Below are 57,671 nucleotides of genomic sequence, written 5' to 3' on the forward strand. Positions count from 1 at the left end.
CGGTCCACAACGCGGCCCGAACGGTGTGGGGCGTGATTGGCCAAAACCCCAAAAAGACCGCGAAGTGCAAATAGCGAAGGGGCTTAGGACGGGGCCCCGCAAACAAACGCCCGGCCCCCGCAACGTTTTCAGGTCGTGATCCAGTTGGTGTGCGCCGGGAAGAGCGTGCCGAGCACGGCGGGCGAGTACGTGTTGGGAACCGGCACCGGCTTGCCCGCCACCATCACGAGGCCCAAACGCTGCGCGACCGACACATGCGCGCCAATGTCCTGCGGAAACGCGAACGGGCCGCGCGGCCCGAATGGACGCAGCGAGAAGGGCGGCTCCGTCCACGGCGAATGCGACTTGCCGAGAAAATCCGGCTGCAGGGACCAGGGCGGCGTCTTCAGACGCATGCCGATGGCCGGATCGGCGAGGCGCTTCAGCATCCATTCGCAGGCGATATCCGAAAGCCCCGATTCGGCATTCGGATAACCGCCGCCGACATCCGCGTGAGCGCCCGCGAACAGCACCTGCGTGATGCCCTCGCGTGAATCCCACAGCGTCGGCGTGAAATCGCCGCGCTGCTCGTCGAGACTGATCGCGTGAATGCCGAACTTGACCTTCGGGCTGAGCGCGGTATCGGCGAAGCGGAACAGATCGACCGTCGAATCCTTGCTGTCGAGATAAATCGGAATGCCGAGCGCGCCGACCGTATCCCAGACGCCGATGGCGCGAATTTCATCGACGGGCAGCGTGTCATCCGGCTGCAGTCTCGCTAACGCGAGCTTCGGATCGAAATTGACGATCTTTTCGAGCAACCCCCGCAGTCCGCCCGCGTTGCGCGCCGGCGGTCTCGCCTCGCGATACTTGCGCCACGCGAGTATGCCCATGCGATACGCGAGCGCCTTGTCGTTCACGTCGTAACGGCTCGTGTCGAGCACGCCGACGCTCGCGATCATTCCGCCGAGCGCGCGCGCCGTGTACGCGCCGCGGCTGAAGCCCATCAGGATGATGCGGTCGCCCGGCCGGTAGTGACGCGATATGAACGTATAGCCCCGCACGATGCGCGCGATGATGCCATCGCCGAATGCTCCGCCCACGAGTTTCGCGATGACGTTGCGCGAATCGCCGACGCCATGCAGATATTTCGCGACCTGTCCGTCCGGCCCCGGTTCGGCGATTTCCTGTTCGGAGGCGAGCAGCGTGGACGCGGGGTCCGGTTCGCCGGACAGCAGCATGAACGCCTTGAATACGTTCGTGGGATCCGGCGTGCCGTCGTTGTCGTGATCGGTGTCGGGACCGTTCCAGGTTCCATCCGCGCAGAAAATGATGTTCTTGCTCATGATGCACCTTCCTTTCCATCGTGACGCCGCAAGCACTCGCTCAGTATGTCTTAGTGTCTCGGCGATCGATCGGCAAGCCGCACGTCTTCTGCGAACGACGCTTTGGCCGAAAGAGCCTAACCGAGATCGAATGGCGGCTTTACTTTTGCAAAAGGACGGGTTTATAAAGGAGCCATCCTTGAAAAAAACTCAATTATGAAAGTCACGCTCGACGAGCTTCAGACCTTCGCGACGGTCGTCGATACAGGCTCGATCACGGCGGCTGCGGAGCAACTGGATCAGACGGTTTCGGGCGCGAGCCGCACGCTCGGCCGCCTCGAAGAGAAACTGCAGACGACGCTCCTGCGCAGGACCACGCGCCGCCTCGAACTGACGGAAGAGGGCAGGAGCTTCCTGCAGCATGCGCGCGAGATCATCGACGCGGTGGAGAGCGCCGAAGAGCAGGTCGCCGCGCGCCGCGAACGGCCGTCGGGCCTGTTGCGCGTCGATGCCGCGACGCCCTTCATGCTGCATGTCATCGTGCCGCTCGTCGCGGGTTATCGCGAGCGCTATCCGCATGTGGAGCTGGAGCTGAACAGCAACGAAGGCGTGATCGATCTGCTGGAACGCCGCACCGATGTCGCGATCCGCATCGGCAAGCTGAAGGATTCGACGCTGCATAGCCGTCCGATCGGCAGCAGCCGCATTCGCGTGCTGGCGACGCCGCATTATCTGGAAACGCACGGGCATCCGAAGCGCGTCGACGAGCTCGCCAATCACGCGCTGCTCGGCTTCACGCAGCCGGAATCGCTCAACGTCTGGCCGCTCGCGGGGCGCGATGACGAGCCGTATCGCATCAAGCCGAGCATCGCTTCGTCGAGCGGCGAGACGCTGCGGCATCTCGCGCTGGAGAGTGCGGGCATCGTGTGCCTGTCGGACTTCATGACGCTGCGCGACCGGCGCGAAGGGCGGCTCGTGCAGATTCTCGCGCGTCATACGCAGGAAGTGCGGCAGCCGATCAGCGCCGTCTACTATCGCAACACGGCGATCTCCGCGCGCATCGCTTCGTTCGTCGACTATCTCGCGCAAGCCGTGAAGACCACGGAGTTCGCGCTGACCGGCAATCGCTGACACTCAGCCCGCCGACTCGACCGCGAGCAGATTGAGCACGAGCAGAATCGCGGCCTGATTGTCGGCGCTGATCGCGATGCCGAGCGTGCCGCCGATCCATCTGCCGATCTTCGTCGCGGCGAAATCCGCGCTTTGCGCCGACTTCTTGAGCGTCACGCCGAGCCTCACGGCCCGATAGTGGTACGAAGGGATGTGATGCCGCGTCGCGAGCGCGAACAGGCCGCCTTTGTCCTCCGAGCACCATCCGAGCGTGCCCGCGAGAACCAGTTGCTCGTACCGGTCCAGGCCGTCGATGAACGCGCGCGCGAGACGCCGCACGCGCGCTTCGTCGAGGCCGTACTGCATCAGCACCGAGGCGACAGGATCGTCGGGCGCGTGCGCGTGCTCGTCTATCTGCGCGGCGACGCCGTCGAGTTCCATCGACACATCGCGCTGATTGCTCGCGCTGCGCAGACAATCGATCAGAAAGCGCCTGAAATACGTGCATACGGCGTAGCCGCTCGACGGCGCGCTGTGCTCGCTCGCGTGCGATTCGCCGTGGCCCGGTTCGAGCCGCAGCACTTTCGCGTAGATGAACTGCGCGACGAGTTCTTCCTTGTCCTCCTTGAGCGATTGCAGCTCGGGCGGATGATAGCCGCGCAACGCGCCTTTCACGAGGTTGTAGATCGAAACCATTTCGTCCTGCGACAGATGCGTGCGCCGGCGCCAAAGGTCGGTGAGCATCGAGGGCGCACCCGTCTCCTGGACGGGATTCATTGTCAAGGTCTCCACGTTGTCAATCCCCTCAAATCGGTGGCAACGTGATGAGTATGGTTTTCTCCTATTAAACGACCAATATGAAGTTAGTCATATCCGTCGACTAGAACTTTCGGGTAAACCGGGCGGATCAACGCAGCAAGGGGATGACAGATGCAAGGCGATCGTGAGCACGGCGAGACCGACGAGGACGTCGCCAGTGCGCTCTACGCGGCGGACCCCGCATCCTTCATCGCGCATTGCTGCGCGATCGCGCTCTTCTATCCGGCATTGCTGTCACGCCCGCACGCCGGATGGCTCGTCTTCGGCTGCGTGCTCTTCCACGCGGGCGCGAATGGTCTCGCGATCGGTCTTTGGGCCTGGCGGCGTCACGATCCGCTTCGTTTCGGCGCGCGTCGATGGATCGGCCTGCATGCGCTGCGAAACGTGCTGCTTCACGCGGCGCCGGGCATCGCGATCTGTTTCGCGTTCCAGAACGAATCCGCCGGATCGGTCGCCGCGCAGGCCGTTCTGCTCGTCACGCTGGCCGCGCTTGCCTACGGTTCGAACGGATTGAGCGTGCGCAACCTGTCGGGCGCGGTGCTGACGCTGCTTCTGCCCGTCACGATTGCGAGCCTGATGCAGCCCGCCGATGGCCGTTTCGGATTGGGCGTCGTGCTTGCCGTGTTCGTCGTCGCGATCCATCTTTTCGGCTCGCAGTATCGGCGTCTTTTTCGCGGCATCGTGAAGGCGCGCGTCGAGCAGGAGCGGCTCGCGCAAACCATCGCGCTGCAGAAAAGCGTGATCGAGGAAGCGAGCCTTGCGAAGACGCGTTTTTTCGCGGCCGCCAGTCACGATCTGCGCCAGCCGCTTCACGCGATCGGCCTGCTCGCGCAGGCACTCACCGACGGCCGCGCGAGCGCGCAGGAGCGCGATGACTCCGCGCAGCACATCATCGCCAACGTCGACGCGCTGAATCAGCTCTTCAATCAGGTGCTCGACCTCGCGCGCATCGAAAGCGGCGTCACGCAGGTGATTCCGCAGCATTTCCTGATGTCGGAGCTGCTCGCGCGCATCGAGCGGCAGTTCCGGCCCGCCGCCGCCGCGAAGGGGCTGGCGTTGCGCATCGCGCCGACGTCGAGCGTCGCCTTCACCGATCCGGTGTTGCTCGAACGCGTGATCGGCAATCTCGTGTCGAACGCCGTGCGCTACACCGAGCGCGGCTCGATATGGATCGGCGTGCGTCACGGCGGCGATCCGGAGCAAGGTCATATCGAAGTGCGCGATTCGGGCATCGGCATCGCGCCCGACGAACACGCGCTCGTCTTCGAGGACTTCTATCAGGCGCCGCTCGCGCATCACGGCGCGCGCGAGGGACACGGCCTCGGTCTCGCGACGGTGCGCCGTCTGACGCGGCTGCTCGGCGGCGAGCCGACGCTGCGCTCGGAGCCGGGACGCGGCACGACGATCCGCGTGCCCGTGCGCTTCGGCGATGCGAATCTCGTTACGTCGAGTCTGTGCGCGCCGCTGCCGGTCATCGGATGCATCGAAGGACGCCATGTGCTGTGCGTCGACGACGATCCCGCGAATCTCGATGCGCTCAGCGCCTTGCTCACGCGCTGGGGATGCAGCGTGCGCGGCTGTCGCGACGAGCTGGCGGCGGTGCGCGCCATTTCCGAGGGCTTCGTGCCGGACGTGCTGCTGTGCGATTACCAGATCGACCGCCACGAGACCGGCGCGGAAGTGCTTCAGGCCGTGCGCGAGGCGTTGCGGCGGCGCGGCCACGGCGAGCCGGCGAGCGTGGTGATTACGGGCGACATGGCGTCGCCCGGCCTCGCGGCGCTCGTCGCCGCCGGTTTGCCGGTCCTGCACAAGCCCGTTACGCCGACGCGCCTGCGCCGCACGCTCGACATGCTGCTTCAGCCGCGCGGACAGGACGAAGCGGCCTGAGCGCGGCGCGCCGCTCAGAGCGTGCGCCCGCCTTGCAGCCAGCCGTTGATGAGCGCGATCGCCGAAGAACGGTTGTGCACGCCGAGCGCACGAAAAATCACGGAGAGATGAACCTTGACCGTGCCTTCGGCGACCTGCAATTCGCGCGCGATCATCTTGTTCGTGCAGCCGCGATGCACGAGCCGCATGATTTCGCGCTGACGCGGCGACAGGTTTTCCATCAGATGCAGATGATGCGGCGCGAGCGCGGGCGCCGCCGTGTTCGTCATCGGGCGCGGACGTTCGGCGGCGCTCTGGCGCGCGAGCCGCGACGGCGACGGATCGATCAGGCTCAGCGCCTCGATCGGCACATACGCGCCGCCGGACAGCACGAGCTCGATCGCCTTGACCATCACGTTGGCGGGCTCGCGCTTGGGCACGAAGCCGAGCGCGCCCGCGGCGAGCACCGCGCGCATCTCGTCGACGGATTCTTCCGCCGACAGCACCACGAGCGGCAGCGCCGGATTCGCCTTCAGCAGCGCCGAGAGCGACGCCGCGCTTTCCATGCCCGACATGTGCAGATCGACGATCGCGAGATCGTGATTCGCTTCCGGACGCGCGGCGGCGGCGAGCGTCTCCCAGTTGTCGGCTTCGTCGAACTGCGCGTCCGGATCGATGCCGCGCAAAAGCGCCTTGACGGCCTGGCGGATCAGTTCGTGGTCATCGGCGACGAGAAACCTCATGCGCTTCCCCGATAGGTTCCGTCATTGCGTATCGTCGACGCACAGGTCGGGATCGCTGACGACGCAATCCGCGCTCGGCATCGCGGGCCCGCCGCGCACGCGCACGCCGGTCTCCTTCGCGGAGATGCGCAAGCCCTTCGGCAGGAGCACCCACATTTGCGTCGGCTGCTTCATGCGGCTCGCCTGCTGCTGGGCTTGCGGTCCGGTGCCGAAGAAATAATCGGCGCGCACGGCCCCGCGAATCGCGCCGCCCGCGTCCTGCGCCATGAGCAGGCGCGTGATGGATGCCCCCGCCGGCCCGCCTTCGCTCGCGTTGACGAAGACGGGCGCGCCGAGCGGCGTCGTGCGCGGATCGATCGCGGCCGAGCGCCCGGCGGAAAGCGGCACGCCCAATGCGCCGATGGGTCCGGCGGGCGAATCGGGGATCGTGCGGAAAAAGACGTAGCTCGGGTCCGATGCCGCGAAGGCATAGCCGATCGGCGCGCTCTTCGCGAGCGATGGCGTCGCGGTCTTGTCCGCGGCGCGGTCGGATGGCGCGTCCGGCGCGCTCACCCGCGCCGGACGCGCGGCGGGAACGGCGGCGCTCTTCGCGAGCGTGAAGCCGCGCAGAAGCGGCGATTGCGGCGGACCGTCGGCGTCGCCATGCACGGCGGGCGATGCGCCGTCCGCGTCCGCGTCCTGAGCGCCGCGCAGGAGCGAGGACTGAGGCACATCGTCGGAAGCCGCGCCGCCGACATCGTTTTTTGCGTTCTGCGTGCTCACGCTGCCTTCTTCCAGATCGATCTCCACGCCGCGCACCAGAATCTTGCGACCCTTGCTTCCCGCGCTCGCGACGGGCGGATTGAACGCGAAGCCGTTCTGTTCCGCATAGGCGAGACGGATGACGCTCTTGCCGTCGGGCAGCACGATCTTTCCCGCGCCCTGTAATTGCATAGAGTAGAGCATCGCGGGGTCTTCCACATAGGCGAGCACGGGCGCGCGGCTCATGCCGCGCTCGATATCGGCGCGCGCGTAGTAGGGCACGATATCCGCGCCTTCGCGGCGCAGCCGCAGCTTCTTGTCGCGGATGTCCGGCACGCTGTCGCCGATGCGCAGCGTGTACGTCTTGCCGCTCATCGATACGGTCGACAGCGGAACGACGTTGCGTCCTTCGATGCGTGCCGGAACCGGCGTGCCGCGCGCGCCGGGCGGCAGGCGGCGGGCGTCGAGGAACAGCATGTCGGTCGGCACGCCGTAGACCGGATAGACATACGGCGCGCGGCGCTCGCGGCTGCCCTTCAGGATCGGCTCGTAATAGCCGGTCAGGACGCCGCGCGCGCTTCTGTCGACATTGAGGATCTGATAGACCGTGAAGTTGTCCTCGAAGAAGCGGCGCACCGCGGCGGCGTTGCGCGCATCCACGCCGCGAGAGGCCGCGCAGGGCGCCGCCCACGCCGGCTTGCCGCTCAGCACGCCGCAACTGCGCCGGAACGCGTCCCAGGATTCGGCGACGTTGTCGGTCGCCCAGCCGGGCACGCTCGCGAAGGCGACGGGCGTATAGAGTGCGTTCTTCGTCGCGAAAGGCGTGGCGTTCATGCCGACCGACGCCGACGGACTCGCCGGCGACGGATTCGCGATGCCCGGCTCCGCGCCTGTCGCGCTGACCATGCGCGCGTCGTCGCCTGGCGCGGAGGGCGGCGCGGCCTCATCGACGCGCACGGCGGGCGAGGGCGGCGCGCCCGCGCATCCGGCGAGCGTGGCCGCGGTCAACGCAAGGGCGGCGAAGGCGGCGAGCGGATGCGCCGTTCCGGATGAAGCGCCCGGCGCGATGCCCGGCTGCGCGGCGACGCCGCTCGTTCGTGATGCCATGGTGCCCTCGTCTCGCGGCCGAAGCGCTTCGCTTTCGCTTCGAATTTCTCTATTTAGACGAACGGACGACATCGATTTTGAAGGTCGCCGCGCCATACGCGACGGGACACGACGGCGCGTTGCCGCCGCACGCCGGCACGCCCGCGAACGGCGATGCGCTGAGCGTCCGCTGCGCGGCCGCCGCGTTCTGTGCCTCGGGCGAGAGACTGGCGAAGACGGCGTCGTGCGCGAGACCGAGCGCCGGGAACTCGCGCGGCGCGGCGGAAACGATCGCGACGAAATGATTCGCGCCGACGGGCTCGCCCGCCTGCATCGGCCAGCTCGGACGCGGCAGCACGAGACGCTTCTTCCTGCCGATGCGATTGTCGGTATCGAGCGCGTTCGGAAACAGTTGCAGATATTGATTCACCGGATCGACGACGAAAACATACACATAGCCGTCGCGATTGCTCGTGATCGCGAAGCGCAACAAGTCGCGGTCGACGACGGCGCGCGCGACGGGCACGTCCACCTTGACATCGAACGACGGATCGGCGAGCGAAACGATGCGCGCGAATTCGCCATCGGGCGTGAAAGGCGGCAGCGCGGCGGGCGGCGGAGGCGGCGGCGCTTCGGGCACGACCTCCGGCGCAGGCGCCGAAGCCGCGACGACCGCCGAAGCAGCGACGCGCTCGGCCGAAGGCGCATGATGCGACGTGAAGCGCGGCACGAACCATCCGAGCGTCGCCGCCGCGCCGAGCAGACACGCGGCGCCGGCCGCCCAGCCGATACGCCTGCGCGCCGCGCTTTTCGCCGTGCGCGGCGCGGGCGCGTCGTCGAGCGAAATGCCGAGCTCGGCGGCGAACTGCCGGTCGGTCTGCGGCCGATGCGCGGGCGCAACCGCGAGCGCATGATCGATCGCCTTCAGGAATCGGTCGGAGTAACGGCCCGCCGCCAGTTTCGCAAGCGGCTGATAACTGTCCTTGACCACGCGCCCGACCGAAGGCGGCGGCGTTCGCCCGGTGATCGCGAAATACACGAGCGCGGCGAGCGCGTAGTGATCGGTCCACGGTCCTTGCCGCATCGACGGCACTTCGGCGTACTGTTCGATCGGCGCGTAGCCCGGCTTGAGAATCACCGTGAGCGCCTGCGTCATGTCGCCGATCACGCGCCGCGCCGCGCCGAAATCGAGCAGCACCGGCCGATGGCTTTCCTCCAGCAGGATGATGTTGTCCGGCGCGATATCGCGATGAAAACAGTCGGACGCGTGCAGCACGGCGAGCGCGTCGATGAGCGGCGTGAGCAGCGCGCGCAGCCAGGCTTCGTCGGGCGGCTTTTTCATCGCCCGGAGCGTTTCCTTGAGCGTCACGCCCTTGTAGTAGGGCATCGCCATGTAGGCGGTGCCGTTGGCCTCCCAGAAGCGGTACACCTTCACGAGCGACTGATGATCGAAGCGCGCGAGCAGCCGCGCCTCGTCGTTGATGAAGCTCTTGAGACCGGCGCGGAACATCGGCTCGTAGCGGCCGGACTTGACCTGAACCTGCGTCACGCCGACGCGCGAGGCGAGCGCCGCCGGCATGTATTCCTTCACCGCGACGTAGCGGTCGAGCGAAGTATCGAAGGCCAGATAGACGATGCCGAAGCCGCCCTCGCCGATGAGCCGCACGATCTCGAACTCGCCGAGCCGCGTGCCGGGCGGCAGGATGCTGTGCGCGGGCGGCGCGTCGGACGTCGATGAAGGCGCGCCCGCGCCCGCCACGTCGGACCGACGCACGCGCGCGCCGCTGACGATCACCGTCTTGTCGTCGCCCGCGTCGCCCGGATTGGTTTCGGTCTTGCCGGCGTTGCCGGTCGTGCCGCCGCCTTCTTCCGGTAGCCTGCCCGTCGCATTCATGATCCGCAGTCCCGCAGCAGGGTGATGAAAAGCGCCGTGTCGGGCAGGCCGTACGCCGGCCAGATCGTGATCGGGCGCGGCGCGCGATCGTCGCGATCGTCGGGCTCGTCGGGCTCGTCGGAAGCGGGCGCCGTCTGCGCGGCGGTCCACAGGCTCATCCGTTGGATCTCGGTTTGCCAGAGCGGCGCGAGCGTGCGCGCGAGTGAATCGGGCAGCGTCGCGGCCGATTGCGCGATCCACGGTTCGTCGAGCATGGCGGCGCGCGTGCCGGCGTTCACCGGCTGCGGCACCGGCAGCGCGGCGAGCTGTTCGTCGAGCCGCTCGATGCTGTGATCGAAATCGAGCGCGGCGAGCGCGACATTCTCGATCGCCGAAAGCCATTGCCAGAGCGCGGCGACTTCGCCGCCCGTCGATGGCGCCGCCTGCAGCGACGCCGCGATCGTCAACGGAAAATGCCGCCCGACGCGGTCCACCGACGCCATCACCACGCCCGTCCAGCATGCGCCCAGCGTCGGCGCGATGGCGCCGGGCATCGCGAAAAAGCGCCACACCGGGCACGTCAGATAGATCGAGAGCCACGCGTCGCCGAGCGCGAGCTGCGTTTCGCCGACGCGCTCGGCGAGCCATGCGTCCCACGGCGCGACAAACGCGTCCGACAGCCGCCGCGCCGCGAAATCGCCGAGCGACGGCAGCTTGCCGTACCAGCCTGCGATCGCCGCGCCGTCGTCCGCGAGCGTGCCGCCGAGCGCGTCGTTCATAGCCGCTCCGGACAGGAGAACTTGCGCAGATCGGCGAGCCGGAACGGATTCTCCACGCTGTTCGCCGTCACTTCGAAGCGCGTCTTGCGCCCTTCGACATCGAACGTGACGATGAAGCGCTCCGGCTGATCGGTCGGCTGCACGTCGAGCCGGTCGAACATGCGAAACAGCGCCCACGGCCCCTCGAACACCAGATTGCTCGCGCCGCTCGTCGGCGGCGGCGTGAGTTGCAGGCTCACGCGTCCCGAGCCGCGCGTGCCGGGCCACTGAATCGCGGTCGCGATCTGCGGGCCGTGCGCGTAGGTGAGCACTTGCCCGTCGACGTCGAGCGTGAAGGAGAGGATCGACGGGTCCATGTCGAGCGGCTTGAACTGCAGCGCGAGCGCGGGCGACTTGCCGCCGCCGCGGAAGAACACGCCGCGGATCGTCGCGGCGCGCTCGAACTGCGCCAGACCGGCCGGACTGATCTGCGACGCCGACGAATCCGACTTCTTGAACGCCCACGGCTTCGCGGAAACATCGACGTCGGGCGCGAGGTTCTTCTGGAAGAAATCGTCGAACTTGCCGCCCGGCGCGAACAGCGTGCCGAAGTCTTCAGGCAGCACGTCGCGCGCGGAATTCGGGCTGAACGGATAACGCCCGCCGACCGCGCGAACGCAGAACGCCGAGATCGACTCCTTCAGGTCCGCCGACAGATTCACGCGCCGCGCCTCCTGCGACTGCGCCGCGCCCTGGCTGCCGAGATCGAGCAGCGCGGTGCGGATCGGCTCGGGCATGCGCGCGGCCTGCGTGCGCAGCTTCGCCGGCGCGTCCGATGGCGGCGGCGCGGTCTTCTGCTGCAGGGCTTCGTCGGTGGCGCTGAGATACGTGTAGACATCGTTGATGACGGCGAGCGTCTGCGCGATCGGCGCGGGCTGCCCCGCGCCCGGGCTCGTCACGAGCGCGCGCAGGCCGGTGAACCGGTCATCGACGATGCTTTCCAGTTGAGCGCCCGGCGCGACCGGCGCGATCTGCGTCGGATCGGCCCCGCGAATCACCTTCAGCAGCTTTTCGCGCGCCGCGCCGAGCTTGTCGCCCGCGCGATCGACGACGGTCGTTTCGCTTTCGGGCTTCGCGCCGAGCGTCGTTTCGCGCGACGCCGCCTTCGCGAGCGCGGCGAGCGGCGAATCGGGCGCGGAGAGAATGCGCGCGATCTGCGTCGATTGCGACAGCGTGTCGGCGCGCACGATGCGGACATCGTTCAGGAACTCGGTCCAGATCCGCGCGTAATCCTGAAGATAGAGCAGCCGCACGTCCTCGGTGATGCGCTGCATCGCCGCCGGATCGCCGCGCGGCAGGCCGCCCTGATCGCGGATGCCGAGCACCCACGGCTCTTCGGCGGCGAGCTGGGCGGCGGTTTCATCGACGGCTTTCAGGAACGCCTTGTGATAGCCGTCGAACGAATAAAGCCCCGCCACGCCGCGCGTGAGCGGCGCGCCGCTCGAACGCGTGAACACGAGCGACGCGTTCGGCCCGCCCGCGTGCGCGATCGTGAACTCCGGATAATCCGCGCCGACGCCTTGCTGCTTCACGCGCCCGTACACGCGCTGCGCGAGCGTGTTGGCGGCGAGCATGGCGCGCAGATGCGCGACGAGACGCTCGTCGAACGGCAGATTCGGATGCACGAGGCCGCGCGCCAGCAACCCATCGAGATGCCCGGCGAGCGCCGCGCGCTCCTCGTTGCCGACCTCGCGCGGCAGCGAGCGGTCCCAGTCGGTGAGAATCCACGCCTTGAGCGCATCGGCATCCTGATGATCGGGCTGATTCAGCATCAGATACGCCTTGAGCGCTTCGTACGCGTAGCCGGGATTCGCGGGCGTCGCGCCGCGCGCCTGTTCCTCGATGCGCGCCGCGAGCTTCGGCAGGAACAGATCGGTCAGAAGGCGCTCGTACGCGAGCGTCGCGGCGGCGTCGAGTTTCGCGCCTTGCCAGAGGCCCCATTGCATCGCGATCGGCGGATGCGCGGCATCGACCTGAGGCGTCGATGCGAGGCCGCGCACCGCCGACAGCAACGGCAGCAGCGCGACGAGATTCGCGCCCGCCGCCGATGTCCCCGCCACGGCTTCCTTCGCCGCGCGCGCGGTGTGATCGACGTTCGCGACATAGCTGCGATTGCGCACATAGCTCGTGCCCCAGAGCGCGAGCACGCCAGCCGTTACGGCCGCGATGACCGCATACGCGCCGAGCCGCCACAGATGCCGCTTGCGCGCCCATTGCAGATTCGATCCGGCGAGTCCCTGTTCGGCGAACACGACCTGCGTCAGAAGCCGCTCCAGAAAGAAGCTGCGCCCGCTCGACGGACGCGGCGGCTGCACGCCCCGCTCGATGCCGAACGCGCGCGTGAGCGAGCCGAGCACGCGATCGATCGGCGTGCCTTCCTGCGTGCCGCTCGTGAAATAGACGCCGCGCAAAAGCGGTGCATCGTCGTGTTTCGACTGGACGAAGGTCGCGCGCAGCGCATCGGCGACGAGCGGCTTCAATGCGGCGAACTGCTGCGGAAAACTCATGATCGCGGCGCGTTGCGCGAGTCCGCTTTCCGCGTTCAGGCGCTCCGGCAGACGCGCGACGAGCCGGGCTTCGAGCGCGTCCAGCTCGGCATCCATCCGTTCGCCGAATGCGGCCTGCGTGAGCGTGCGTTTCGGCTCGTAGGCAAACGTGAAGCCGAACACCTGCGCGCGCTCTTCCTTCGACATATCCGCGAAAAACTCCGTGAAGCCCGCGAGCAGATCCGTCTTGGTGACGAGCACGTAGACCGGAAAGCGCGTGCCGAACGCCTGCATCAGTTCGCGCATGCGCGCGCGCAAGGTCGATGCGGTTTCGTCGGTGCTCGCGGGCGTCGCGGCGAGCAGATCGGGAACGGCGAGCGTCAGCAGCACGCCGTTGATCGGCTGGCGCGGACGCGTCTTTTTCAGGAGCGCGAGGAAGCCTTGCCACGCGGTCTGGTCGGCGTCGCGGTCGCTTTCGTGGGTCGTGTAGCGCCCGGCCGTGTCGATGAGCACGGCGTCGTCGGTGAACCACCAGTCGCAATTGCGCGTGCCGCCGACGCCGCGAATCTTGTCGGTGCCGAAGCGCTCGGCGAGCGGAAAGCGCAGCCCCGAATGCACCAGCGCAGTGGTTTTGCCCGCGCCCGGCGCGCCGATGAACATGTACCACGGCAATTGATACAGATATTGCCGGCCGGAGAGCGTGACCCAGTCGCGCCAGCCGGGTTTTCTGCCGGACGCGGTAATGCGCGCCTCGCGCAGCACGGCGAGCGCTTCGTCGAAACGCTTGCCGAGCGTCGCGACTTCCGCTTCGCCGGCGCTCGGTGCGGCAGCCTCGCGGCGCGGACTTTCGCTCTGCGCGGCGAGTCCCGCCGACAGCGCCGCCTGCGTGCGCCGCGCGCGCCACGCGGCCCAGAGCCGCCGCAGCACGAAGAGCAGCACGACGCAGCCGATCGCGATGTAACGCGACATCGCCGATTCGAGCGGATAGCTGTGCGCGAACGACAGGAGCGGCCCGGCGATCCAGATCGCAGCCGCAACGAGCAGCAGCCCGACGATCAGCAGCAGCACCGGATGAAACAGGATCGAGAGGATTTTTTTCATGTCAGGACCCGGGCTTCGCGAACAGCGTCACTTCGACGCGCCGGTTGCGCGCGCGGCCGGCGGGCGAATCGTTCGGCGCGACGGGATCGGCGTCGCCCTTGCCTTCCGCTTTGAGACGCGAAGGCGCGATTGTCGCCGCGAGCAGGTCGCGCACGTTCGCCGCGCGTTCCTGCGACAGCTCCCAGTTCGAAGGAAAGCGCGCCGAGCGGATCGGCCGGTCGTCGGTGTGGCCCGTCACGAGCACGTTGCCGGGCACCGCCTTCAGCGCCGCCGCGATCCGTTCGATGAGCGGCCGCGTCTGCCCCGACACTTCGGCGCTGCCGGGTTTGAAGACGTTGTCGCCGTGCAGCGTGACGACTGAACGGTCGACGCGGTCATCGACGGCGACGAGGCCATCGCGGATTTCCTGCGCGAGGAATTCCGCGAGACGGGGTTTCGCCGCCTGCGTCACGACGAGAGGACGCTGCGCACCCGCGCGGATCGAGGCGAGCGTGCCGAACGCGGGATCGGAGAGGCGTCCGAGCTGGAAGCTCATCGCGAGCCACGCCAGCGCGAGCACGAGCAGCGCGAACGCGCCGACGACCCAAACCGGCAGCACGTCGGTCGTGCGCCGCCGCGCCGTCGGCACGCCTTGCCAGTGCGGCGACAGCGCGCGCTCCGGTTCGCCGCGCTCCTTGCGGATCAGTTGATACAGCCGCGCGCGGATCGCGTCGAGCGTCTGCCGGCCTTGCGCCGCCACGCGGTAACGTCCCTCGAAGCCGAGCGCGAGCACCATGCTCGCCAGTTCCAGCAGATGCAGATGTTGCGCGGGCTTCTGCGCGAGCCGCGCGAGCAGTTGAAAGACCTTCTCGCCGCCCCACGCCTCGTTGTGAAACGTCACGAGCAGGCTTTGCCGCGCCCAGACGCCCGCGCCCCACGGCGTGCCCGACGCGGCTTCGTCGAGCATCGTGCAGACGATGTAGCGCGCCGCCGTCACCTGTTCCGCCGGGATGCCGTTGGTGCGCGCCTCGTCCTCGAAGCGGCGCACGCCCGCGGCGAGCGCGTCGCGCAGCGCGGCGGGATCGGCGCACGCGCTCATCGTGCGGATGCGCGCGGCGAGCTGCAACAGCGGCGCGCACGCGGCGACCAGCGGATTCACCGCGCCGCCCGTCGCGAAGGCGGCGTCGAACGCGCGCTGCCCGGAGGCCGCCGCGCCGCTCGCCGAGAACGGTCCCTGCGTGCTTCCGCCGCCCGCGCGGCGCCGCCGCGCGCCGGGGTTGGGCTTGATCATCGTCTGATCGGATTCGAATCCGGCGAAGGGATCGTCGTCGTTCGTCATGTTCGTCGATGACCTCGCTCAATGACGGATCGCCCAGAATTCGAGTTCGAGCGCCGGAAACTCGCCAGCGATGTACATCGCCAGGTTGCCGGTCTGCTCCAGCTCCTTCCACAGCTCGCCGCCGCGATCCAGCTCGAAATAGGAAAAGCCCGCGTGAAACGGAATCTGCCGCGGCGCGACCGGCATCGCGCGCAGGCCGATGCCCGGCAGCGCGAGATTGACGAGATCGCGCAGCTTTTCAGCGGGCGCGATCTTCACCTGCGTCGGAAAGCGCGTGCGCAGCGCTTCGCCCGGCATTTGCGCGTTCGCGGCGAGCACGAAGCCGGCGCTCTTCACGAGCTCCAGATCGTTGATGAGCGCGACGCGCACGCCGGGCTTGCGGCTTTGCAGCTCGATCGCGACGGCGTCGGGTTCGCGCACGATGCCGATCAGTTGCCGCACGTCGCGCATGAGCGGCTCGAACGACGTCGCGACATCGTCATGGCGATACGGCGGATACGCGAGCACGCGGCGGCGCTCGTCGAACGCGGCGAGATCGCCGGCGAGCGCGAGCGTCGTCTGATACAGGCGTTCGGGATGCAGCAGCGGCACTTGCAACAGATGCGCGTACTGCGGCTCGAAGCGATTGAGCGTTTGCAGCAGCAGAAAATCGGCGATCTCCGCGACGCCGCCGCGCCCCGGATTCGCGAGGCGGCTCGCCAGGCGGTCCGCATGTTGATGCACGAGGCCGGCGAGTTCCTGCGCATAGCCGAAGAGACGCGGGTCGGCGTGCGCGTGGAGCATCGGCGGGATGTAGCCGGGATCGAGCACGACGCGGTTGTCGGCGCGCCGTTCCAGCACGCGCGCAAGCCCGATGGTCGCGAAGGCGTCGGTCGCGTCGCGCGCGAGCATGAGCCGCACGTTCGGCGCGCCGACGCGAATCTGCGCGACGCGGTCCGTGCTCGTCGTTATATCGGCGACGGAAGTATCCGTCGTGCGAAAGCGCAATCCGTCGATGCGGCCATCGGCAGCGCCATCGGCGTCGAATTCCTTTGCGCCCGCGCGCGCGAGCGGCAGCGCAAGCAACACGAACTCGTCGCGCGTGCCGGCGGGAATGTCGAGCGGCGGCGGCGCGGGGAAGTCGTCGGGAAAGGAGAACGCGGTGCCGTCGGGCAGCACGCCGAACGCCGACGCAAGCGCGATCTTGCCGAGCCCGAGCGCGATTTCGTCGAGCATCACGGCGGCCCAGCCCCACGACCACGCCTCGGTCGCGCGCGCGTGCGAGCGCACGAGATGCTCGATGAAGCGGTCGTGCTGCTGGAAGTGCTGGGGTTCGAGGAACAGGCCCTCGGACCAGATCATGCGTTGGTGCCAGGTCATGGTGCCTCGTATGGGCTTGGGCTCGATGCTGAAAGAACGATTCAGCGCGGCGGATTTGCAAACCGGCGCGCGCTGTCACTTCTTCTTGCCCGATGGCGGCGGCGCGGGCTGCGCGGCGATCGATACGTCGGCGGCGTCGATACGCACGTTCATCAGCGTCGTCTGGTTCGGCGGCACCGGCGCGCTCGCCCGCCAGCGCGATCGCTCGATGTCGCGATACGCCGCTACGACCGCGACGAACTTCGTGCCGGGCTGCACCGTCTGCTCGACGCTGCGGCTGTCGCCGGGCCGCAGCACGTATTCGTTCTTCGCGTTGAGATCGCCGCCGAGCGTCGCCTGCTCTTTGCCGTAGAGCGTGAAGAAGTCGGCGCTGTCGAAGGCGGCCGTCGTCTTCAGCTCGTACACGCGCACGACGACCGGCGACGGGCGGCCCGCGTGATCGGGATTCGCGCCATCCAGCGCGCTCACGCTGATACGCACGACCGTCGGCGCGGGCGGCGGCGGCGGCGACTTGCAGGCGCTCGCCGCGAGCGCGCAAAAGAGCAGTGCGCAAAGACGCGGACGCGGGTTCTCCATCATCGGATCGTGTGACTTCGCAAGTGGCTTCGGACACCACAACAGACGAACGAAAACGCCGCGCTTTTCAAATCGCTCGCGGTGTTTCGTCTAGTGAGGGCACCGCGCTGGCGCTTCGCCGGTAGCGCCAGTGCGAAGCGGCGGTCATCGAGGAGGGCGTTCGTGAAACCGATCGGGCGGACATGCGCGGGGCTCGCGCTCTTTGCAATGCTTAACGTCTGCGCGCAGACGGCGCAGAAGGCGCATGCGGCCACGGCGGATCAGGCGCTCACGCCGGCCGCGCGTCAGGCCGAAGCCCGCGTGCGCGACGCGGAAACCATCGCGACGCTGTCGCAGGAAGGGCGGCTCCTGCTCGCGCGGGATCAGGTGAAGCTCGACGGCTACGCGTATTGCAGCATGTCGGTGGCGGCGGCCGAGCGCGGCGATTTCCGCGAGAGCATCGAGGCGGCGTCGCGGGCGCTCGTCGTCGCGCGGGAGACGGACAACGCCCATCTCGCCGCGCTGTCGCGGCGCGATCTCGCCATCGCGTACAGCTATGCGGGCGATCTCGACGATGCCGAACGCTACGCGAAGGAAGCCATCGCGGCGGGCGGGAAGAATCCGGAGCAGGTGCTCGCGCCCGCGCACAAGATCCTCGGCGATATCGCGGCGCGGCGCGGCGATCCGTCGGCGGCGCTCGGGGAATATCGCGCGGCGCTCGCGACGGCGTCGGCGCGCTACCGGCCGATGGTGCTCCTCTCGATCACCAACGCGCAGATCGCGACCGGCGACGCGGCCGGCGCGCGCGCCACGTTCGAAGAAACGTCCGGCGTGAAGGACACGTTGCTTGCGCCGTTGCGCAGGCGCATCGAAGGCAATCTGCTGCTCGCGGAGCACAAGCCGCAGGCGGCGCTCGAAGCGTTTTCCGCAAGCGCCACAAAAGGCGGCTCGGACGCGAGCTACGACAACCTGTGGGCGCACGAGGGCATGGGCCGCGCGTATCTCGCGCTCGGCGACCGCGGCAAGGCGCGCGAAGCCTGGCTCGTCGCGCTCGACGATTCGGAAACGATCCGCGCGCGCTTTCGCAGCGACGAGTTCAAGACCGGCCTGTTCTCCGATACGCAGACGGTCTTCGAGGAAACGATCGCGCTCGTCGTCGAGGACGGCGACTACAAGCAGGCGTGGGCGCTTTCCGAGAGAAGCCGCAGCCGCGCGCTGCTCGATGTCGTGCGCAACCGGCTCGCGACGAACGTCGATGAAACGCAACTGAACGGCCGCGCGCTCTCGCTCGACGACGTGACGAGCGCGCTGAATCCCGGCGAGGCGATCGTCGAATATCACGGCCTGCCCGACAAGCTGATCGCGTGGGTCGTGCGCCGCGACGGCATTCAGGGCTTCACGCTGCCGGTTCCGCGAAAGGACATGACGCTCGCCGTCGGCGATTTCCGCACGTCGATCATCCGCGGACGTCCGCAGGCGCTGACCTACGGCGCGAAGCTCGATGCGCTCCTGATTCAGCCGCTCGGCTTGCGGCCGAACGAACGGATCGTCATCGTGCCGAACGGCTCGCTGCATTACATGCCGTTTCAGGCGCTGAGGAACGCGCAAGGGTTTCTGATCCAGCGGCATGCGCTTGCGCTCGCGCCATCGGCGAGCATCGCGGTGCAGCTCGTGCGGCGGCAGCAGCGCATCGCGAGCAATCTCGTCGCGTTCGGCAATCCGCGCATCTCGCCGGAATTCGATCTGCCCGGCGCGGAAGCCGAAGTCCGCGCGATCGGACCGCTCTTCGCGCAGCGCGAGACCTTTCTGCAAGGCGACGTCACGCGCAAGACCTTCAGCGACAACGCGCCCGAGGGCCGCATCGTGCATGTGGCGACGCATGCGCAGGCCGACACCATCGATCCGCTGCATTCGCGCGTGCTGCTCGCGCCCGCGAAACAGCCCGCCGACGGCCCCGACCCGATGCTCGCGCAGGACATCTACAACCTGAAGTTCGATTCCGTCGCGCTCGTCACGTTGTCGGCGTGCGAGACGGCGCTCGGGCGCATCGAGCGCGGCGACGAAATCATGGGCTTCACGCGGGCGTTCTTCTATGCGGGCGCGTCGGCATTGCTCGTGTCGATGTGGCCCGTTTCGGACGAATCGACCGCGCTCACCATGCGCACGTTCTACGGCGCGCTCACGAAGGGCGAGGAAGCCATCGACGCGATGCGCGACGCGCAGCTAGCCGTGCTCGCCGACGGCAAGTTCGCTCATCCGTTCTACTGGGCGCCTTTCGATCTGATGGGCAACTGGCGGCTCTCGGTCGCGCGCTGAAAGACGTTTTCCGATCACCGGTGAGGATTGCAGAAGTGAACCACGCCACGAAATCCCCATGCTTTTCCTCACGTTCGAAAGCGCGTGCGGCGGGCGTCGGCATCGTCTGTGCAAGCGCGTTCTCCGCGTGGGCGCAGCAGGTGCCGATGCCGGGCACGGCGCAAGTGCCGAGCGCGGGCACGCTGCTCAACGAGCAGCCGCGTCCGTCGACGTCCGCGCCGCCGCCGGGCGGTTCGAGCGCGCTGCCCGCGCCGCCGGCCGCCGCGCCGGAAGTGCCGGACGGCAAGAAGTTCACGCTGAAGAGCATTCGTTTCGCGGGCAACGAAACGCTGCCCTCGGACACGCTGCTCGCGCTCGTTTCCGACAGGATCGGCCAGGAAGTGTCGATCAACGATCTGAACGCCATGAGCACGAAGGTCGCGCAGGCGTATCGCGAGCGCGGCTATCCGCTCGCGCAGGTCGTGATTCCGCCGCAGGACGTGACGAACGGCGACGTCACGTTCACCGTGCTCGAAGGCAAGATCGGCCGCGTGCGGCTGACGATGGCGCCCGGCGCGCCCGTCAAGGAATCGATGGTGCGCGCGCGGCTCGCCGCGATCGAGCCCGGCAAGCCGCTGCGGCAAAACGAACTCGAACGCACGATGCTCCTGCTGTCGGACCTGCCCGGCATTCGCGTGAGCTCGGCGCTGGAAACGGGCAGCGCGCCCGGCACCGTCGATCTGAACGTGACGGTCGAGCCGACGCGCCGCTGGAACTTCGCGGTTTCCGTCGACGACTACGGCGCGGCGCCCGCCGGGCGCTGGCGGCTCGGCGCGGTGGGACGGCTCGCGTCGCCTTTCGGCATCGGCGACAACCTGGACATCAACCTGCTCGCGGCCGAGCGCGCCGATACCGTCTACGGACGCATCGGCTACGACGCGCCCGTCGATGCGAGCGGCACGCGCGTCGGCATCGCGTATTCGCATCTGTATTACTACCTCGGCGAGCAGTTCTCCTCGCTGAACGCGCATGGCGATGCGGATGTCGTCACCGCGTCGGTGTCGCATCCGCTGATCCGCTCGCGCAGCCAGAACCTGCTGTTGCGCGGCGCGCTCGAATACCGCTCGCTCATCGACAAGATCGACAGCGTCAGCTTCGACAATCCGCAGAAGCTGTATGTGGCGAGCGTCGGGCTGTCGTACGAGAGCCGCGACAGCTTTCTCGGCGGCGGCTTCAACAGCGCGGACGTGCAACTGGCGTTCGCGCATCTGAACATCGATTCGGCGCTCGCCGAGGCCATCGATCAGGGACCGTTCGGGCGCAACACGCAAGGCAACAGCGTGCGCCTCACGATGCAGGCCAATCGCCTGAACGCGATCACGCGCAATACGAGCTTTTTCATCGGCGTGTCGGGGCAATGGGCGAACCAGAACCTCGACAGCTCGTCGCGCATCACGCTCGGCGGGCCGCGTGCGGTGCGCGCGTATTCGCCGTCGGAATCCGTCGTCGATGAAGGGCTGATTGCCACGGCCCAGCTTCGCTATGCGGTGATTCCGTCGCTCACGCTGTCGACGTTTTTCGATATCGGCGTGGGCCGCTACAACGCGCGCTCGATTCCCGGACAGGGCGCGAACACCGTGACGCGCAGCGGCGTGGGTCTCGGCGCGTTCTGGAGCGGGCCGTACGGCATCACCGTGGATGCGAGCGTAGCCTGGCGCACGACCCGCGCCGACACCACCGGCGACGACAAGGTGCCGCGCGTCTACGTGCAGGTATCCAAATCGTTCTAGCGCGGAAACAGGAAACGAGGAGTTCGACATGAGCGACATCACCTGCCTACGGACCCGCAGGCATCGCCGGGAATGGGAGCGCGCGATCAGGCGTTTCGCCAGACGCGCCGCCCGTCACATGGGCGCCGATGTGAGGGTATCCGCGCTGTTGCCGCTCCTCGTGGTCGTCGCGGCGCCGGGCGCGTTCGCGTTGCCGGTCGGCGAGCAGGTTCAGGCGGGCAGCGTGACGGTCAACCGGCCAAACGCGACGTCGATGACGATCACGCAAGGCTCGCAGAAGGGCATCGTGAACTGGAACGGGTTTTCGATCGCGGGCAACGAGCGCGTCGATATTTCGCAGCCGTCGGCGCAGGCGGTGCTGCTCAATCGCGTCGTCGGCAATGAAGTCAGCCGCATCGCGGGGCAGCTCAACGCGAACGGGCAAGTGTTTCTCGTGAATCCGGCGGGCGTCGTGTTCGCGCGCGGGGCATCGGTGAATGTGGGATCGCTCGTCGCATCGACGCTCGGCATTTCGAACGACGCGTTTCTCGCGGGCAAATATCACTTCGCGCAGGGCGGCGCGGCGGCCGGCAAGGTGTCGAACCAAGGATCGATCACGGCCGCGACCGGCGGCGCGGTCGCGTTGCTCGGCGCGCAGGTCGACAACAGCGGACTCGTCAGCGCGACGCTCGGCAAGATCGCGATCGGCGCGGGCAGCGACATCACGCTCGATTTCGCGGGCGACGGCCTCACGATGCTGAAGGTGAACGACAAGGTCGCGAACGCGCTCATCGGCAATTCGGGGACGCTGCAGGCGGACGGCGGACAGATCGTGATGTCGGCGCGCGCCGCCGACGACGCCGCGGCGAGCGTGCTCAACCAGACGGGCACGGTGCGCGCGAGGAGCGTCGAGTCGCGCAACGGGCGCATCGTGCTCGATGGCGGATCGGCGGGCGAGACGGATATCGGCGGCAGCGTCGATGTCAGCGCGCCCGATTCGGGCAAGGGCGGACAGATCGACGTGACCGGCTACCACGTCGCGGTGAGCGACGGTGCGCGTGTCGACGCGAGCGGCGCGGGCGGCGGCGGCCGCGTGCGTGTGGGCGGCGGTGCGGCGGGCAAGGCGCCGGACATCGTCAACGCCGATGCGCTCTGGATGAGCCCGAACGCGCACGTCATGGCCGATGCGCTCGTCGCGGGCGACGGCGGCAACATCGTCATGTTCGGGACGGAAGCGGCGCGCGTGTACGGCGAGCTTTCCGCGAAGGGCGGGCCGGGCGGCGGCAACGGCGGGCTCGTCGAGACGTCGGGCAAGTATCTGGCGACGGACGGTGCGCGGATTCACGTCGAGGCGCTGCGCGGGCACGGCGGGCAATGGCTGCTCGATCCGTCGAGCATCGAAATCGTCAATACGGCGCCGTCGAGCGTGAGCACGGGCACCACCGACAGCACGTCATGCTGCTCGCTTCAGGCGCTCAGCACGAGCCTGGGTCCGGCTCTTTCCACGACGACGAATCCGGTGACGTTCACGCCGGGCGCGGGCGACAGCTACGTGCTCGCGTCGGACATCACGTCGCAACTGAACCGGGGCGCGTCGGTGACGATCTCGACCAGCAAGGACGGCGGAGGCGAATACAACGGCGACATCACGATGCTGAAAGGGACGAGCATCACAAAGACCGCCGCCGACAACGAAGGCGCGCTCACGCTGAGCGCCAACGGCTCCATCACCGTGCTCGGAACCATCGGCGGCGCGGCGGGCGACCAGCGGCCGGCGGGCAAGCTGAACGTCGTGCTCGACGCGAACACGGGCGCCTCGGGGCAAAGCAACATTCTGCTTTCCGGCGCGTCGATCAGCACGAATGGCGGTTATCTGGGCATCGGCGTGCCGCAAAGCGTTGCCGGGACGCCCGCGGCCGCGAAGCGCTTCGACGGCGCGGCGGTCGGCATCATCGACTCCAGGATCGAGACGACCGTGCCGCAAGGCCCGACCGGTCTCGCGAGCGGCTCGGTGACGATCAACGGGCAAGGCACGCTCAAGGTTCCGGACACGATTTTCGGGATCAGCGACACGGACGTGGGCCTAACGAAGAACCAGGCCTATGCGCCCGTCACCATCAGCAGTTCGAGCATCGCCACTTCGGTCAGCGACATTTCCGTGTCGGGGCAGGCCGGCGGCGACTTCGGGGCGCCGGCGGGCGTCGCCATCGGCGGGACATCGAGCCTGCGCACGTCGTCGGGCAACATCAGCATCACAGGCAGCGCGCCGACCACCAAGGAGCGCGTGCAGACGTTCACCGACATCTACGGCGTCGCGCTTCGTCCGGCATCGCTCGGTCCGTCGACGGCGCTATTGAGTACCACGACGGGCAACATTTCCATCACCGGTACGGGACCGGCGATGGATAGCGCGGTCAGCTCGGTGAGCGGCGGCGGCGTCCTGATCGCGCCGACGGCACGCCTCGACCAGAGCACCACGGTCATACGGACCGGGTCGGGAAACGTGAACATCATCGGCAACGGGATGTCGATCGGCACCGCGTTCGGCGGCATGAGCGGCGCGGGCCTGATGTTGCGGCCGGAATTCCTCGGCTCGGGCGTCGGTCCGCTCGTGCATACCGGCTCGGGCAACGTCTCGATTTCGGCCTCCGCGACCACGATCGCGAACCTGACCGGGGGAACGCTGTCCGGCTCGGGCGTGAGCATCGCGGCGGACGGGGGCCAAGGCTTTCCCTTCAGCCCGTCCGTCGTTTCGGACGCCGGCAATATCTTCGTTACGGGCAACGGGCCGAGCGTCACGGGAACCGTGAGCGGCGGAACGGTTGGCGGCTCGGGCATCGCCATCGGCGGATCGTCGGTCGCGCTGAGCACAGGCGGCGCGGGCAGCATCACGCTCAACGGCAACGGGCCGAAGGTGCAGGCGCTCAACACCGGATCGGTGTCGGGTTCCGGCGTGAGCATGGTGGCGGCGTCCGTCTCCACGAACATCAACTCGATCAGCACGGCGAACGCACCGCTCGTGCAGACGCAGACGGGCCGCATTTCGATCGACGGCAAGGGGCCCGCCGTGCAGACCGTGGCCTCGCTTTCGACTTCGACCTCGGTGTCGACCGGCATCGGCAGCGTGACCGGCGACGGCGTGAGCCTGCTGCGGGCTTCGCTCAGCACGAGCGCTGGCGGGATCGTTCCGGTGATTTTGTCCGCGAGCGGCGACGTCGATGTTCACGGCACCGGGGCGGTCGTGCAGCGTTCGCCCGGGCGTGTCGGGGGCAACGGCGTGCGGATCATCGGCACGTCGCTCGGCACCGGCGGCGCGATGAGCATTACGGGAACGGGCGCGACGGCCGGCGGCGGCAGCGCCGCGGTCGCGGGCGCGGGTGTGTACGCGCAGAACGCGCGGATCTCATCGACCGGCGCGGACGTGTCGATCACCGGCACGTCGGCGAACGGCAAGCGGCGCTACGTTCCGGCGATCGAGGGCAACGAAGAACCGGTTCATTTCGACGGCGTGCATCTCGAAGCATCGGATGTCGCGGCAAGCGGCGGCAGACTGTCGATTCGCGGCACCGCGCCCGATGGCATCGCCGCCTACGGCGTGTTCGTGGCGGGCATGAGCCCGGCGCTCGGCTTGCACGCCGACGGCGCGGTCACGATCTACGGTCTGGGCAGCGGCGCGGACGGCGTGGCGCTGGCAGGCACGTCGTCGTCGAATCGCGGCGTCGTCGGCTCGGCGAACGGTTCGATCGATATTCGCGGCGGCACCAACGGCCAGCTCGACGCGAACGGCGCGCATGGCAAAGGCGTATCGCTCGCCGATGTGACGCTTCAGGCCAACGCGCCCGCGCAGACGGTGTCGGTCACGGCATCGACACCCGCCGACGCCGCCACCGCGCTGTATATGAACCGGGCGACGCTCTCGGCGGGCGACTACGGCACGATCGTCGTGCGGGCGTCGAACTCGGGCAAATACGGCTTCGTGTTCGACGATTCCGACAGCACGTTCTCGTCGCGCTTCGGCACGGTCGTGTTCGTGCCCGGCAAGGTCGGCGCGGACTTCGACATCGTCGGCGACAACGCGCAGGCGATCAACGTGCTCGGCGCAAGCAGCGGCCTCAGCATCGGACCGTCGATGCTCGGCGCGATCGCGTCGAACATCGCGACGGTCGTCATCGGCTCGTCGACCCAGGCCGGGAAGATCACGGTCAGCCTGCCGCAAGGCTTCGCGCACGACCTCACGCTGCAGAACACGGGCGCGGGCAGCCAGGGCATCGATCTGCCGTCGGGCGCCGCGATGCCGGACAGGACGCTCGCGCTCGATTCGTCCGGTCGCGTCACCGATCCGGGCGGCATAAAAGCGCAGACGCTTTTGCTCGCGGGCGGCGGCGACTTCGATCTCGCCGACGCGGGCAACGACGTCAAAGTGCTCGCGCTGTCGGGCGCGCATGACGTGCGGTTTGCGACGGCGGGCGGCTTCACGATCGGCACGGCGAGCGCCAATGGTTTCGACGGCGCGACGGGCAACCTCGCCAGAATCGGCGGATCGCAGCCGAACGTCACCGGCAACCTGACCGCGATTTCCGATGGCGGCGCGATCGCGATCGGAACACCCGGCACACCCGGCACGCCCGGCGCGCCGACGCACCTGAGCGCGGGCGGCAGCATCGACCTCGTGATGGAGCGCGGCGTCTTCGACAACGCGTCGGGCGGCACGATCGGCGCGGGCAACGCGTGGCGCATCTGGGCGGCGACGCGCAACGGCGAGAACCGCAACGGCGTCGATCCGGGCGGCGCGCTGCCGAACTTCTACGGCTGCGTCTACGGCGGATTCTGTAGCTGGAACGGGCAGCCGTCGCAGAGCGTCGTGCCGGCGGACGGCAACCACTTCGTCTACGCCGACCGGCCGACGGTCACCGTCACCATCGGCAGTCAAACGCGCGAGCAAGGCGGAGCGAACGGCGCGTTCGGTTTCGACGTCAGCGGTCTGCTGGCCGGCGATCGGCGCAGCACGTCCGTCGTCGCGGGGCGGCTCGGCTCGTCCGCGACGACGATATCGGCGGCGGGCGTGTATGGCATCGACGGCACGTTTTCGTCGCCGGTTGGCTACAACGTCGTCGTGGAGCCGGGCACGCTGACCGTCACGCCGATGCAGCTTCAGGGCGCCGTTTTCAACACCAGCGGACTTCAGCCGCTTTTCACGGCGCAGGAACAGACCTTCGTCTACGAGAGCAATCTGGGCGCGGTCAACATCTGCGTCGGCACGAACGAGCCGATCCTCGCGCTGCAACAGCCCGAAGGCGACGCCGACGCGCTCGCGGCGGAATGGAAGCGCGTGCGCTCGCGGCCGAATCTGAACAACTGTCTGGTCGTGAACGGACAGCACGGCTGCGGCGAGTTTTGAGGAGCCGCGATGATCGACATCGAACCGCTCCTCGCGCCGACAGAAACGATGCCGCCCGCAGGCATCGATCTGGAATACGACGCGGCGTTTCTCGAATTCGAAGCGCTCGCGCGCGGCATGCCGCAGCGTCAGTTCGACGTGCTCGTCGAGCCGCCGCCGTGGAACGACGTGCTGGAGCAGGGCGACGCGCTGCTCGCGCGCTCGAAGGATGTGCGCGTGGCGATTGCGTGGACGCGCGCGGCGGCGCATGTCCACGGACTCGCGGGCTTTCATGCGGGTTTGCGCCTGCTGACGGGCCTCGTCGAGCGCTATTGGGACGGCCTCTTCCCGCCGCTCGATCACGATGACGACAACGATGCCGTATTGCGCATCAACGCGCTTGCGCCGCTCGCCGATGCCTACACGCCGTTCGCGGAAGCCGAGACCTTGCTGCACGATCTGCGCGAATGCGAAGTGTGTCGCGTGCATGGCGAGCGGCTCGCCGTGCGCGACATTCTGGTGGCGCAGGGCAGGCTCGCGCCGGAGGAAGGCGCGAACGCCGCGACGCCGGCGCGCGTGGAAGGCATGCTCGCCGATGCCGTGGCGCAGGATGCCGAGCTTCTCGCGAATGGGCTCGATCTGCCGCGCGCCGTGCAGACGCTGTGCGCTTGCCTGACGGAGAAGCTCGGCGCGGAACGCGCGCCTTCGATGACCGCGCTGACGATCGCGACGCGTCACGTCGCCGCGCAGTTTCGCGCGTTCGCTTCGACGGACGCGCCCGAAGCATCCGCCGACATCACGAAGATGAAAGAAGCGCCGACGCTTCGTCGCGCGATTGCCCGCCCCGGCGAGATCGCGACGCGCGACGATGCGCTCGCCGCGCTCGACGCGGTGTGCGCGTTTCTCGAACGCACCGAGCCGACCAATCCCGCGCCGCTGTTGATCCGCCGCGCGCGTGGATTGATGGGCAAGGATTTTCTCGCGGTGATGCAGGATCTCGCGCCCGACAGCCTCGCGCAGATTCATCTGATCGCGGGGACGAGGCCGCAGTGAGCGCGGGTTCTCGAATCGAGTCTTCAATCCGGCCACAACTCGTTCGTTTTAATTGCGTGGCTCATGCCCACTCGAAGGAGACGTCATGGCAACCAGCAGTCAGAAATTCATCGGGCGCAATCGTGCGCCGCGCGTGCAGATCGAATACGACGTCGAAACTTATGGGAGCGAGAAGAAGATTCAGCTTCCGTTCGTGATGGGCGTGATGGCCGATCTCTCCGGCAAGCCCGCCGAAGCGCTGCCGCCCGTCGATCAGCGCAAGTTCCAGGAGATCGACATCGACAACTTCGACAGCCGCATGAAGGCGATGCACCCGCGCGTCGCGTTTCAGGTGCCGAACGAGCTGACGGGCGAGGGCAACATCAGCGTCGATATCACGTTCGAGAACATGGACGATTTTTCGCCCGCGGCCGTCGCGCGCAAGGTCGATGCGCTCGCGAAGTTGCTCGAAGCGCGCACGCAGCTCGCGAATCTCGTCATCTTCATGGACGGCAAGAACGGCGCGGAAGAACTGATCGCGCGCGTGCTCGACGATCCCGCGCTGCTCAAGACGCTTGCCACGGCTGCGCCATCCGCGGCTGCTGCAGCCGAATGAGACCCGAGAGCCTTGAAAGGAAACGACCATGTCCGACATTCCGCAATCCGCCGAACCGCAAGCCGAAGCGCCTTCCGCGTTGCAGGGCGCGCTGCTCGAAGGCGACGATCTCGCCGCGCTGCTCAACCGTGAGTTCCGTCCGAAGAGCGACGAAGCCAAGAGCGCCGTGCAGACGGCCGTGCAGACGCTCGCGCAGCAGGCGCTTTCGCAGACGAAGCTCGTTTCCGGCGATGCGATCCGCTCGATTCAGGCGATGATCGCCGAGATCGACGCGAAGCTCACCGAGCAGGTCAACGAAGTCATGCATCACGCGGACTTCCAGAAGCTCGAGGGTTCGTGGCGCGGGCTGCACTATCTCATCAACAACACCGAAACCGACGAGATGCTCAAGATTCGCGTGATGAACATCTCGAAGAAGGATCTAGGCAAGACGCTCAAGCGCTTCAAGGGCGTCGCGTGGGATCAGAGTCCGCTTTTCAAGCAGATTTACGAGCACGAGTACGGGCAGTTGGGCGGCGAGCCGTTCGGCGCGCTGATCGGCGATTACTACTTCAACCAGACGCCGCCCGATGTCGAGATGCTCGGCGAAGTGTCGAAGATCGCGGCATCGGCGCATGCGCCGTTCATCGCCGCCGCCGATCCGAGTCTCTTGCAGATGGACTCGTGGCAGGAGCTGGCCAATCCGCGCGATCTCACCAAGATATTCGGGACACCGGAATATGCGAGCTGGAGATCGCTGCGCGCATCCGAGGATTCGCGTTACATCGGTCTCGCGATGCCGCGTTTTCTGGCGCGCGTGCCGTACGGCGCGAAGACCGAACCGGTCGATGAATTCGACTTCGAGGAAGACACCGGTTCCGCGGATCACACGAAATACACGTGGGCGAATTCCGCTTATGCGATGGCGGTGAACATCAACCGGTCGTTCAAGTTGTATAGCTGGTGCTCGCGGATTCGCGGCGTGGAATCGGGCGGCGCGGTCGAAGGTTTGCCGGTGCACAGTTTTCCGACCGACGACGGCGGCGTCGATATGAAATGCCCGACCGAGATCGCCATTTCAGACCGGCGTGAGGCGGAACTGGCGAAGAACGGTTTCATGCCGCTGATTCATCGCAAGAACTCGGACTTCGCGGCGTTCATCGGCGCGCAGTCGCTGCAAAAGCCGTTCGAGTATGAAGATCCGGACGCGACCGCGAATGCCGCGCTTGCCGCGCGGTTGCCGTATCTCTTTGCTTGCAACCGCTTTGCGCATTATCTGAAGTGCATCGTGCGCGACAAGATCGGCACGTTCAAGGAACGCTCGGATATGGAGATCTGGCTCAACAAGTGGATCACGCAGTACGTCGATGGCGATCCGGCGAATTCGTCCGAGCACACGAAGGCGCAAAAGCCGCTCGCGGCCGCGGAGGTCAAAGTGCAGGAAGTGCCGGGCGCGCCGGGGTATTACACGTCGCAGTTCTTTTTGCGGCCGCATTATCAGTTGGAAGGGCTGACGGTGTCGCTCAGGCTGGTTTCGAGGTTGCCTTCGGCGAAGCAGGCGGCTTGATGCGTGGTTGGTTGGATGATGCCCGCGATGGTTACGTCGCGGGCATTTGCATCACCGTCACCTGCGAAGCATCCCCCACCCAAACCGCGCTGGCACTAAAGTTATCGTGCCCCGGCCGCGCGGTCTCACGCAGATGCGCCACCATCAGATCCAGCCACGCTTGAGGCGTCCGAGCGCGCCCGATCGCATCGATCATCACCGACTCGTCGAGATACTCCCAAAACCCATCGGTGCAAAGCAGAAAGGCGTCGCCCTCCGCGATGAGAAACGGCTCATCCGACGCCGCGATCGACAGATCATCCGCCGTTCCGAGCGCCGAAAACAGCACGTTACGGCGCGGATGCGTTCGCACGTCGCGGCTCTCCAGCAGATTCGCATCGATCATGCTCTGCACGAGACTGTGATCCTGCGTTTGCACAACCGTCGCGCCGCGCCGGAAGCAGTAAAGCCGCGTGTCGCCGCAATGCGCCCACGCCGCGATGCCCGTGCTTTCGTCGATGCCGAGCAGCACCGCCGTCGAACGCATCTGCGAAAGATCGCGGTCGTGCTCCTGCGCATCGATGATCGCGTCGTTCGCGCGCAGCAGCACGCGCAACAGGTTCCGCCCGGTCAGCGCGACGCCCGCCGATGCCACGCGCGTCAATTCCGCGAGCACGGTATCGACCGCGATGCGCGATGCCGCATCGCCGCCGCCGTGACCGCCCGCGCCGTCCGCGACCACGCTCGCAAAGAGCGCCGCATGCCGCCACGTCGCCAGCGCGTCCTCGTTGCGCGACCGGCCGCCCACATCGCTCACGCTCGCGGTTTGCAATTGCATGTCGTGTCTCTCGTTACCGGCGTTGTTTAAGCTCGTCGATCTGCGCCTCGTAGGCGGCGACGAACGCTCGGCCGAACAGCGTATGGAAATCTTCGGTGGCTTCGCGCGAAAGCTGGCCGTACATCTCGATGAAAAGATCCCAGCAGCGCGCGCGGCGATTCAATCCTGGCAGCACGCCGTCGAGCAGCGAGCGCCCGGACAGCCGCGCCTCGATGCGCTGCGGCTCGAAGCGCTCGAACACGCCGTCGAGCGCCGCGCGCATCCCCGCGACCATGCCGACCTGATGCGCCCGCAGATCGGCGTACGCATCGTCGAGGGCGGCGGCGGGCGGCATGAAGCCGCGCATCTGCGGATTGAGCAGATGCATGAGCGCGGCCTCCACGTTCGGCGAAAACTTGAGCGGATTGTTGTCCGACGCTTCGATCATCGTCGCGCCCGTTCGCATCTCGCGCTTGAGCGCGGCGCGCGCGGCGAGCAGTTCGAGCGTGCCGCGCGCCGCTTCGCGCAGCAGCTCGCCGAGAAGCTGCATCAGCGCGGGCGTCAGCGCATCGATACGCACGCCGTGCGTGTTCAGCCCGCGCAGGAAGGCATCGACGAGCGCGCGATCGTCGGCGAGCTCCGCTTTCGATGCAACCGCTGACGGCGTCGGCGCCGATCGCGGACGCGGCGGCGTGAACGCGCTGTGCAGTTCCGATCCGGCGTCCGGCCGCGTCGCGGGCGTCCCGGCGGGGCGCGCCGCGGCCGTCAGGCTGGCGAACGGATCGGCATCGTGCGCGGTGTTGGGCTGCGCAAGCGGTTCGACGAGCGGATCGGTGATCGACGCTCCGTCGGACGACGCGCCCGGCGCGAGGTCGAACAACTCGTCGATCGAGCGTTTGCCCGCCGGATCGTCGAAGCCGAAGTCGAAGTGTTCGGCAGCTTTCGGCTTCGGCGTGTGGAGGTTGGCGTCGAAATCGCCAGGCGCCGACGAACCCGCGTCGAACAATCCCGCGAACGGATCGTCCGATGGCGCGTTGGCCGTGACCGTATCGTCATCGACGCCGATATCCGCGCGCAGCTGATAGCCGCCGATCTGCACTTCGTCGCCGTGCGCGAGCGCGACTTCCTGGCCCGGATCGAGCGGCGCGCCGTTGACGAGCGCCGGATTGCTGCCGCGGTCGATCAGCAGAAAGCGCCCGTCGCGCCACTCGATCTGCACATGCAGACGCGAGACCGTGCGCTCGGCGTCATCGAGCACGAGCCGGTTCGTGACCGCACGCCCGACCGTGCCGCCGTCGGCATCGAAGGTCGCCGAGAGCGGCACGCGCGGCGGCTGTCCGTTGTGAAGCGTCACCGTGAGCGTGAGCATGGTTCACTCGAACGCGTAGACGAAGTCGCCCGCGCTCGCCGAGAGCCGGATGTGCGCCAGCGCGCCGCCTTCGGTGAGACGCGTCAGATATTCCGTCGAGATGCGCGGCAGGACGGTGTTCGTGAGCAGCGCGTCGATCACGCGGCCGCCCGATTCGGCTTCCGTGCAGCGCGAAACGATGAGCCGCACTGCGTCGTCGTCGTACTCGAACGGAATGCCGTGATTGTCCGCGACGCGCCGCCGGATGCGTTCGAGCTGAAGCCGCACGATGTCGGCCATCATCGCGTCGGAAAGCGGGTAGTAGGGCACCGTGACGAGCCGGCCGAGCAGCGCGGCGGGAAACACGTCGAGCAGCGGGCCGCGCAACGCGCGCGCGAGTTCCTCCGGCGCGACCGCGCGCGCGGGATCGCGGCACATCGACATGATGACTTCCGAGCCGACGTTCGACGTCAGCAGGATGATCGTGTTCTTGAAGTCGATGTAACGCCCTTCGCCGTCTTCCATCCAGCCCTTGTCGAAAACCTGGAAGAAGATTTCGTGGACGTCGGGATGCGCCTTCTCCACTTCGTCGAGCAGCACGACGCTGTACGGACGGCGGCGCACCGCTTCGGTCAGGATGCCGCCCTCGCCGTAACCCACATAGCCGGGCGGCGCGCCCTTCAGCGTCGAAACCGTATGCGCTTCCTGAAACTCGCTCATGTTGATGACGATGACGTTCTGCTCGCCGCCGTAGAGCGTTTCGGCGAGCGCGAGCGCCGTTTCCGTCTTGCCGACGCCCGACGTGCCCGCGAGCAGGAACACGCCGATCGGCTTGTCGGGATTGTCGAGCCGCGCGCGCGAAGTCTGGATGCGCTTCGCGATCATCTCGAGTGCGTGGCGCTGGCCGATCACGCGGCGATCGAGCGCATCGGCGAGATTGAGCACGGCGGCCAGCTCGTTCTTCAGCATTTTGCCGACCGGAATGCCGGTCCAATCGGCGACGACGCCCGCGATCACGCCCGCGTCGACGCTCGGCAAAATCAGCGGCGCATCGGCCTGCAATTCGGCGAGACGCGATTTGAGCGACGCGAGGCGCGCGAGCTGGTCATCGCGTGAAGCGGCGTCGGCGGCTTCGCGCAACGTCGCGCGCAACGCAAGCAGTTCGTCGACGACGCGCTTTTCCTCGTTCCAGCGCGCTTCGAGCCCGCCGAGCGCATCGCGTTCGCGTGCGAGCATCGCGGCGACATCGGCTGCGCGCGTGCCGACATCGACGCCCGCATTCGCCTCCCGCGCGACGATCTGCGCCTCGACTTCGAGCGCCTCGATGCGGCGTTGGCAGTCGTCGACGAGCGGCGGCGTCGCGTGCTGGCTGACGGCGACGCGCGCACACGCCGTGTCGATGAGCGACACGGCCTTGTCGGGCAACTGCCGCGCCGGAATATAGCGATGCGACAGCCGCACGGCCGCCTCGATCGCCTCGTCGAGCAACTGCACGCGATGATGCCCTTCGAGCACCGCCGCGACGCCGCGCAGCATCCGCACGGCCTTGTCCTCGTCCGGCTCCTGAACCTGCACGACCTGAAAGCGCCGCGTGAGCGCGGGATCTTTCTCGATGTGCCGCTTGTATTCGGCCCACGTCGTGGCCCCGATCGTGCGCAGATCGCCGCGCGCGAGCGCCGGTTTCAGCAGATTGGCGGCATCGCCGGTGCCGGCCGCGCCGCCCGCGCCGACGAGCGTATGCACTTCGTCGATGAAGAGAATCACCGGCTTCGGACTCGCCTGCACATCCTCGACGACCTGACGCAGACGCTGCTCGAACTCGCCCTTCATGCTCGCGCCCGCCTGCAAAAGCCCGAGATCGAGCGACAGCAGCGCGACCTCACGCAAGGGCGGCGGCACGTCACCGCGCGCGAGCCGCTGCGCGAAGCCTTCGACCACGGCGGTCTTGCCGACGCCCGCTTCGCCCGTCAGCAGCGGATTGTTCTGCCGCCGCCGCATGAGAATATCGACGAGCTGGCGAATCTCGTCGTCGCGGCCCGTAACGGGGTCGAGCTGGCCGCGGCGCGCCTTGTCGGTGAGATCGGTCGCGTATTTGCGCAGCGCTTCCTGCTGGCCCATGGCGGCGGGCGCGGCTTGCGCATCGGCCGCGTCCGGCTGCGGCTCGGCTTCGCTTTCCTCGACCGAATCCGCGACGATGCGCGCGAAATTGTCCGACAGGTCTTCCGGCTTGATGCGCTCGAATTGCCGCGATATGCCGACGAGCACGCTGCGCAGCCGCTGCGTCTTCAGCATGCCGACGAGCACATGCCCGGTCCGCACTTTGTTCGCGCCGAACAGCAGCGTGCCGTAGACCCAGCCGCGCTCGATCGCATCGCCGATGTGCTCGGAGATGTCGGAGATCGACGTCGCGCCGCGCGGCAGGCGATCGAGCGACGCCGTCAGCTCGCGCGCAAGGGCGGCGGCGTCCACGCCGTAATGCGCGACGATGCGCTGCCAGTCGGAGTTCGGCGTCTCCAGAATCTGCATGATCCAGTGCGCCAGCTCGACATACGGATTGCCGCGCATCTTGCAGTAGACCGTCGCGCTTTCGACGGTCTTGTAGCCGAGCCTGTCGAGCTTGCCGAACAGCGCGACACGACTGATTTCCGCCATCGCCGGACTCCTTTTTTTTCGATGCGCGCGGATCGAAGGCGCGCCTCCATCCGATAAGACGGCGCAGCGGCGGCTTTTTTTCAACGTGTCCGCGTTCAGGCGAGATGCGCGTCGGCGTCGAGCGCGAGATCGGCGCAATCGGCACGGCGCGCGGCGAGACCGAGCCACACCGAATAGCCGAGCCGTCCGTAGCGGCCGAGCTGCGCGGTCGGCACGTCGTCGGCGGCGAGGACGAGTTGCGCGTCCCATGCAAGCTCGCCGTTCAGATGCCGGCGCACCACGGCGACGAGCGTCGGCAGCGCGGCGCCGCCCGGCAGCAGCGACTCGAACTGCGCGAGCGACAGCGGCCCGATCGCGAGGCGAAACGCGTGCTGCCGATCCCACACCGCGCGTCCCAGCACCGCGCCGCGTCCGAGTTGGGCGAAGCCCGCTGGATCGCCGGGACCGCGCATCGCCCGATGCCGCAACGCAGTGCGCTCGTCGCGTTGCAGCGTCATCCAGTGCCCGCGATACGGCTCCACGCGCACCGGCACGCGCAAGAGCGCGCTCGCGATCGCTTCGAGCACGTCGGCGGGACGCGTCTGCATGTTGGCGAGGCCCGCGAAATGCAGCTTCGCGTGATCGGAGACGGCGTCGCGATTGCGGCTGGCTTCATCCGCGAGTCCGATCAGCGCGCCCGCATAGAAGGCGAAGCGGTCGTGGCCGGGACGATCCAGCCACGCTACCGGCCGTCCCTGCGCCCACGCGCGATAGAACAGCAGCAGGAATCGATGCAGCAGCGTATCGAGCAGGCGCGCGAAAGCTGTGTCGCCGCGATGCAGCGCGCGCTCGCGGGCGAAGTCCGTCAGATGCAGCGGCAGCGGGCCGTTCGGTCCGAGATAACCGAAGAAGCGCTGTTCGAGGCGCGGCGCGCGGGCGTTCTCATCGCGTGTGAGCGCGGCGAGCGGCGCGGGCGCGAACGAAAGCGATACGTCCTGCGCGAGACGCAGCGGCTCGTCGGCGGGACGCGCGCCGCAGCCGAGACGCGGCAAGTGCGGCGTCAGTGCCTCGACGTGCCGCATCAGGCGATAGAAATCGTGCCGATGCGGCTCGGCGGCGACTGCATCGAAGAGATCGACGAGTGCGCGCGCAGGCTCGGGCAGCGCCGCCGCGCTCAGAAGATCGCTCTCGTCCCGCATCGCGGTGCCAGGCGCAGGATTTCGCCGCGCGCGCTCGTGCGCAAAGCGGTCTGCACGAACGCGTTGATCGACACGTAGCGCGCGAAAAAGCGGTCCAGCACGCAGCCGAAGAGCCACGCGCTGCCGCCCTGAAAGGCGAGATCGTCGACGAGCACGTCGATCATGAGGCCGCGACCGAACGCGATCGGACCGGGCATCGGCAGACGGCGCACGACGCCGCGCGCATCCACGGCGGCGACGCCCGCGACCTGGCTTCGCCCCGCCTGGTCGGCGTCCGCGACATGCAGCATCAACAGCGCGCGCAACGCGGCGGCGGCTTCGCGCGGCCCGTTCGACACCGACAGGTAATGCAGCGACAACTGATCGATGAGCCGCCAGCTCCGCGCCGCGTCGAGATTCGCGGGCGCGGGCCGCGACGGGCCGCTCACACAGCGCACGCGGCTCACGGGCGCGGCGATGTCGAGCGAGAAATCGTCGCCGGTGGCGCTGCGCGGCATCATCAAAGGCAGATCGCGATTGGTGCAGAGCGTCGCGAACGACAGTTGCCGCAGCGAGCCGCGATACGGCGCGGCGTTGGGGTCGACGATCGATACATACGTCTCGCTGCCCACGTATTCCGTGCGCGCGCCGCTCTTGCGCCGTCCGGCGGGCACGATGCGCGGCTCGCGCTCGGTCATGAAGTACGCGGCGTCGCCGGGGCGGTCCGCGAGAAAGTCCGCGTAGAACGGATGGAATGTCTGCTCCGCATCGTCGTTCGCGCCGTAGCCCGAGACGGCAGTGACGGAATGCACTTCGAAGTCGAGCGGATGCGTGCGGTCCGGCACGACATGAAAGCGCGCGGCGGCTTCGGTCACGAGCGCGCGATCCGCGTGCTTCGCGAAGAGATTGATCGCGGGCACGCAATCGAGCAGCACGTTGTCCTTGGTGACGATGCGTTCGAGCGACGCATCGCCGTTCGCGAGCAGAAACGTCAGTTCGATTTCGCGCGATGCGAACGACGGCAGCACATCGGCGAACCCGGCGAGGCGCGCGAATCGAAACCGCTCGGGCAGCGCGAAATACTCATGCAGCAGCCGATAACCCTGAAACGCGTTCGGCGTGACGGGCAGGAGCGCTTCGCGATCGCCGAAACCGGCGGGCGCGACGGCATCGGCGGGCAACGCGGCAAGCGCGCGGCTCGGGCGCTCGGGCGTCGATACGACGACGGCGAGCGTCCCCGACATCACGAGTTCGTACAGGCGATACGCGGTTTCGTCGCCGCCCGCGAAATGCAGGTTCAGCGCATCGAGACGCAATGCGTCGAAGGACAGGCCTTCGGGCGTCGCGAGGCGGATGCGCAGCGCGCCCTTCACGCGCGGCGCGAGCGTCTGCGTCGCGGGAATCGCGGCGAGCGGCAGGTCCTGCATCTGCGCGACATAGCGCGCGTCCGTCAGCTCGATCGGCCAGAGCGTGAGATCGGCGCCGGTACGGAATTCGCACGGCGTCATGTGCGCGCTCGCGGCATGCCGGGCGATGAGCGCGGTGCCGCGCGGCACGGTGAAGCCATCGGCGAGATTCGGATTCGCGAGATCGGGCGCGAGACGGGCGATCAGCATCGAAGGCGTCGGGCAGGCGGCCTGCGGCAGCACGACATGCGCGAGTTGCTGCGTGAAGCGCGGAAACTCCTCTTCGATCTTCAGTTGCACGCGCGCCGCGAGAAACGCCGTGCCTTCGAGCAGACGCTCGACATAGGGATCGGCCACGTCGATGCCGCTCATGCCGAGGCGCGCGGCGATCTTCGGAAACTGCTGCGCGAACTCCGCGCCCATCTCCCGCAGATGCGCGAGCTCGGTGTTGTAGTGACGCAGAAGTCGCGGGTCCATGTGCGTGGTCGTCGTGGTCAGCGCGGGAGTTCCATCACCGTGATGCCGCCTTCTTCCAGATCGATCTGCGTGCGCAGCGCGAATTCCAGCGGCACGGGCTGCGCCCACAGCAGGCCGCGAATCACGAGCGCGATCTGGTTGTGCATGTCGAGCACGGAACGGTCGAGCACCGGCTCGATTTCGAGCGTCGAGGGATCGATGCGCGGCTCGAAGCGCTCGATCGCCTGGCGAATCGCCTGTTCGAGCAATACCGTGTCGATGGTCGATGCGAATCGCCCCGACAAACACGGCAAGCCGTAATTGAGCACCGACGCGAACGCGTGCGGAAAGTCGTCCTCGACGATCGCATCGCCCAGATTCGTCGTGTTGAAGAGCCACGACACGTCGCGCAGCACGGCCGCGCGCAGCCCGCGATGCGACATGAAGCGCTCGCCGGGCGGATCGGCGCGCGTGGCGGGATCGTCGTCGATCAGGCGGTCGAGCAGCGTGGGCTGCAGACGGTCGGCGGCGCTGGGCTCGTTCATCGCGCGGTCCTTGCGCTCAACTCACGCGCCGCGTCGATACATCGAGCGCGAAGGTCACTTCCGCGCCGCGGCTGCCGGTCGCGGTCTGCGGCGCACAGGTCATCGTCAGTTGTTGCGCCGACAGTTCGAAGACCTCGCAGGGCCGCGCAAGGCGCACGCTCGTGTAGATCTGATAGTTGCGGATGTACGCCTGCTCCAGCTTCATCGACAGATATTCGATCTGCACGCCGTGGTCCGTGCCCGCCGCCTTGAAGCACTTCACATGCGCAACCGCGAGCAGTTCGGCCTGCGCGCACAGCTTCGCGAGGACGGGCGAGGCCGAGTCCACCGACTTGATGACGCAAAGCGCCGTGACGCGCATGTCGTTGGCATTGAGCGCGGCGGCGTGCGGCGCGGCGTCGTAGCCTTGCGCCCAGCGCCAGCCGTGGATCTGCATCGGCGTGTCCCAGTCGCCGCGCTTGGCCGCTTCGCCCTTGACCGGCGTGTTGCTGCGCTTGGGGACGACGTGCAGGAACATGTCGTCCGATTCCGTGAGCGCGAGCAAATCGAACTGGCGCAGGGCGTCGAGCGTGAGGTGGCTGTCGGGGCGCGTATCGCTGGGTTGCATCGTGCTCATCCGGTGGACGACGGTCTGAAGACAAGACGGCGCACATCGCGCGATTTTGAAGTTCAAAAATGCGCGGTGCGTTTCGTTTTACCAGTGGATTGCACGCGCGGCGCGCAACGAAAGCCGATCACGACGGAGGATCACATGGCTACGACCGACTGTTATCTCAAGATCGATGGAATCGACGGCGAGTCGAAGCACAAGGGGGCGGAAGGGCAGATCGAAGTGCTGAGTTTCAACTGGGGCGTGACGAACGCGAGCAACCCAATGACGGGCAGCGGCAGCGGCATCGGCAAGGCGTGCCCCGGCGTGTTCCAGTTCGTGCATCAGTACGACAAGTCCGCGCCCACGCTCAAGAAGAACTGCGCGAGCGGCAAGCACATGGCGAACGCGAAACTCACCGTCAGCAAGGCGGGCGAAGGGCAGAAGGAATTTCTCACCGTCACGATGAAACAGGTCACGGTGACGAAGGTCTCGCTGATCTGCGTGCCGAATGGCCATCCGGAGCAGACGGTCGATCTGAGCTACGCGGACATCGAGTTCGAATACAAGCCGCAGGACGACAAGGGCGCGCTCGGCGGCGCCGTGAAGTTCGGCTGGGACGTGCGCAGCACCGAAGTGCGTTGATCCGTCAGGCGCTTCCCGCGCGGTCGGCCCGCCAGCGTGCTCGCTGACGCGCCAGCGGTCCGAGCAGATGGCTGATTTCGGCGACCGACAGAACCTGATCGGGGCTATCGAAATTCAGGGCGTTCATCGGCATTTGCGGCGCTTCGGCCTGCGCGGGATGTTGCACGATGCTCATTCCGCCCGCCGCCTTGATCGCCTGCAAGCCCCGCGTTCCGTCGCCGCCGCCGCCCGTCAGCACGACGCCCACGACGCGTCCGTGAAAGCACGCCGCCGCCGATTCGAAGAGCGGATCGGCCGCCGGGCGCACGTGATGGACCTTGGGACCGTCGTCGAGCGCGAGATGGCCGTCAGCCGATACCACGAGATGACGGCCCGGCGGCGCGAGATAAATGCGTCCGGGCTCGATGCTTTGTCCGTGACGCCCGTATTCCACGGTGAGCGACGTATGCCGCTGGATGCACTCGCCCAAAAGACGCGGCCCTGTCATTCCCGAATGGAGCACGATCAGAAGCGAGCCTTCATAGTCGGGATCGAGCGCACTCACGAGCCGGCATAGCGCCTTGAACCCGCCCTGCGAAGCTGCAACGACTGCAATGTCGCGTCGCACCGTCATGCTTGTCCTTGATTGTCTCTGAAGTTTTCTCCGTGGACCTAGCAAAGAAGATGCCGCGCGCCCGGATGACCGGCGACGGGCGCGCCTGTTTCAACGAACGCCGGCTTCTTCCAGCAGCCATTCCTTGAACGCGATCACGGGCGCATGGGCCGCGCTTTCCGGCCGATGCACGAGGTAGTACGCCAACTCGCAGCTCTGGACGATATCGAACGGCTTGACGAGGCGGCCTTCGGCCAGATCGCGTTCGACGAGCGTCGTGCGTCCGAGCGCCACGCCGTAACCGGAAATCGCGGTTTGCAGGCCCATCGCGGAATCGTTGAGCTGCAGTCCGCGGTCGGTATCGATGCGGTCGCGGCAGCCGGCATGCAGCAGCCACGAACGCCACGTCGGGAAGAGACCGGCGCCGGTCATCGACGTATCGTGGATGAGCGGATGATGTTGCAAATCGGACGGCGCTCTGAGCGCGTGCTCGCCTTCCATCAGCGCCGGGCTGCATACCGGAAAAAATTCGTCGCGCAGCAGGAACGTAGAGACGAGGCCCGCCCATGCTCCCGCGCCGTAGCGTATGCCGACGTCGATCCGTTCGGCGGTGAAGTCGGTGAGGCGGCCGCTCGTGTCGATCCGCAGGTCGTAGTAAGGATGTCTTCGCTGAAAGCGTTCGACGCGCCAGAGCAGCCAGCGATCCGCGAAAGCCGGCGGCACGGTCAGCGTAAAGACGATGCGCGACTTGCTGGCCTTCAGCCGTTCGACGGCACTCGACAGCAGATCGAAGCCGCCTTGCAGATCCGGCAGCGCAGCGCGGGCAGCGTCGGTCAATGTGAGACGCGACGGTCCCGATGCCGATCGATGGAACAACTCGATATCCAGATAGCTTTCGAGTCCGCGAATCAGTTGGCCGACCGCGGCCGGCGTGACGTTCAACTCGTCCGCCGCCGCAGCGTAGCTCAGATGCCGCGCGACCGCCTCGAAGGCTCGCAGTGCGTTCAGATTGCTGGGCGCTCGCATGTTTCTTCATTCAGCCGTGGGATCTCGTGAATGTACAGAATCATGGTGACGCGTGCATCCGCCATCGAAGGCGATGCGTCAGAGCTGCGTCAGTCCGCCATCCACGACGACTTCGGTGCCGGTCACGAACGATGCATCTTCGCTCGCGAGAAAAAGGGCGGCACGCGCGACTTCCTGTGCTTCGCCGAAACGCTTGAGCGGCACGGCGGCTTCGATGGCCGCGCCCGCATCGGCGAGTTCCTTGTCCGACAAGCCCAGTTTCGTGTGAAACGGCGTGGCGATCGGGCCGGGGCTCACCGCATTGATGCGAATGCCACGCGGCGCGAGTTCGGCGCCGGCGGTGCGAACCAGCGAACGCAGCGCGGCTTTCGTCGCGGAAAGAATGGACAGTCCCGGCGTGCCGGTTTCACTCAGGAACGAAGTCGTGACGACGATTGCGCCGCCCTTCGGCAGATGCGGCGCCGCCTTCTGGATCGTGAAGAACACGCCGTTGAAGTTGAGCGAGAATTGCGCTTCGATCTGTTCGGGCGTCACGGCTTCGAGCGGCGCGGCCTGGCCGGCTCCGGCGTTGGCGAACACGATGTCGATACGGCCGTGGCTCTCCACGATATCGACGATCGCGCGATCGATCTGCGCCGGATCGCGCGAATCGACTTTGAGCGCGATCGCCGAATCGCCGAGAATCCGCGCTGCTTCGTCGAGCCGGCTCTGCGTCGTGCCGGTGACGATGACCGTCGCCCCTTCCTTCTGAAACAGCTTGGCCGCTTCCAGTCCGATTCCCGACGTGCCGCCCGTGATGAGCGCGACTTTGTTCTTCAGTTTCATGGCTTGCTCCTTCGATCGATGTTTGAGGTCAGGGGCTTTCGCTTGATTGCGCTGCCCGGTGACTCAACTATCGGCGAGAGGCCCGACACCGGCAAACGAGAAGATCTGCCAGCGCGGAGAAGAAAAACTTTTCGGGTGTTGGAGAGGCGCAAGCGATCCTGATGCGCGCGGATCGCGTGGGCGCAGCGGGCCGATGGGCCAGCCGAGTTCGATTCTCAGGCCGCGGCGTCCGAGCGCGCTCACCTATGCCAGCGCCCGTGAATGCGTCAACGAAAGCAGATTCGCGCGCTCATGCCTCGATGCCGAGCGGCGCGAGCACCTTGCGCATGCGTTCGATCGCGAGCGCCGGATCGCGCAGCAGACGCGCCTGATCCGCGAGCCGGAACACATCCGCGAGATAGGCGGGCGGGCGCATGCCGTGATGTCCGCCCGGCATGAAGAAGTGATCCTGAAAGCCGTTCAGATACGCGAGAAAGACCACGCCCGTCTTGTAGTACTGCGTCGGTGCGCGAAAAATGTGGCGCGACAGCGGGACGGTCGGCGACAGCAACGCATGAAAGGTGTCGAGATCGTCGTTTGCGAGTGCGGCGAGCGCCTGCGACGCCGCTGGCGCGATCGCATCGAAAATGCCGAGCAGCGCGTGCGAAAAGCCGTGCTCGTCGCCGGCGATGAGACTCGGATAGTTGAAGTCATCGCCCGTGTACATCTTCACCGATGACGGCAGGCTTCGGCGAAACGCGATTTCCTTCGCGTCGTCGAGCAGCGAGATCTTGATGCCGTCCACCTTCCCGACGTTCTCGCCGATCACGTCGAGGCACACGCGCGCCGCGCCTCGATGATCGTCCGCGCCCCAGTAGCCTTCGAGCTCGGGATCGAACATCTCGCCGAGCCAGTGAAGGATCACCGGCTGATCGCACATCGCGAGCACTTCGCGATAGACGCGCCGGTAATCGTCCGGCGTTCGCGCGACTTTTACGAGCGCGCGGCTCGCCATCAGAATGACGCGGCCGCCCACGCGTTGCACGGCTTCGAGTTGCTGCCCGTAGGCGCGGATGACTTCATCGCACGTCGAGATATCGCGCGGCGCGACATGATCCGTGCCGCAACCGGACGCGATGCGCGCGCCGGGAATGTCGCGCGTGCCCGCGATCGTGCGCGTGATCAGTTCGAGCGCGCTCGGCCACGGCAAGCCCATGCCGCGTTGCGCGGTATCCATCGCTTCGGCGATACCCAAGCCTTGCTGCAACAGATAGCGCCGATAGTCGAGCGTGCGCGCCCAGTCGATGGCGGGCGTGCCGTTCAGTTCGCCCGCGCGCAACGGATCCGCGACGACGTGCGCCGCCGAATACGCGATGCGGTTGAAGGGCGCGGCGGGCGTGCGTACGTCGAGCGGCACGCCTTGCAGACGATATGTCTCGAGTGTGCCGGATGCGGTCGGGAGCGTGATGGTCGAGTTCATGTCGGATCAGTATTTGGTGACGAGCAGGCCGCCGTCGACACGGATGGCCTGGCCAACGCTGTAGGGCAATCCGCCGGTGGCGAGCGTGCGCACGGCGACGGCCACTTCCTGCGGCGTGCCCCAGCGATTGATGGCGGTGAGACCTTGCTCCATTTGCTGGTCGTAGCGTTCCTTCGACGGCGCGGTCATCTCGGTCGCGATGAGTCCCGGCTGCACTTCATACACGCCGATGCCGTGCGGCGCGAGCCGCAGCGCGAACAACGTGTTCGCCATCGAAAGCCCGGCCTTCGATACGCAGTATTCGCCGCGCAACGGCGACGCCGCGACTGCATTCGACGACGTGATCGTGATGACGCTCGGATGCGCCGCGACGCTCGCGCGCGTTCGAGCCAGCATGTGCTTCGCGAACGTCTGCATGAGAAAGAACGTGCCGCGCGTATTGACCGTCATGCAGCGGTCGAAACTTTCCGGCGTGACGTCGAGCAGATCGCCGCGCGACATGACCGAGACGCCCGCGTTGTTCACGAGGCAGTCGATCGTGCTTTCGAGCCGCGCTTCGATATCGAGCAGCATCGGGCGATGGCTGTCGATATCGGCGAGATCGTTGATGACGGCGATGGCGCGCGCGCCGCTTGCCTCGACATCGCGCACGGCCTGATCGAGTTCATCGGATGCGGCGATATCGGTGAGAGCGATATCGAAGCCCGCGCATCCGAGTTCGATGGCGATCGCGCGTCCGATGCCGCGCCGGCTGCCCGTCACGACCGCAATGGGCCGCGCGCTCACAGCGATGCTCCGTTCGCGACGAGATCGCGCGCGATGATCGTGCGCTGAATCTGATTGGTGCCTTCGTAGATCTGCGTGATCTTCGCGTCGCGATACAGCCGCTCCACTTCATAGCCGCGAATGTAGCCGCTGCCGCCGAATATCTGCACGGCGTTCGCGCTGTGCTTGACGGCGGTGTCGCCCGCGAAGCATTTCGCCATCGAACAGGCGATGCTGGCGCGGTCGCCCGTATCGAGACGCTCGGCCGCGTCGTGCACGAGCAGGCGCGCGGCCTGAATGTCTTTCGCCATGTCGGCGAGCATCCACTGCACGCCCTGAAATTCGGCGATATGGCTGCCGAACTGCTTGCGCGTCTGCGCATAGTCGAGCGCGGCTTCGAGCCCCGCCTGCGCGATGCCGACCGCCAGCGCCGCGATGCCGACACGGCCCTTGTCGAGCACGCTCATCATGATGTGAAAGCCGCGTCCTTCTTCGCCGAGCAATGCATCGTGACGCAGCTTCACGCGATCGAAATGCAGCTCGCCCACTTGCGACGCGCGCTGGCCCATCTTGTGTTCCTTCGGTCCCTTCGACACGCCTTCGAGATCGCAATCGACGATGAAGATGCTCATGCCGCGCTTGCCCGCGGCGGGATTCGTGCGCGCGAGCACGAACGCGACATCCGCGACGGGCGCGTTGTGAATCCACAGCTTCGCGCCGTTCAGCTCCCAGCCTTCGGCGGTGCGCGTGGCCGTGGTGCGAATGCCGGAGACGTCGGTGCCCGCATCGGATTCGGTGATGCAGTACGCGGGCCGCAGCGCCGCGCGCAACAACGGCTCCATGTACTGCGCGCGCTGCGCCTCGGTGCCGTGCACGCTCAGCAACGTGCCGACGAGTTCGAGCAGGCCGCATTGATCCGCCACCGACGAATAGCCGCGCGACAGTTCTTCCATGACGAGCGCGTACGCGGCGGCATCGAGACCCGCGCCGCCGAATGCTTCCGGCACCGTGATGCCGAAAAGCCCGAGCTCGCCCATCTGCCGATAAACCTCCGCCGGAAAGCGCTCTTCGCGGTCGAGTTCTTCCGCCAGCGGACGGATGACTTCCTGCGCGAAACGGCGCGTCGTGTCGCGAATCTGTTGATGTGTCTCCGAGAGTTTCATGCCGTCTCCGATCGATATGAAAAGGCCCGCAATTTGCATTCGGCCGACCCGTTCAGATAAACCCGAGCGCCTCGCAGAAGACCTTGAATTACGTGGTTTCGTGTGCCGGCATTCGCAGCAAGTAACCATCTGGTGGGTTATTTAAGACCAACGAAACGCCGCTGTCAACGTGTTTCGCGGCCGATGAAAACGGAGGATGACTTGAGCAAGTGGATGCAGGCCGCCGACGCGGTGCTCGCGCAACTCGAGGCGCGTTTCCTTGGCGACCGGGCAGTCGCGCGATCTGACGATCGTTCGTGCGCTCGGCATCGGCGATGGCAAGGGCAGCGGGCTAGGCCGCCTGGCTCGCGAGCGAAGGGTCAGGCGTGTGAGCGGCTTCTCGCGGCCGCATAAGCGGCGCGAACGTATTCGCTATTTGCGGATGGTCCGCAGCACCGTGTCGATGTTGAAGGCGAGGCGCGCATCGAGCGCTTCCTTGTCCATGAAGTCGAAGTCGAAGATCAGCCCGCTCGTAAAACGGTTGGTCAGATAGTAGTAGCTGATGCCGGCCATCGTGATGTGCAGCTGCCGCGGATCGATGCCGCTGCGAAATGCGCCCGATGCGACGCCGCGATCGAGGATGCGCTGCAGCATCGACGTGAAGTTCTGATGGAGTTCCATGAAGCGCGCGGACTTCTTCACGTGACGAGCCTTGTGAAGATTTTCGTTGCTGACGAGGTTCAGGAATTCCGGATGACGAAGGTAGTGGTTCCAGGTATGCGTGACGAGGGCGGCGATCGCATCCTCGGGTGATAGATGATCGAGATCGAGTTTTTGCTCGGCGGAACGGATGTCGGCGTAGACATCCTCCAGCACCTCGAGGAACAGGTTCTCCTTACTGCCGAAGTAGTGATAGATCATCCGCTTGTTGGACTTCGCGCGGGCCGCAATGGCTTCGACGCGAGCGCCATCGAGACCGAGTTTCGCGAACTCCTTCTTCGCCGCTTCGAGAATGCGGGCGCGTGTGACTTCGGGATCGCGCTGTCTGGGTTGGCGAGTGGCGGTAGCCTTCGTGGCTTTGGCGGATTTCGCGGCCGCTTTTTCTGGCGTGGTCGCAATGGTCATGGGGTTCTCATGCACAGAAGTCCGGGAGCCGGCCAATGCCGGCGGTCTGGCGACGACTATAAACCAAAACGTTCGTCTTAAGAGAGTAACCGGGTAGTGCATGGAATGAGGCAGACAGGGTGACGACGAGTGAATCGAAAGCAGCCCTGAAGCTCCCGCGCGAGGCGATACGCACCGCGATGTATATCGACGGCAGGCATCACGCGAACGCGGAGTGCGAATTCATCGCGCGCAAGCGTTCAGGCCATGGCGTGCCGGTGGCGGCGACGGCGCGCCCGCGGCCGCACGTCGATGCGGCCACGCTCTCCAACGTCAAACTTCGCTGCGCTTCAGAAGATAATCGAGACCGCCTGCGCGGAACCATCGATAGCCATACGGCTCCAGCACGACCGTATGCTGTCCCTTCGCATCGCCCTGACTATGATCGTCGGATAACAGATTGACCAGCACGTCGTTCTCTCCAGCGCCGAGGCCGACCCGAAACTTCACGGTGCACGCCGCGGCGCTGAAGTTATGCAGGCAGACCACCGAGTTGTTTCGCCAGTCGTAACGCAGCGCAAGCACGTCGTCGCGCGATGCCTTCAGAATCGCGAAGTCGCCCCAGCTTATCTCGGGCACTTCCTTGCGCATCCGGATCATTCTCTCCATCCAGTTCAGCAGCGAGTCCGGATCGCGGCGCTGGCTCGCGACGTTCACACGTTCGTAGCCGTAGGGTCCGCCAGAAATCACCGGGCAAACGGGACGCGCGTGCTTCGTGAAACCGGCATGCGGCTCCGTCGACCATTGCATCGGCGTTCGCACGCTTTCGCGCTCGGGCAGGCGCAGGTCGTCGCCCATGCCGATCTCATCGCCGTAGCGCACGACGGGCGTGCCCGGCAGCGTCAGCATCAGGCTGTACGCAAGCTCGAGCCGATGACGATCTCCGTCGAGCATCGGTGCAAGACGACGGCGAACGCCGCGCTTGTACAGTTGCATGTCCGGCTCCGGGGCGAACGCCGCGAACACGGCTTCGCGCTGCGCGGGCGATAGACGGCCAAGATCGAGTTCATCGTGGTTTCGCAGGAATACGCCCCACTGCGCGGTTGCGGCGCGCGATTTCGTCGCGTCGAGCGCGTTCTTCAGAGGCGTGGCGTCGGCGCACGCGAGCGCATGAAACGTGTTCTGATTGACCTGGAAGTTGAACATCATCTGCAATCGCTCGCCCGCGTCGCCGAAGTATTTCATGTCGGTGTCGGGCAGCACGTTCGCCTCCGCGAGAATGATCGCGTCGCCCTGACGCCATTGCAGGAACTCGCGAAACATACGCAGCATGTCGTACTGTTCAACGGGCCGCCTCACCTGTGCGCCCTTGGCGGCGATGACGAACGGGACCGCATCCATGCGAAAGCCCGAAACGCCGAGCTGAATCCAGAAGCCCATGATCTTCAGCAACTCCGCCTGCACGAACGGATTGGATGTATCGAGGTCGGGCTGAAACTCGTAGAAGCGGTGGAAGTACCACATGGCCGCTTCCTTGTCGTAAGTCCACGTCGTCTTTTGCACGCCGGGGAAGACCACGCCGTCCTTCGCGTTGGCCGGCCGCTTCTTCGACCAGACGTACCAGTCGCGATATTTCGAATCGGGATCGCGCCGCGCCTCACGGAACCACGGATGCTGATCCGACGTGTGATTCACGACGAGATCGATCATCACGCGCAACCCGCGTTGACGGCACGCGTGCGTGAACTCCGCGAAGTCGCCGAGCGAACCGTATCGCGGATCGACGTTGTAGTAATCGCTGATGTCATAGCCGTTGTCGCGGCCAGGCGACGGCTGGAACGGCATCAGCCAGATGGTGGTGATGCCGAGCCCCTGAAGATAGTCGAGCCGCCGCAGCAAGCCCTGAAAGTCGCCGACGCCATCGCCGTTCGCGTCCATGAACGTGCCGACGGACAGGCAATAGATGATCGCGTTCTTGTACCAGAGGTCGTTGACCATACCGATCGCGTGAAGTCGATGAAGGGCGAACCGGGACGGTGCGCCCCTGCATTGCTTATTGCATATGCTTATTGCTTCTTCGCGGCATCGACCTTCGCTTCGGCCGCTTTCTTGTTCGCGTCGTTCTGGGCTTCGACCTTGTTTTCATCGGCCTTGGCCTGCGCTACGTTCGCATCGTGGGCGGCGTCCTGCTTCTTCCTGTCGGCCTTCGCCTGGGCATCGTGCATCTTCTTGTTGGCCTTGCTCTGCGCGTTGGCCGCGTCGTTTCGCGCGCCCGATGCCTCCGCAGCCGTGGTCGCCTTCGCGCCCTTGGCGGCCTTCTTGTCGGCATCGGCCTGAGCGGAAGCCTTGTCTTCGTCCGCCGATGCCTGTGCCTTGGCCGCATCGCTCCGAGCTTCGGCCTTCTTCTTGTTCGCCGTCGCCTGCTCCTCCATCTTTTCGCTGTTTGCCTTCATTTGAGCCTTTTGCGCGTCCGAGGCATCTGCGGCGACTGCCGCGTGCTGAAACGCCGTCGTGGCGAGGAGTGTGGACGCGATAACAGCGATGAGCTTTTTCATGATCGATATCTCCCGTACATCTGTTTTTGAATGACTGCTCCCGACGCGGCGGGCTAACGGCATCGCCGATCAATGAAGTTCGCTTCAGAGTTCCGGGGGCACGTTGCGATACGTTGCGTCGTCCCGCTCGAAGCGTTGCCAATAGGGCGGCCGGCTGTAGTACCGGTGAATCGAGTCGGCCCACGAGCGATCTGCCATCGATGGCCACGCATCCTTGTCGAAGCCGGGTGCGCTCTTCACTTGTTCCGTGGTCGCTGAAATCCGAAAGCACTTGTTGTTGGTATCCAGCGTCAAGGCGCTCCATGGAATCGCGAGCAGCTTGTCGCCGATCCCAAGGAAGCCGCCGCTCGAAAGGACCGCATACGCGATGCGTCCGGATGTGACGTCTAGCATGATCTCCTTGATCTTGCCGACATCGTCTCCATCGGAACTCAGTACGTTGTTTCCATCCAGCGTGCTCGCGGCCATGACGTCGGGGCCCGGACCATCCGCGGTCTCGGCGCCTTTCCCGACAATGTTCATCTGGCTTGTATCGACTGACATGATTTGTCTCCCAATGAGCCGACGTTCGACATCGGCATGTCGTTATCGACGCAAAGAACGTTCCGCATATTGGGAGATTACTTTTGTACGACCGTCGGATGTTTCGCGACTGGATGCTTCTCAGTTCGCCGCGGGACGGACCGTTGCAGTCAGTGCTCCAGTCAGCGTGCCGTCACGCGAATGAGCCTTGCTGCCGGACCTTGATTGATGGGCGCGTCTGCGCGATCAGCGGCGACGCGCCACTTCGGGAACGTGCCGGAGCTGTCGACTTGCCACGCATCACCCGCTTCATCGACGTAGATCGCGCTCGCGCGTCCCTTGGCAGCCGATGTCCTGCGCGCACGCGGCGCATCGCGGTCGAATGACCGGCTGCCCAGCTCGTTGAAGACCGTCGCAAGCGGGCGGTCTGCCTGACCCGACTCGCTGAGCGGAGCGGCGAGCGGTCCTGCGGGCGCGCGCAGCACTGCTTCGGCAGGCTTGCGACCAGCGAGGATCGCGGAGAGCAGCACCGACGGACCAGTCCGGTCAGATGCTTCGGAAACCTTATCGTCTGCACGCTTCGCGGATGCCGCACCCGGTGAATCGAGCGTGAGCGGCTCGCTCGCGTTGTCGATCTGGACGACGAGGATGACGTGCCAGTCGTCCGGCGTGTTCCTGTAGCGCGGCGCGAGCGACACGAGACGCATGCGCGCGATGTCGAAGCCCGCGTCGCGCAGCAGCAGATATTTGGCGACGGCGAAATCCTTGCACACGCCGCTTTCGATGAAGAAACGCGCCGGCGCGTAGTAGCTGCCATCGGTTCCGTCGCGGTAGCGGATCTCGTTGACGAGCGCGTCGGCGAGCAGCGCGGCGGAGCGATCGCCGGTCTTTGCGCGCGCGGCCTTGACCTGCGCGACGAGCCGAGTCCATCCGGCGGGTTCGCGCATCTGATGGATGCGCAGCGCTTCGCGCAGGCGCTGCACGCGGCCGATCGCATCCGATGATGGCTCGAGCTTGCTGTCGGCAAGGGGCAAGAGAAAGATCAGGTCGCCGACCTGCGCGAGTTCCGGGCGCATCTTGCGGTTGGCTTCCCACCATGTGCCGGTGCGCAGGCGCTCGATGCCGGCTTTGAGCGCGTGAGGCGTGGCCGTATCGTCAGGAACCGCGACATGCGCGCCGGATGCGGCTACGTTCGCTGCGCCCGCGACGACGGGCAAAAGCAGCGCGGCTGCCAGCGAGCACTGGAGAAAGCAGACAAGCAGTCGGGCGAGTGGCATGGGCGGACTCCTGACAACCGTACCGCGCGCCAATGCGCCGGTGACTGGAAGCCGCTCATGCTGTTCAGTATCGATGGCAACGCGGGCTTTGAACCAACATTGCATGCGACGTGCCAATTTTTCAGTGGCACCCCAGATCGTTGATTAGACGAGACATTGCGATCGTGAACGGGAATGCCGCAAGTCCGCGGTGATGCCCGCCGACCAACTGCCGCGCGATATCTGTTGCCGTCGCGCGGACATTCCGGGCGCGCGCGCATAGACGTGGCGGCCAATCTGGCCCCGTCATCCATTCACGATAATTAATCCAAACCGAAATTTTTAATAACTTTCCCTTATATTTTTTCTCGCGCACGATGCTCACACTGTCCACTCTCGATACCACTTGGAGGAAAGCGCGGACGTAGCAGGAAACGACGGCACACCTCGATCGCGTGCCCGTCGAGCGAAATCGTTGCCTCAATACACGCGCCACTCGCGCGCGTCAATCGGCTTTCCCCCTGCACGCCCGTCTCGCAAACAAACCTGACGCATCGGCTTTTCAGCACGACATCAAGCGCCGAACGAGCGCAATGACACATAACGGAGACAGACATGGTGAGCGCAGATTCGACGGTGGCCGGGCAGTCGCACGGGCGTCGTCAGAACAGGTGGGTGCAGTTGGTCATCGGCATCGTCTGCATGGGGCTGGTCGCCAATTTCCAGTATGCGTGGACGTTGTTCGTCATGCCGATGGACGCAAAGCACCATTGGGGGCAAGCGGCGATTCAAACCGCCTTCACGATCTTCATCGTGACCGAAACGTGGCTCGTGCCTGTCGAAGGCTGGCTCGTCGATAAATTCGGACCGCGCCCGGTGGTGATGGGCGGCGCGATCTTCGCTGCGATCGGCTGGATCATCGACGCCCATGCCACCACGCTCATGCATCTGTACATCGCCGCAGTCGTTGCGGGCATCGGTGCCGGCTGCGTGTACGGTACATGCGTCGGCACGGCGCTCAAGTGGTTCCCGGACAAACGCGGTCTCGCGGCCGGCCTGACCGCGGCGGGCTTCGGCGCGGGCGCGGCCGTCACGGTGATTCCGATCTCGAACATGATCCAGAGCTCAGGCTACGAGCGTGCGTTCATGTTCTTCGGCATTCTGCAAGGCGCCGTCATATTCGTGCTGGCGCTGTTGCTCGTGCGGCCGAATCCGCCGAAAGGCATCGTGCCGGCCAAGCGCATCGTGGCGACCAAGATCGACTACACGACCGGACAGATGGTGCGAGCGCCCATCTTCTGGGTGCTCTATGCGATGTTCGTCGCGGTGGCGGCGGGCGGTGTGATCGCCACTGCGCAATTCGGGCCGATCGCCAAGGAATACGGCTTCGCAAGTTTGCCAGTGAGTCTGTTCGGCGCGACCTTGCCGCTGCTCGCGATGACCTTGTCCATCGACAATCTGTGCAACGGCTTCACGCGCCCGCTATGCGGTTTCATCTCGGACAAGATCGGTCGCGAAAACACCATGTTCATCATCTTCCTGGGCGAAGGCGTCGCGCTGCTGGGGTTGATGCAGTTCGGGCAGAACCCCTACATGTTCATGCTGTTCGCGGCGCTGACCTTCCTGTGTTGGGGCGAGATATTCTCGATCTTCCCGGCGACCTGCGCGGACACCTTCGGCAGCAAGTACGCCGCCGCCAATGCAGGAACGCTATACACGGCCAAGGGCACGGCTTCGATGATGGTGCCGCTCGCGTCGGTGCTCGCGTCGCTCGGTTCCTGGAACGCCGTGTTCATCGCTACCGCGATCACGTCGATCGCGGCGGGCGTGTGCGCGAAGTTCGTACTCGCGCCAATGCGTCGCCGATGGATAGAGAACACGGTCACGCAGGCTTCGCCGCAGTCCTATATCGACTTGCCCTTCCAGACCGACTGGACGGACGCGCCGAGCAAGTCGTCGACGCGATGAATCCCGCCTGCTGATACCGAAGCGACGCGTTTCAAGCGCACGCTGTCGCGCGTCCTCCGCAAGAGCTGCGCATTCGATTTGAAAAAAGAAAGGCCGCGTGACAGATGTCCGCGGCCTTTCTTTCTTTAGCGGCGCCGCGCCTGATCTGATGATCGTCAGCGCCTTGACACCGAAACATCTCATCTAAGGGTTCATCCCGATCCCGAACAGCAAACTAAGCTTTGACAAATTCTGTATCTAATATCTAGTATATCACCAACATAACCGGCCCTCTGGGGGAGACAAATGGCAGACGTACTCGAGGCAAGAACACAGGAAGCCGCCGAAGTTCAGGCGCCGCAATTGACCGACGGTTTCCATCTCGTCATCGACGCGTTGAAGCTGAACGACATCGATACGATCTTCGGCCTCGTCGGGATTCCCATCACCGACCTCGCGCGCCTCGCTCAGGCCGAAGGCATGCGTTTCATCGGCTTTCGCCATGAGCAGCATGCGGGCAACGCAGCCGCGATCGCGGGCTACATGACGCAGAAGCCGGGCATCTGCCTGACGGTGTCGGCACCGGGCTTCCTGAACGGACTCACGGCGCTCGCCAACGCGACCACCAATTGCTTCCCGATGATCCTGATCAGCGGTTCGAGCGAGCGTGAAATCGTCGATCTGCAGCAGGGCGATTACGAAGAGATGGATCAGCTTAACGCGGCGAAGCCGTATGCGAAGGCCGCCTATCGCGTGCTGCATGCGGAGGACATCGGCATCGGCATCGCGCGTGCGATCCGCGCGGCCGTGTCGGGCCGTCCGGGCGGCGTGTATCTCGATCTGCCCGCCAAACTGCTGTCGCAGACGATGGACGCGCTCAAGGGCCAGCAATCGCTCATCAAGGTGGTCGATGCCGCGCCGCGTCAGTTGCCGTCGCCGGATTCGGTGAAGCGCGCGCTCGACGTCATCAAGGGTGCGAAGCGTCCGCTGATCCTGCTGGGCAAGGGCGCAGCGTATGCGCAGGCCGACGCGCAGATTCGCGAACTGGTGGAGAAGAGCGGCATCCCGTATCTGCCGATGTCGATGGCCAAGGGCCTGCTGCCGGACACGCATGCGCAATCGGCGTCGGCTGCGCGGTCGTTCGTGCTGCAGGAAGCGGACTGCGTCGTGCTGATCGGCGCGCGTCTGAACTGGCTGCTCGCGCATGGCAAGGGCAAGACGTGGGGCTCGGCGCCGAAGAAGTTCGTGCAGATCGATATCTCGCCGACCGAAATCGACAGCAATGTCGCGATCGCCGCACCGCTGATCGGCGACATCGGTTCGTGCGTGGCGGCGCTCGTCGAGGGCATCGGCGCGGATTTCCCGAAGCCGTCCGTCGAATGGACGGGCGCGATCAACGAGCGCAAGAACAAGAACCTGGAGAAGATGGCCGCGACGCTCGCGAAGAATCCGTCGCCGATGAACTTCCACAGCGCGCTGCGCGCCATTCGCGACGTGTTGAAGACGCGCCCGGACATCAACGTCGTCAACGAAGGCGCGAATACGCTCGACTATGCGCGCAGCATCATCGACATGTACGAGCCGCGCAAGCGCTTCGATTCCGGAACGTGGGGAATCATGGGCATCGGCATGGGCTTCTCGATCGGCGCCGCGGTGACGAGCGGCAAGCAGGTCGTCGCGATCGAAGGCGATAGCGCGTTCGGCTTCAGCGGCATGGAACTCGAAACCATCTGCCGATACGACTTGCCCGTCTGCACCATCGTGTTCAACAACAACGGCGTGTATCGCGGCACCGATGTGAATCCGACCGGCGGCAAGGACGTCGCGCCGACCGTGTTCGTGAAGAACGCACGCTACGACAAGATGATCGAGGCATTCGGCGGCATCGGCTACAACGCGACGACGCCCGAAGAGCTCACGCATGCGCTCGAAGAAGCGATCAAGTCGGGCAAGCCGACGCTCATCAACGCAGTGATCGACGAAACGGCCGGCACGGAGAGCGGTCGCCTGACGAATCTGAACCCGCAAAGCGCGGCATCGAAAAAGTAACCAAGACTAGCCACCCAGGAGAAATTCGTGAGCAAGAAACCACTCGAAGGCATCAAGATCATCGACTTCACGCACGTTCAGGCGGGTCCCGCATGCACGCAGATGCTGGCCTGGTTCGGCGCCGATGTCATCAAGGTCGAGCGTCCCGGTTCCGGCGACGTCACGCGTAACCAGCTGCGCGACATTCCGGATGCGGATGCGCTGTACTTCACGATGCTCAACAGCAACAAGCGCTCGTTGACGCTCGATACGAAGCAGCCCGAAGGCAAGGAAGTGCTCACGAAGCTCATCAAGGAATCGGACGTGCTGGTCGAGAATTTCGGGCCGGGCGCGCTGGACCGGATGGGCTTCTCCTGGGAGAACATCAGCAAGCTGAATCCGAAGATGATCGTGGCGTCCGTCAAGGGCTTCAGCGACGGCCATCACTACGACGATCTGAAGGTCTACGAAAACGTCGCGCAATGCGCGGGCGGCGCGGCATCGACGACGGGCTTCTGGGACGGCCCGCCGACCATCAGCGCGGCGGCGCTCGGCGACAGCAACACCGGCATGCACCTCGCGATCGGCATTCTCACGGCGATCATCGGCCGCCAGCAAACGGGCAAGGGACAGAAAGTCGCCGTGTCGATGCAGGACAGCGTGCTCAATCTGTGCCGCGTGAAGCTGCGCGATCAGCAGCGTCTCGATCGCGTAGGCTATCTCGAGGAATATCCGCAGTATCCGCACGGCACGTTCAGCGACGTCGTGCCGCGCGGCGGCAATGCGGGCGGCGGCGGTCAGCCGGGCTGGGTGCTCAAGTGCAAGGGCTGGGAAACCGATCCGAACGCCTACATCTACTTCACGATTCAGGGGCACGCATGGGCGCCGATCTGCCGCGCAATCGGCAAGGAGCAATGGATCGAGGACCCGGACTACATGACGGCCGAAGCGCGCCAGCCGCATATTTTCGATATCTTCGGCAAGATCGAAGAATGGCTCGCCGACAAGACCAAGTTCGAAGCGGTCGATATCCTGCGCAAGTTCGATATTCCGTGCGCGCCGGTGCTGACGATGAAGGAACTCGCGAACGATCCGTCGTTGCGTGCGAGCGGTTCCATCGTCGAGGTCGATCACAAGGTGCGCGGCAAATATCTCACGGTCGGCAGCCCGATCAAGTTCTCGGACCTGAAGCCGGAGATCACGGGCTCGCCGCTGCTCGGCGAACATACCGAAGAAGTGCTGCTCGAACTCGGCTATAGCAAGGAGCAGGTAGCGCAAATGAAGGAAGCGCGAGCTGTCTGACGCGCTTGAAAAGGTAACCGCTGCCGTCCACGAAAGCCCAAGACGGCAGCGGCCCTTCAGAAATCAGTCTCGATCGATACCCAAGCATGGACGACACAATGACCCCCACGATCGACTATGAACAACTCGTCAATGCGATCGGCGATGCCGTGATCGTTTCGGATGCGAGCGGCGCGATTACGCTATGGAATCCGGCGGCGCAACGCATGTTCGGCTTCACCCAGAGCGAAGCTTTGGGGCAGTCGCTCGATCTGATCATTCCGGAGCGCCTGCGCGGTCGTCATTGGGACGGCTATCACAAGACGATGGCGACCGGCGAGACGCGCTATGGGCACGATCTGCTCAAGGTTCCCGCCGTCGATAAGGACGGACGCGCGATGTCGATAGCGTTCACCGTCGCGCTGCTGCATTCGCCGCAAGGCGAGCTGACCGGTATCGTCGCGATCATCCGCGATGAAACGGCGCGGTTTCAGGAAGAGCGTGCGCTCCGCAAGCGTATCGCCGAACTGGAGGCGAAAGTCGACGCCTGATGATTCAGCGATTCAAAGTATAAAAAGCACCATAGAGATAACGGCTCGCGTCCGCGCAACAAAAGGCGCATGAACGCAGCTCAAGGACGAAGCGGCCACCCATCCCACCGGCCGCTTCGCTCGATGCCCGTATACGCGGCTGACCGACCAGACACTGACCATTATTCGTATCTCGCGCCAGCTTTCTCGCTGATGCGAGGTTTGGCATGCTCGCCAGCCGAATGCAGGCGCGCGCCACTGAAGAATTGAAACCGTCGATTGGGAATTTAGTCATGCCAATGATGATTGCTGTGCCACGGGAACGCTTTCCCGGGGAGCGTCGCGTCGCGTTGACGCCGGAAGTAGTCGGGCATCTGCTGAAGCTCGGATTTGAAGTGAGCGTCGAGGCCGGCGCGGGCGAGCTTGCCGCATTCTCCGACGATGCCTATCGCGCTGCGGGTGCGCGAATCGTGGAGAATGCGCCGTCGCTCTATGCGGACGCGCATATCGTCGTGAAAGTGCGTGCGCCTTCCATTGCGCCCGTGGGCGATGAAGTCGAGTTACTGCGCGAAGGATCGACGCTCATCAGTTTCATCTGGCCGGCGCAGAACGAAGCGTTGTTGACGCGCCTCTCTGCGCGCAACGTCACCGTGCTCGCGATGGACTGCGTGCCGCGCATCTCGCGCGCTCAAAAGCTCGATGCTTTGAGTTCGATGGCCAACATGGCGGGCTATCGCGCGGTCATCGAAGCGGCGCACCAGTTCGGCCGCGGCTTCATGGGACAGATCACGGCGGCGGGCAAGATCGCGCCCGCGAAAGTGATGGTGATCGGCGCGGGCGTCGCGGGACTGGCGGCGATCGGCGCGGCGCGCAGTCTCGGCGCGATTGTCCGTGCTTTCGATACGCGGCCCGAAGTGCGGCAGCAGGTGGAAAGCATGGGCGCCGAGTTTCTCGAACTGGACTACGTCGAGGACGGCAGCGGCAGCGGCGGCTACGCGAAAGAGATGAGCGCCGAATTCATCGCGGCTGAAATGGCGCTGTTCGCCGCGCAGGCAAAAGACGTCGACGTCATCGTGACGACCGCGCTGATTCCGGGCAAGCCCGCGCCGAAACTGATCACCGCCGACATGGTGCGCAGCATGCGCCAAGGCAGCGTGATCGTCGACATGGCGGCGGAGCAGGGCGGCAACTGCGAGCTGACGCGGCCGGGCGAGGCGGCATCGATCGAAGG

The 57,671-nt window shown here is 66.0% G+C and carries 42 protein-coding genes (1 of these 42 running past the window's edge); 14 read left to right on the plus strand and 28 right to left on the minus strand.

The window, feature by feature from the left end; all coding sequences use genetic code 11:
* Positions 1 to 128: 128 nt before the first annotated feature.
* On the minus strand, positions 129 to 1,325 hold the full coding sequence (locus NCS02_RS28740; protein WP_008346423.1) for a T6SS phospholipase effector Tle1-like catalytic domain-containing protein: 1,197 nt from the start codon (positions 1,323 to 1,325) through the stop codon (positions 129 to 131).
* A gap of 195 nt (positions 1,326 to 1,520) precedes the next feature.
* Between NCS02_RS28740 and NCS02_RS28745 the strand changes: the two genes are divergently transcribed.
* A complete protein-coding gene (locus NCS02_RS28745) occupies positions 1,521 to 2,435 on the plus strand; it encodes a LysR family transcriptional regulator (protein WP_175980210.1) in 915 nt (304 codons plus the stop codon).
* Positions 2,436 to 2,438: 3 nt separating this feature from the next.
* On the opposite strand, the gene NCS02_RS28750 is transcribed toward NCS02_RS28745, so the two are convergent.
* Positions 2,439 to 3,191: a hypothetical protein gene (locus tag NCS02_RS28750; RefSeq protein ID WP_008346426.1), complete on the minus strand. Its 753-nt coding sequence runs from the start codon at positions 3,189 to 3,191 to the stop codon at positions 2,439 to 2,441.
* Between the two features lie 153 nt (positions 3,192 to 3,344).
* Here NCS02_RS28750 and NCS02_RS28755 point away from each other — a divergent pair, with 153 nt between their 5' ends.
* Positions 3,345 to 5,120 carry an ATP-binding response regulator gene (locus NCS02_RS28755; protein WP_034470142.1) on the plus strand — a complete coding sequence of 592 codons (1,776 nt, stop codon included), beginning with the start codon at positions 3,345 to 3,347 and terminating at the stop codon, positions 5,118 to 5,120.
* A 14-nt stretch (positions 5,121 to 5,134) separates the two neighbouring features.
* Here the strand turns inward: NCS02_RS28755 and NCS02_RS28760 are convergent, their stop codons facing one another.
* The 8 genes from NCS02_RS28760 to tssJ form a co-directional block, all read right to left on the minus strand.
* Positions 5,135 to 5,842, minus strand: a complete 708-nt coding sequence (locus tag NCS02_RS28760; RefSeq protein ID WP_008346429.1) for a response regulator transcription factor — start codon at positions 5,840 to 5,842, stop codon at positions 5,135 to 5,137.
* A gap of 21 nt (positions 5,843 to 5,863) precedes the next feature.
* Positions 5,864 to 7,690: an MltA domain-containing protein gene (locus tag NCS02_RS28765; RefSeq protein WP_250520267.1), complete on the minus strand. Its 1,827-nt coding sequence runs from the start codon at positions 7,688 to 7,690 to the stop codon at positions 5,864 to 5,866.
* A 49-nt stretch (positions 7,691 to 7,739) separates the two neighbouring features.
* Positions 7,740 to 9,563, minus strand: a complete 1,824-nt coding sequence (locus NCS02_RS28770) for a serine/threonine protein kinase (RefSeq protein ID WP_250520268.1) — start codon at positions 9,561 to 9,563, stop codon at positions 7,740 to 7,742.
* Complete coding sequence (gene tagF / locus NCS02_RS28775; RefSeq protein WP_250523392.1) at positions 9,560 to 10,321, minus strand: type VI secretion system-associated protein TagF; 762 nt, start codon at positions 10,319 to 10,321, stop codon at positions 9,560 to 9,562. Before tagF ends, NCS02_RS28770 begins: the two co-directional genes overlap by 4 nt.
* Positions 10,318 to 13,947 carry a type VI secretion system membrane subunit TssM gene (gene tssM / locus NCS02_RS28780; RefSeq protein WP_250523393.1) on the minus strand — a complete coding sequence of 1,210 codons (3,630 nt, stop codon included), beginning with the start codon at positions 13,945 to 13,947 and terminating at the stop codon, positions 10,318 to 10,320. Before tssM ends, tagF begins: the two co-directional genes overlap by 4 nt.
* A 1-nt stretch (position 13,948) precedes the next feature.
* Positions 13,949 to 15,265, minus strand: a complete 1,317-nt coding sequence (locus tag NCS02_RS28785; protein WP_008346439.1) for a DotU family type VI secretion system protein — start codon at positions 15,263 to 15,265, stop codon at positions 13,949 to 13,951.
* Positions 15,266 to 15,283: 18 nt separating this feature from the next.
* Positions 15,284 to 16,624, minus strand: coding sequence for a type VI secretion system baseplate subunit TssK (gene tssK / locus NCS02_RS28790; RefSeq protein ID WP_250520272.1), 1,341 nt, complete (start codon positions 16,622 to 16,624; stop codon positions 15,284 to 15,286).
* 75 nt (positions 16,625 to 16,699) lie between these two features.
* The gene (tssJ, locus tag NCS02_RS28795; RefSeq protein WP_144403632.1) at positions 16,700 to 17,203 is read right to left on the minus strand and encodes a type VI secretion system lipoprotein TssJ; all 504 of its coding nucleotides are present in this window, start codon (positions 17,201 to 17,203) and stop codon (positions 16,700 to 16,702) included.
* A 159-nt stretch (positions 17,204 to 17,362) separates the two neighbouring features.
* Here tssJ and NCS02_RS28800 point away from each other — a divergent pair, with 159 nt between their 5' ends.
* The 6 genes from NCS02_RS28800 to tssC all read left to right on the plus strand — a co-directional run bounded on the left by NCS02_RS28800 (position 17,363) and on the right by tssC (position 29,814).
* Positions 17,363 to 19,495 carry a CHAT domain-containing protein gene (locus NCS02_RS28800; RefSeq protein WP_250520273.1) on the plus strand — a complete coding sequence of 711 codons (2,133 nt, stop codon included), beginning with the start codon at positions 17,363 to 17,365 and terminating at the stop codon, positions 19,493 to 19,495.
* Between the two features lie 35 nt (positions 19,496 to 19,530).
* Positions 19,531 to 21,264, plus strand: a complete 1,734-nt coding sequence (locus NCS02_RS28805) for a ShlB/FhaC/HecB family hemolysin secretion/activation protein (protein ID WP_250520274.1) — start codon at positions 19,531 to 19,533, stop codon at positions 21,262 to 21,264.
* Positions 21,265 to 21,292: 28 nt separating this feature from the next.
* Positions 21,293 to 26,641 (plus strand): beta strand repeat-containing protein, encoded by a 5,349-nt coding sequence (locus NCS02_RS28810; RefSeq protein ID WP_250523394.1) that lies wholly within the window; start codon positions 21,293 to 21,295, stop codon positions 26,639 to 26,641.
* Between the two features lie 9 nt (positions 26,642 to 26,650).
* Entirely contained in the window at positions 26,651 to 27,673 is a 1,023-nt protein-coding gene (tssA, locus tag NCS02_RS28815) for a type VI secretion system protein TssA (RefSeq protein ID WP_175980200.1), read from the plus strand.
* 85 nt (positions 27,674 to 27,758) lie between these two features.
* Positions 27,759 to 28,268 (plus strand): type VI secretion system contractile sheath small subunit, encoded by a 510-nt coding sequence (tssB, locus tag NCS02_RS28820; RefSeq protein ID WP_250523395.1) that lies wholly within the window; start codon positions 27,759 to 27,761, stop codon positions 28,266 to 28,268.
* Positions 28,269 to 28,296: 28 nt separating this feature from the next.
* Positions 28,297 to 29,814, plus strand: coding sequence for a type VI secretion system contractile sheath large subunit (gene tssC / locus NCS02_RS28825; RefSeq protein ID WP_008346451.1), 1,518 nt, complete (start codon positions 28,297 to 28,299; stop codon positions 29,812 to 29,814).
* Between the two features lie 31 nt (positions 29,815 to 29,845).
* On the opposite strand, the gene NCS02_RS28830 is transcribed toward tssC, so the two are convergent.
* The 7 genes from NCS02_RS28830 to NCS02_RS28860 form a co-directional block, all read right to left on the minus strand.
* Positions 29,846 to 30,631: a PP2C family protein-serine/threonine phosphatase gene (locus NCS02_RS28830; RefSeq protein ID WP_250520276.1), complete on the minus strand. Its 786-nt coding sequence runs from the start codon at positions 30,629 to 30,631 to the stop codon at positions 29,846 to 29,848.
* A 13-nt stretch (positions 30,632 to 30,644) separates the two neighbouring features.
* Positions 30,645 to 31,979 (minus strand): type VI secretion system-associated FHA domain protein TagH, encoded by a 1,335-nt coding sequence (gene tagH / locus NCS02_RS28835; RefSeq protein ID WP_250457043.1) that lies wholly within the window; start codon positions 31,977 to 31,979, stop codon positions 30,645 to 30,647.
* 3 nt (positions 31,980 to 31,982) lie between these two features.
* A complete protein-coding gene (gene tssH, locus NCS02_RS28840) occupies positions 31,983 to 34,610 on the minus strand; it encodes a type VI secretion system ATPase TssH (protein ID WP_250441393.1) in 2,628 nt (875 codons plus the stop codon).
* Positions 34,611 to 34,705: 95 nt separating this feature from the next.
* Positions 34,706 to 35,788 carry a type VI secretion system baseplate subunit TssG gene (tssG, locus tag NCS02_RS28845; RefSeq protein WP_250520277.1) on the minus strand — a complete coding sequence of 361 codons (1,083 nt, stop codon included), beginning with the start codon at positions 35,786 to 35,788 and terminating at the stop codon, positions 34,706 to 34,708.
* A complete protein-coding gene (tssF, locus tag NCS02_RS28850) occupies positions 35,764 to 37,650 on the minus strand; it encodes a type VI secretion system baseplate subunit TssF (protein WP_250479515.1) in 1,887 nt (628 codons plus the stop codon). Before tssF ends, tssG begins: the two co-directional genes overlap by 25 nt.
* 17 nt (positions 37,651 to 37,667) lie before the next feature.
* Positions 37,668 to 38,174, minus strand: coding sequence for a type VI secretion system baseplate subunit TssE (tssE, locus tag NCS02_RS28855; RefSeq protein WP_250437628.1), 507 nt, complete (start codon positions 38,172 to 38,174; stop codon positions 37,668 to 37,670).
* Between the two features lie 16 nt (positions 38,175 to 38,190).
* Positions 38,191 to 38,781: a type VI secretion system tube protein Hcp gene (locus tag NCS02_RS28860; RefSeq protein WP_008346463.1), complete on the minus strand. Its 591-nt coding sequence runs from the start codon at positions 38,779 to 38,781 to the stop codon at positions 38,191 to 38,193.
* Positions 38,782 to 38,925: 144 nt separating this feature from the next.
* On the opposite strand from NCS02_RS28860, the gene NCS02_RS28865 reads away from it, so the two are divergent.
* A complete protein-coding gene (locus tag NCS02_RS28865; RefSeq protein ID WP_008346465.1) occupies positions 38,926 to 39,408 on the plus strand; it encodes an Hcp family type VI secretion system effector in 483 nt (160 codons plus the stop codon).
* Positions 39,409 to 39,412: 4 nt separating this feature from the next.
* Here NCS02_RS28865 and NCS02_RS28870 read toward each other — a convergent pair whose 3' ends face one another.
* From NCS02_RS28870 to NCS02_RS28920, 11 genes are all read right to left on the minus strand, one after another.
* Entirely contained in the window at positions 39,413 to 40,021 is a 609-nt protein-coding gene (locus NCS02_RS28870) for a chemotaxis protein CheB (protein ID WP_250520278.1), read from the minus strand.
* A 90-nt stretch (positions 40,022 to 40,111) separates the two neighbouring features.
* Complete coding sequence (gene gcvA, locus NCS02_RS28875; protein WP_250507946.1) at positions 40,112 to 41,026, minus strand: transcriptional regulator GcvA; 915 nt, start codon at positions 41,024 to 41,026, stop codon at positions 40,112 to 40,114.
* 78 nt (positions 41,027 to 41,104) lie between these two features.
* The gene (locus NCS02_RS28880; RefSeq protein WP_250520279.1) at positions 41,105 to 41,851 is read right to left on the minus strand and encodes an SDR family oxidoreductase; all 747 of its coding nucleotides are present in this window, start codon (positions 41,849 to 41,851) and stop codon (positions 41,105 to 41,107) included.
* Positions 41,852 to 42,140: 289 nt separating this feature from the next.
* Entirely contained in the window at positions 42,141 to 43,310 is a 1,170-nt protein-coding gene (locus NCS02_RS28885) for a dihydrodipicolinate synthase family protein (protein WP_250520280.1), read from the minus strand.
* Positions 43,311 to 43,316: 6 nt separating this feature from the next.
* Positions 43,317 to 44,096 (minus strand): 3-ketoacyl-ACP reductase, encoded by a 780-nt coding sequence (locus NCS02_RS28890; protein ID WP_250479520.1) that lies wholly within the window; start codon positions 44,094 to 44,096, stop codon positions 43,317 to 43,319.
* Positions 44,093 to 45,238, minus strand: coding sequence for an acyl-CoA dehydrogenase family protein (locus NCS02_RS28895; protein ID WP_250441399.1), 1,146 nt, complete (start codon positions 45,236 to 45,238; stop codon positions 44,093 to 44,095). The genes NCS02_RS28890 and NCS02_RS28895 overlap by 4 nt, the downstream gene beginning before the upstream one ends.
* Before the next feature lie 411 nt (positions 45,239 to 45,649).
* Positions 45,650 to 46,444 (minus strand): TetR/AcrR family transcriptional regulator, encoded by a 795-nt coding sequence (locus NCS02_RS28900; RefSeq protein WP_372492609.1) that lies wholly within the window; start codon positions 46,442 to 46,444, stop codon positions 45,650 to 45,652.
* A 210-nt stretch (positions 46,445 to 46,654) separates the two neighbouring features.
* On the minus strand, positions 46,655 to 48,319 hold the full coding sequence (locus tag NCS02_RS28905; RefSeq protein ID WP_250520281.1) for an alpha-amylase family protein: 1,665 nt from the start codon (positions 48,317 to 48,319) through the stop codon (positions 46,655 to 46,657).
* 68 nt (positions 48,320 to 48,387) lie between these two features.
* Positions 48,388 to 48,876: a hypothetical protein gene (locus tag NCS02_RS28910; protein WP_008346481.1), complete on the minus strand. Its 489-nt coding sequence runs from the start codon at positions 48,874 to 48,876 to the stop codon at positions 48,388 to 48,390.
* A gap of 84 nt (positions 48,877 to 48,960) precedes the next feature.
* On the minus strand, positions 48,961 to 49,419 hold the full coding sequence (locus NCS02_RS28915; RefSeq protein ID WP_008346482.1) for a PRC-barrel domain-containing protein: 459 nt from the start codon (positions 49,417 to 49,419) through the stop codon (positions 48,961 to 48,963).
* A 161-nt stretch (positions 49,420 to 49,580) separates the two neighbouring features.
* The gene (locus NCS02_RS28920; protein WP_250520282.1) at positions 49,581 to 50,675 is read right to left on the minus strand and encodes a transglutaminase-like domain-containing protein; all 1,095 of its coding nucleotides are present in this window, start codon (positions 50,673 to 50,675) and stop codon (positions 49,581 to 49,583) included.
* Positions 50,676 to 51,269: 594 nt separating this feature from the next.
* Between NCS02_RS28920 and oxlT the strand changes: the two genes are divergently transcribed.
* The 5 genes from oxlT to NCS02_RS28945 form a co-directional block, all read left to right on the plus strand.
* Positions 51,270 to 52,622, plus strand: coding sequence for an oxalate/formate MFS antiporter (oxlT, locus tag NCS02_RS28925; RefSeq protein ID WP_250520283.1), 1,353 nt, complete (start codon positions 51,270 to 51,272; stop codon positions 52,620 to 52,622).
* 285 nt (positions 52,623 to 52,907) lie between these two features.
* Complete coding sequence (oxc, locus tag NCS02_RS28930) at positions 52,908 to 54,650, plus strand: oxalyl-CoA decarboxylase (RefSeq protein ID WP_175980183.1); 1,743 nt, start codon at positions 52,908 to 52,910, stop codon at positions 54,648 to 54,650.
* Between the two features lie 27 nt (positions 54,651 to 54,677).
* The gene (gene frc, locus NCS02_RS28935) at positions 54,678 to 55,931 is read left to right on the plus strand and encodes a formyl-CoA transferase (protein ID WP_008346490.1); all 1,254 of its coding nucleotides are present in this window, start codon (positions 54,678 to 54,680) and stop codon (positions 55,929 to 55,931) included.
* 98 nt (positions 55,932 to 56,029) lie between these two features.
* Positions 56,030 to 56,461 carry a PAS domain-containing protein gene (locus NCS02_RS28940; RefSeq protein ID WP_250520284.1) on the plus strand — a complete coding sequence of 144 codons (432 nt, stop codon included), beginning with the start codon at positions 56,030 to 56,032 and terminating at the stop codon, positions 56,459 to 56,461.
* A gap of 272 nt (positions 56,462 to 56,733) precedes the next feature.
* On the plus strand, positions 56,734 to 57,671 hold the 5' portion of the coding sequence (locus tag NCS02_RS28945) for a Re/Si-specific NAD(P)(+) transhydrogenase subunit alpha (protein ID WP_175980182.1). The gene runs 622 nt beyond the window's last position; the window shows 938 of its 1,560 coding nt (coding positions 1–938); it begins with the start codon at positions 56,734 to 56,736; its stop codon lies beyond the right edge, outside the window.

The organism is Caballeronia sp. NCF2 (assembly GCF_023631205.1).
Lineage (GTDB): Bacteria > Pseudomonadota > Gammaproteobacteria > Burkholderiales > Burkholderiaceae > Caballeronia > Caballeronia zhejiangensis.

Bases quoted from the DNA above. Each gene is read 5' to 3' on its own strand.
- NCS02_RS28865 (WP_008346465.1), top strand. From the start codon at position 38,926: ATGGCTACGACCGACTGTTATCTCAAGATCGATGGAATCGACGGCGAG.
- NCS02_RS28885 (WP_250520280.1), bottom strand. From the start codon at position 43,310: ATGAACTCGACCATCACGCTCCCGACCGCATCCGGCACACTCGAGACA.
- tssC (WP_008346451.1), top strand. From the start codon at position 28,297: ATGTCCGACATTCCGCAATCCGCCGAACCGCAAGCCGAAGCGCCTTCC.
- gcvA (WP_250507946.1), bottom strand. From the start codon at position 41,026: ATGCGAGCGCCCAGCAATCTGAACGCACTGCGAGCCTTCGAGGCGGTC.
- tagF (WP_250523392.1), bottom strand. From the start codon at position 10,321: ATGAACGACGCGCTCGGCGGCACGCTCGCGGACGACGGCGCGGCGATC.
- NCS02_RS28880 (WP_250520279.1), bottom strand. From the start codon at position 41,851: ATGAAACTGAAGAACAAAGTCGCGCTCATCACGGGCGGCACGTCGGGA.
- NCS02_RS28760 (WP_008346429.1), bottom strand. From the start codon at position 5,842: ATGAGGTTTCTCGTCGCCGATGACCACGAACTGATCCGCCAGGCCGTC.
- NCS02_RS28915 (WP_008346482.1), bottom strand. From the start codon at position 49,419: ATGTCAGTCGATACAAGCCAGATGAACATTGTCGGGAAAGGCGCCGAG.
- tagH (WP_250457043.1), bottom strand. From the start codon at position 31,979: ATGCTCACGCTCACGGTGACGCTTCACAACGGACAGCCGCCGCGCGTG.
- tssF (WP_250479515.1), bottom strand. From the start codon at position 37,650: ATGGACCCGCGACTTCTGCGTCACTACAACACCGAGCTCGCGCATCTG.
- tssG (WP_250520277.1), bottom strand. From the start codon at position 35,788: ATGCGGGACGAGAGCGATCTTCTGAGCGCGGCGGCGCTGCCCGAGCCT.
- NCS02_RS28785 (WP_008346439.1), bottom strand. From the start codon at position 15,265: ATGACGAACGACGACGATCCCTTCGCCGGATTCGAATCCGATCAGACG.
- tssE (WP_250437628.1), bottom strand. From the start codon at position 38,174: ATGAACGAGCCCAGCGCCGCCGACCGTCTGCAGCCCACGCTGCTCGAC.
- NCS02_RS28900 (WP_372492609.1), bottom strand. From the start codon at position 46,444: ATGCACTACCCGGTTACTCTCTTAAGACGAACGTTTTGGTTTATAGTC.
- NCS02_RS28740 (WP_008346423.1), bottom strand. From the start codon at position 1,325: ATGAGCAAGAACATCATTTTCTGCGCGGATGGAACCTGGAACGGTCCC.
- NCS02_RS28765 (WP_250520267.1), bottom strand. From the start codon at position 7,690: ATGGCATCACGAACGAGCGGCGTCGCCGCGCAGCCGGGCATCGCGCCG.
- NCS02_RS28755 (WP_034470142.1), top strand. From the start codon at position 3,345: ATGCAAGGCGATCGTGAGCACGGCGAGACCGACGAGGACGTCGCCAGT.
- NCS02_RS28940 (WP_250520284.1), top strand. From the start codon at position 56,030: ATGACCCCCACGATCGACTATGAACAACTCGTCAATGCGATCGGCGAT.
- NCS02_RS28870 (WP_250520278.1), bottom strand. From the start codon at position 40,021: ATGACGGTGCGACGCGACATTGCAGTCGTTGCAGCTTCGCAGGGCGGG.
- tssK (WP_250520272.1), bottom strand. From the start codon at position 16,624: ATGACCTGGCACCAACGCATGATCTGGTCCGAGGGCCTGTTCCTCGAA.
- tssH (WP_250441393.1), bottom strand. From the start codon at position 34,610: ATGGCGGAAATCAGTCGTGTCGCGCTGTTCGGCAAGCTCGACAGGCTC.
- tssA (WP_175980200.1), top strand. From the start codon at position 26,651: ATGATCGACATCGAACCGCTCCTCGCGCCGACAGAAACGATGCCGCCC.
- tssB (WP_250523395.1), top strand. From the start codon at position 27,759: ATGGCAACCAGCAGTCAGAAATTCATCGGGCGCAATCGTGCGCCGCGC.
- NCS02_RS28750 (WP_008346426.1), bottom strand. From the start codon at position 3,191: ATGAATCCCGTCCAGGAGACGGGTGCGCCCTCGATGCTCACCGACCTT.
- tssM (WP_250523393.1), bottom strand. From the start codon at position 13,947: ATGAAAAAAATCCTCTCGATCCTGTTTCATCCGGTGCTGCTGCTGATC.
- NCS02_RS28745 (WP_175980210.1), top strand. From the start codon at position 1,521: ATGAAAGTCACGCTCGACGAGCTTCAGACCTTCGCGACGGTCGTCGAT.
- oxlT (WP_250520283.1), top strand. From the start codon at position 51,270: ATGGTGAGCGCAGATTCGACGGTGGCCGGGCAGTCGCACGGGCGTCGT.
- NCS02_RS28770 (WP_250520268.1), bottom strand. From the start codon at position 9,563: ATGAATGCGACGGGCAGGCTACCGGAAGAAGGCGGCGGCACGACCGGC.
- NCS02_RS28810 (WP_250523394.1), top strand. From the start codon at position 21,293: ATGAGCGACATCACCTGCCTACGGACCCGCAGGCATCGCCGGGAATGG.
- NCS02_RS28905 (WP_250520281.1), bottom strand. From the start codon at position 48,319: ATGGTCAACGACCTCTGGTACAAGAACGCGATCATCTATTGCCTGTCC.
- NCS02_RS28860 (WP_008346463.1), bottom strand. From the start codon at position 38,781: ATGCAACCCAGCGATACGCGCCCCGACAGCCACCTCACGCTCGACGCC.
- NCS02_RS28910 (WP_008346481.1), bottom strand. From the start codon at position 48,876: ATGAAAAAGCTCATCGCTGTTATCGCGTCCACACTCCTCGCCACGACG.
- tssJ (WP_144403632.1), bottom strand. From the start codon at position 17,203: ATGATGGAGAACCCGCGTCCGCGTCTTTGCGCACTGCTCTTTTGCGCG.
- oxc (WP_175980183.1), top strand. From the start codon at position 52,908: ATGGCAGACGTACTCGAGGCAAGAACACAGGAAGCCGCCGAAGTTCAG.
- NCS02_RS28895 (WP_250441399.1), bottom strand. From the start codon at position 45,238: ATGAAACTCTCGGAGACACATCAACAGATTCGCGACACGACGCGCCGT.
- NCS02_RS28830 (WP_250520276.1), bottom strand. From the start codon at position 30,631: ATGCAATTGCAAACCGCGAGCGTGAGCGATGTGGGCGGCCGGTCGCGC.
- NCS02_RS28920 (WP_250520282.1), bottom strand. From the start codon at position 50,675: ATGCCACTCGCCCGACTGCTTGTCTGCTTTCTCCAGTGCTCGCTGGCA.